58 protein-coding genes and 1 riboswitch (2 of these 59 cut by a window edge) are annotated in these 57,671 nt (G+C 27.7%); of the genes, 50 read left to right on the forward strand and 8 right to left on the reverse strand.

Annotated features, from left to right (window positions below):
• A protein-coding gene (locus KGF36_RS13150) for a peptide MFS transporter (RefSeq protein ID WP_227829633.1) crosses the window boundary here: on the forward strand, positions 1–288 show its end. It extends 1,068 nt beyond the left edge of the window; 288 of the gene's 1,356 nt are visible here — the last part of the coding sequence; the start codon falls outside the window, past its left edge; the stop codon is at positions 286–288.
• A gap of 203 nt (positions 289–491) precedes the next feature.
• Here KGF36_RS13150 and KGF36_RS13155 read toward each other — a convergent pair whose 3' ends face one another.
• Together KGF36_RS13155 and KGF36_RS13160 are read right to left on the reverse strand one after the other, a co-directional pair.
• Entirely contained in the window at positions 492–1,373 is an 882-nt protein-coding gene (locus tag KGF36_RS13155) for a PhzF family phenazine biosynthesis protein (protein ID WP_227829632.1), read from the reverse strand.
• The gene (locus KGF36_RS13160; RefSeq protein ID WP_227829631.1) at positions 1,366–2,112 is read right to left on the reverse strand and encodes a helix-turn-helix domain-containing protein; all 747 of its coding nucleotides are present in this window, start codon (positions 2,110–2,112) and stop codon (positions 1,366–1,368) included. Before KGF36_RS13160 ends, KGF36_RS13155 begins: the two co-directional genes overlap by 8 nt.
• A gap of 442 nt (positions 2,113–2,554) precedes the next feature.
• Here KGF36_RS13160 and trxA point away from each other — a divergent pair, with 442 nt between their 5' ends.
• From trxA to KGF36_RS13220, 13 genes are all read left to right on the forward strand, one after another.
• Positions 2,555–2,872, forward strand: a complete 318-nt coding sequence (trxA, locus tag KGF36_RS13165) for a thioredoxin (RefSeq protein ID WP_227829630.1) — start codon at positions 2,555–2,557, stop codon at positions 2,870–2,872.
• Positions 2,873–3,043: 171 nt separating this feature from the next.
• Complete coding sequence (locus tag KGF36_RS20240) at positions 3,044–3,169, forward strand: hypothetical protein (protein WP_255287840.1); 126 nt, start codon at positions 3,044–3,046, stop codon at positions 3,167–3,169.
• Positions 3,170–3,943: 774 nt separating this feature from the next.
• Positions 3,944–4,615: a response regulator transcription factor gene (locus KGF36_RS13170; protein WP_227829629.1), complete on the forward strand. Its 672-nt coding sequence runs from the start codon at positions 3,944–3,946 to the stop codon at positions 4,613–4,615.
• Positions 4,603–5,664, forward strand: coding sequence for a sensor histidine kinase (locus KGF36_RS13175; RefSeq protein WP_227829628.1), 1,062 nt, complete (start codon positions 4,603–4,605; stop codon positions 5,662–5,664). The genes KGF36_RS13170 and KGF36_RS13175 overlap by 13 nt, the downstream gene beginning before the upstream one ends.
• 60 nt (positions 5,665–5,724) lie before the next feature.
• Positions 5,725–7,095, forward strand: coding sequence for an FtsX-like permease family protein (locus tag KGF36_RS13180; protein ID WP_227829627.1), 1,371 nt, complete (start codon positions 5,725–5,727; stop codon positions 7,093–7,095).
• Positions 7,096–7,111: 16 nt separating this feature from the next.
• Positions 7,112–7,792: an ABC transporter ATP-binding protein gene (locus KGF36_RS13185; protein WP_227829626.1), complete on the forward strand. Its 681-nt coding sequence runs from the start codon at positions 7,112–7,114 to the stop codon at positions 7,790–7,792.
• A 1,037-nt stretch (positions 7,793–8,829) separates the two neighbouring features.
• On the forward strand, positions 8,830–9,666 hold the full coding sequence (locus KGF36_RS13190) for a PRD domain-containing protein (RefSeq protein WP_227829625.1): 837 nt from the start codon (positions 8,830–8,832) through the stop codon (positions 9,664–9,666).
• Positions 9,667–10,100: 434 nt separating this feature from the next.
• Positions 10,101–11,678 carry a PTS transporter subunit EIIC gene (locus KGF36_RS13195; RefSeq protein WP_227829624.1) on the forward strand — a complete coding sequence of 526 codons (1,578 nt, stop codon included), beginning with the start codon at positions 10,101–10,103 and terminating at the stop codon, positions 11,676–11,678.
• The gene (locus KGF36_RS13200) at positions 11,671–12,852 is read left to right on the forward strand and encodes a MalY/PatB family protein (protein WP_227829623.1); all 1,182 of its coding nucleotides are present in this window, start codon (positions 11,671–11,673) and stop codon (positions 12,850–12,852) included. Before KGF36_RS13195 ends, KGF36_RS13200 begins: the two co-directional genes overlap by 8 nt.
• Before the next feature lie 19 nt (positions 12,853–12,871).
• Positions 12,872–13,471 carry a KpsF/GutQ family sugar-phosphate isomerase gene (locus tag KGF36_RS13205; RefSeq protein WP_227829622.1) on the forward strand — a complete coding sequence of 200 codons (600 nt, stop codon included), beginning with the start codon at positions 12,872–12,874 and terminating at the stop codon, positions 13,469–13,471.
• Between the two features lie 23 nt (positions 13,472–13,494).
• Complete coding sequence (locus KGF36_RS13210) at positions 13,495–13,965, forward strand: PTS glucose transporter subunit IIA (protein WP_227829621.1); 471 nt, start codon at positions 13,495–13,497, stop codon at positions 13,963–13,965.
• A gap of 369 nt (positions 13,966–14,334) precedes the next feature.
• The gene (locus KGF36_RS13215) at positions 14,335–15,081 is read left to right on the forward strand and encodes a DUF2087 domain-containing protein (RefSeq protein ID WP_227829620.1); all 747 of its coding nucleotides are present in this window, start codon (positions 14,335–14,337) and stop codon (positions 15,079–15,081) included.
• 67 nt (positions 15,082–15,148) lie between these two features.
• Positions 15,149–15,826, forward strand: coding sequence for an epoxyqueuosine reductase (locus KGF36_RS13220; protein WP_227829619.1), 678 nt, complete (start codon positions 15,149–15,151; stop codon positions 15,824–15,826).
• A 222-nt stretch (positions 15,827–16,048) separates the two neighbouring features.
• Here the strand turns inward: KGF36_RS13220 and KGF36_RS13225 are convergent, their stop codons facing one another.
• On the reverse strand, positions 16,049–17,344 hold the full coding sequence (locus KGF36_RS13225; protein WP_227829618.1) for an MATE family efflux transporter: 1,296 nt from the start codon (positions 17,342–17,344) through the stop codon (positions 16,049–16,051).
• A gap of 2 nt (positions 17,345–17,346) precedes the next feature.
• Positions 17,347–17,793, reverse strand: coding sequence for a MarR family transcriptional regulator (locus KGF36_RS13230; RefSeq protein WP_227829617.1), 447 nt, complete (start codon positions 17,791–17,793; stop codon positions 17,347–17,349).
• A 159-nt stretch (positions 17,794–17,952) separates the two neighbouring features.
• Here KGF36_RS13230 and KGF36_RS20500 point away from each other — a divergent pair, with 159 nt between their 5' ends.
• The 5 genes from KGF36_RS20500 to KGF36_RS20510 all read left to right on the forward strand — a co-directional run bounded on the left by KGF36_RS20500 (position 17,953) and on the right by KGF36_RS20510 (position 21,922).
• A complete protein-coding gene (locus tag KGF36_RS20500; RefSeq protein ID WP_227829616.1) occupies positions 17,953–18,135 on the forward strand; it encodes a transposase in 183 nt (60 codons plus the stop codon).
• Positions 18,107–19,681: a ClC family H(+)/Cl(-) exchange transporter gene (locus KGF36_RS13240; protein WP_227829615.1), complete on the forward strand. Its 1,575-nt coding sequence runs from the start codon at positions 18,107–18,109 to the stop codon at positions 19,679–19,681. The genes KGF36_RS20500 and KGF36_RS13240 overlap by 29 nt, the downstream gene beginning before the upstream one ends.
• A gap of 118 nt (positions 19,682–19,799) precedes the next feature.
• Positions 19,800–20,750, forward strand: a complete 951-nt coding sequence (locus tag KGF36_RS13245; protein ID WP_227829614.1) for a DUF1848 domain-containing protein — start codon at positions 19,800–19,802, stop codon at positions 20,748–20,750.
• A 224-nt stretch (positions 20,751–20,974) separates the two neighbouring features.
• Positions 20,975–21,496: a hypothetical protein gene (locus KGF36_RS20505; protein ID WP_413841279.1), complete on the forward strand. Its 522-nt coding sequence runs from the start codon at positions 20,975–20,977 to the stop codon at positions 21,494–21,496.
• A 12-nt stretch (positions 21,497–21,508) separates the two neighbouring features.
• Complete coding sequence (locus tag KGF36_RS20510; RefSeq protein ID WP_413841277.1) at positions 21,509–21,922, forward strand: hypothetical protein; 414 nt, start codon at positions 21,509–21,511, stop codon at positions 21,920–21,922.
• Positions 21,923–21,981: 59 nt separating this feature from the next.
• On the opposite strand, the gene KGF36_RS13255 is transcribed toward KGF36_RS20510, so the two are convergent.
• Complete coding sequence (locus KGF36_RS13255) at positions 21,982–22,377, reverse strand: MerR family transcriptional regulator (protein ID WP_227829613.1); 396 nt, start codon at positions 22,375–22,377, stop codon at positions 21,982–21,984.
• A 118-nt stretch (positions 22,378–22,495) separates the two neighbouring features.
• On the opposite strand from KGF36_RS13255, the gene KGF36_RS13260 reads away from it, so the two are divergent.
• The 8 genes from KGF36_RS13260 to KGF36_RS13295 all read left to right on the forward strand — a co-directional run bounded on the left by KGF36_RS13260 (position 22,496) and on the right by KGF36_RS13295 (position 29,674).
• The gene (locus KGF36_RS13260; RefSeq protein WP_227829612.1) at positions 22,496–23,356 is read left to right on the forward strand and encodes an aldo/keto reductase; all 861 of its coding nucleotides are present in this window, start codon (positions 22,496–22,498) and stop codon (positions 23,354–23,356) included.
• Between the two features lie 22 nt (positions 23,357–23,378).
• On the forward strand, positions 23,379–24,005 hold the full coding sequence (locus KGF36_RS13265; RefSeq protein WP_227829611.1) for a flavodoxin: 627 nt from the start codon (positions 23,379–23,381) through the stop codon (positions 24,003–24,005).
• A gap of 18 nt (positions 24,006–24,023) precedes the next feature.
• Positions 24,024–24,170: a hypothetical protein gene (locus KGF36_RS13270; RefSeq protein ID WP_227829610.1), complete on the forward strand. Its 147-nt coding sequence runs from the start codon at positions 24,024–24,026 to the stop codon at positions 24,168–24,170.
• A 371-nt stretch (positions 24,171–24,541) separates the two neighbouring features.
• On the forward strand, positions 24,542–24,874 hold the full coding sequence (locus KGF36_RS13275; RefSeq protein ID WP_227829609.1) for a winged helix-turn-helix transcriptional regulator: 333 nt from the start codon (positions 24,542–24,544) through the stop codon (positions 24,872–24,874).
• 125 nt (positions 24,875–24,999) lie between these two features.
• On the forward strand, positions 25,000–26,298 hold the full coding sequence (locus tag KGF36_RS13280) for a cytochrome c biogenesis protein/redoxin (protein ID WP_227829608.1): 1,299 nt from the start codon (positions 25,000–25,002) through the stop codon (positions 26,296–26,298).
• Between the two features lie 92 nt (positions 26,299–26,390).
• Positions 26,391–27,773: a dihydrolipoyl dehydrogenase family protein gene (locus KGF36_RS13285; protein WP_227829607.1), complete on the forward strand. Its 1,383-nt coding sequence runs from the start codon at positions 26,391–26,393 to the stop codon at positions 27,771–27,773.
• A 236-nt stretch (positions 27,774–28,009) separates the two neighbouring features.
• Positions 28,010–28,723: a DUF434 domain-containing protein gene (locus KGF36_RS13290; RefSeq protein WP_227829606.1), complete on the forward strand. Its 714-nt coding sequence runs from the start codon at positions 28,010–28,012 to the stop codon at positions 28,721–28,723.
• An 81-nt stretch (positions 28,724–28,804) separates the two neighbouring features.
• Positions 28,805–29,674: a L,D-transpeptidase family protein gene (locus KGF36_RS13295; protein WP_227829605.1), complete on the forward strand. Its 870-nt coding sequence runs from the start codon at positions 28,805–28,807 to the stop codon at positions 29,672–29,674.
• 148 nt (positions 29,675–29,822) lie between these two features.
• Here KGF36_RS13295 and KGF36_RS13300 read toward each other — a convergent pair whose 3' ends face one another.
• Complete coding sequence (locus KGF36_RS13300; protein WP_227842843.1) at positions 29,823–30,968, reverse strand: iron-containing alcohol dehydrogenase; 1,146 nt, start codon at positions 30,966–30,968, stop codon at positions 29,823–29,825.
• A 262-nt stretch (positions 30,969–31,230) separates the two neighbouring features.
• Positions 31,231–32,007 (reverse strand): IclR family transcriptional regulator, encoded by a 777-nt coding sequence (locus KGF36_RS13305; protein WP_227829603.1) that lies wholly within the window; start codon positions 32,005–32,007, stop codon positions 31,231–31,233.
• Between the two features lie 569 nt (positions 32,008–32,576).
• Here KGF36_RS13305 and KGF36_RS13310 point away from each other — a divergent pair.
• The 8 genes from KGF36_RS13310 (at position 32,577) to KGF36_RS13345 (ending at position 41,134) form a co-directional block, all read left to right on the forward strand.
• The gene (locus KGF36_RS13310) at positions 32,577–33,551 is read left to right on the forward strand and encodes a 2-keto-3-deoxygluconate permease (RefSeq protein ID WP_227829602.1); all 975 of its coding nucleotides are present in this window, start codon (positions 32,577–32,579) and stop codon (positions 33,549–33,551) included.
• Between the two features lie 77 nt (positions 33,552–33,628).
• A complete protein-coding gene (locus KGF36_RS13315; RefSeq protein ID WP_227829601.1) occupies positions 33,629–33,934 on the forward strand; it encodes a UxaA family hydrolase in 306 nt (101 codons plus the stop codon).
• 175 nt (positions 33,935–34,109) lie between these two features.
• Positions 34,110–35,270 carry a UxaA family hydrolase gene (locus KGF36_RS13320; protein WP_227829600.1) on the forward strand — a complete coding sequence of 387 codons (1,161 nt, stop codon included), beginning with the start codon at positions 34,110–34,112 and terminating at the stop codon, positions 35,268–35,270.
• A 52-nt stretch (positions 35,271–35,322) separates the two neighbouring features.
• Positions 35,323–36,225, forward strand: coding sequence for a fumarylacetoacetate hydrolase family protein (locus KGF36_RS13325; protein ID WP_227829599.1), 903 nt, complete (start codon positions 35,323–35,325; stop codon positions 36,223–36,225).
• An 81-nt stretch (positions 36,226–36,306) separates the two neighbouring features.
• Entirely contained in the window at positions 36,307–37,200 is an 894-nt protein-coding gene (locus KGF36_RS13330; RefSeq protein ID WP_227829598.1) for a dihydrodipicolinate synthase family protein, read from the forward strand.
• A gap of 122 nt (positions 37,201–37,322) precedes the next feature.
• Positions 37,323–37,503, forward strand: a riboswitch (cobalamin riboswitch).
• 202 nt (positions 37,504–37,705) lie between these two features.
• Positions 37,706–38,836 carry an ABC transporter substrate-binding protein gene (locus KGF36_RS13335; RefSeq protein ID WP_227829597.1) on the forward strand — a complete coding sequence of 377 codons (1,131 nt, stop codon included), beginning with the start codon at positions 37,706–37,708 and terminating at the stop codon, positions 38,834–38,836.
• 73 nt (positions 38,837–38,909) lie between these two features.
• Positions 38,910–39,935, forward strand: coding sequence for a FecCD family ABC transporter permease (locus tag KGF36_RS13340; protein WP_227829596.1), 1,026 nt, complete (start codon positions 38,910–38,912; stop codon positions 39,933–39,935).
• Positions 39,936–39,937: 2 nt separating this feature from the next.
• Positions 39,938–41,134 carry an ABC transporter ATP-binding protein gene (locus KGF36_RS13345; RefSeq protein WP_227829595.1) on the forward strand — a complete coding sequence of 399 codons (1,197 nt, stop codon included), beginning with the start codon at positions 39,938–39,940 and terminating at the stop codon, positions 41,132–41,134.
• Positions 41,135–41,307: 173 nt separating this feature from the next.
• On the opposite strand, the gene KGF36_RS13350 is transcribed toward KGF36_RS13345, so the two are convergent.
• On the reverse strand, positions 41,308–42,033 hold the full coding sequence (locus KGF36_RS13350) for a pentapeptide repeat-containing protein (protein WP_227829594.1): 726 nt from the start codon (positions 42,031–42,033) through the stop codon (positions 41,308–41,310).
• 473 nt (positions 42,034–42,506) lie between these two features.
• On the opposite strand from KGF36_RS13350, the gene nrdE reads away from it, so the two are divergent.
• From nrdE to KGF36_RS13425, 15 genes are all read left to right on the forward strand, one after another.
• On the forward strand, positions 42,507–44,606 hold the full coding sequence (gene nrdE / locus KGF36_RS13355; RefSeq protein ID WP_227829593.1) for a class 1b ribonucleoside-diphosphate reductase subunit alpha: 2,100 nt from the start codon (positions 42,507–42,509) through the stop codon (positions 44,604–44,606).
• A 12-nt stretch (positions 44,607–44,618) separates the two neighbouring features.
• Positions 44,619–45,590: a class 1b ribonucleoside-diphosphate reductase subunit beta gene (gene nrdF, locus KGF36_RS13360; RefSeq protein WP_227829592.1), complete on the forward strand. Its 972-nt coding sequence runs from the start codon at positions 44,619–44,621 to the stop codon at positions 45,588–45,590.
• A gap of 84 nt (positions 45,591–45,674) precedes the next feature.
• Entirely contained in the window at positions 45,675–46,304 is a 630-nt protein-coding gene (locus KGF36_RS13365) for a GyrI-like domain-containing protein (protein WP_227829591.1), read from the forward strand.
• 51 nt (positions 46,305–46,355) lie between these two features.
• Positions 46,356–47,255 carry a helix-turn-helix transcriptional regulator gene (locus tag KGF36_RS13370; RefSeq protein WP_227829590.1) on the forward strand — a complete coding sequence of 300 codons (900 nt, stop codon included), beginning with the start codon at positions 46,356–46,358 and terminating at the stop codon, positions 47,253–47,255.
• A 340-nt stretch (positions 47,256–47,595) separates the two neighbouring features.
• Positions 47,596–48,225: a hypothetical protein gene (locus KGF36_RS13375; RefSeq protein WP_227829589.1), complete on the forward strand. Its 630-nt coding sequence runs from the start codon at positions 47,596–47,598 to the stop codon at positions 48,223–48,225.
• Entirely contained in the window at positions 48,226–49,008 is a 783-nt protein-coding gene (locus KGF36_RS13380) for an ABC transporter permease (RefSeq protein WP_227829588.1), read from the forward strand.
• Positions 49,001–49,870 (forward strand): ABC transporter ATP-binding protein, encoded by an 870-nt coding sequence (locus KGF36_RS13385; RefSeq protein ID WP_227829587.1) that lies wholly within the window; start codon positions 49,001–49,003, stop codon positions 49,868–49,870. Before KGF36_RS13380 ends, KGF36_RS13385 begins: the two co-directional genes overlap by 8 nt.
• 31 nt (positions 49,871–49,901) lie before the next feature.
• Positions 49,902–50,861, forward strand: a complete 960-nt coding sequence (locus tag KGF36_RS13390) for an ABC transporter substrate-binding protein (protein ID WP_227829586.1) — start codon at positions 49,902–49,904, stop codon at positions 50,859–50,861.
• A 160-nt stretch (positions 50,862–51,021) separates the two neighbouring features.
• Positions 51,022–51,714 carry a response regulator transcription factor gene (locus tag KGF36_RS13395; RefSeq protein WP_227829585.1) on the forward strand — a complete coding sequence of 231 codons (693 nt, stop codon included), beginning with the start codon at positions 51,022–51,024 and terminating at the stop codon, positions 51,712–51,714.
• A 9-nt stretch (positions 51,715–51,723) separates the two neighbouring features.
• Positions 51,724–52,716: a sensor histidine kinase gene (locus KGF36_RS13400; protein ID WP_227829584.1), complete on the forward strand. Its 993-nt coding sequence runs from the start codon at positions 51,724–51,726 to the stop codon at positions 52,714–52,716.
• Positions 52,717–52,982: 266 nt separating this feature from the next.
• Positions 52,983–53,834, forward strand: coding sequence for an undecaprenyl-diphosphate phosphatase (locus KGF36_RS13405; RefSeq protein ID WP_227829583.1), 852 nt, complete (start codon positions 52,983–52,985; stop codon positions 53,832–53,834).
• 103 nt (positions 53,835–53,937) lie between these two features.
• Complete coding sequence (locus KGF36_RS13410) at positions 53,938–54,684, forward strand: ABC transporter ATP-binding protein (protein ID WP_227829582.1); 747 nt, start codon at positions 53,938–53,940, stop codon at positions 54,682–54,684.
• Positions 54,684–56,600: an ABC transporter permease gene (locus KGF36_RS13415; RefSeq protein WP_227829581.1), complete on the forward strand. Its 1,917-nt coding sequence runs from the start codon at positions 54,684–54,686 to the stop codon at positions 56,598–56,600. The genes KGF36_RS13410 and KGF36_RS13415 overlap by 1 nt, the downstream gene beginning before the upstream one ends.
• A gap of 143 nt (positions 56,601–56,743) precedes the next feature.
• On the forward strand, positions 56,744–57,178 hold the full coding sequence (locus KGF36_RS13420; protein WP_227829580.1) for an N-acetyltransferase: 435 nt from the start codon (positions 56,744–56,746) through the stop codon (positions 57,176–57,178).
• 317 nt (positions 57,179–57,495) lie between these two features.
• Positions 57,496–57,671: the beginning of a putative RNA methyltransferase gene (locus KGF36_RS13425; RefSeq protein WP_227829579.1), read on the forward strand. The gene runs 742 nt beyond the window's last position; 176 of the gene's 918 nt are visible here — the first part of the coding sequence; it begins with the start codon at positions 57,496–57,498; its stop codon lies off the right edge, out of view.

Below are 57,671 nucleotides of genomic sequence, written 5' to 3' on the forward strand. Positions count from 1 at the left end.
ATAGTTATGTTTGGTATACTTCTAAGTTTTGGGGAAATGTTATTCTCACCACTTGGTAACTCTTTTGTAAGTAAGTATGCTCCTAAAAAACTTCTAGGTGTTCTTATGGGGGTTTGGACATTTGCTACTTTCATAGCTGGTCAAGGATATGGATATATATATGCATTTACTCTTAAGTTTGAGATGATTAAAGTATATACTATAATTCCAGTGATACTATTTGTTGCAGCTATATTATTATTCTTATTTGACAAGACATTAAATAAACTTGTTGAGGATGATAAATAATCAGTAAATAACTATACTATGTATATTAATCTATGATAGTTATATTGTATTAGATTGATATATAGCTAATTGATAATAATCATATAAAGTGTTACTTTTTAACATGATGTATAGTGAAATAAATTTGTTAAACAAAATATATAAATAAAAATACTAGTCAATTAAGACTAGTATTTTTATTTATTGTTAAATTAGATAAAGTATTAATACACAATTTCTCCACTTAAAATAGTATAGGCACTTCCTCCAATTTTTACAGAAGAGATATCATTGTTTTCTTTAGCTATATTTACATATACCTTTCCAGGTCTATTTATAAAGTTTCCTTCTTCACCAATAAAGTCAGTTTTATCTAAAATACTGTGTTGTACTATATAAGATGATACACAAGCATTTCCAGTTCCACATACAGGGTCTTCTGTTACTCCTACATATGGAGCTATAGATCTTAAATGATAGTCACATTTTTTATCTAGAGTTTCTACACAAAATGGAGTTATTCCAATTAAATTATTATCAGCACTAAATTCTTTTATTTTATTTAAGTCTGGAGAAATATTTTCTAAATCATCTAGAGACTTTAATCCAAAGACAAGCCACCAAATTCCTGTATTTACTTTCATAATTGGATATTCAAGAAGTCTATCTTCTTTTACACCTATCATTTGTGCCAGTTCTTTTCTACAGCTATTTAGATTTTCGAATTTAGGAGGATTTTGTTCCATCATAAATATGTTTTCATTATCTATTTTTTTAAGTTCTACAGATAGTACACCAGCTTTTGTCTCTTGATAAAAGATGTTCTTGTTAGCATCAAGTTTTTCCTCTTCTAAAAGAGCATGGAATGTTCCTATTGTAGCATGACCACATAAGTCAACTTCTAAGCCAGGTGTGAAAAATTGAACCTTGAAATCTGCCACATCTGATTCTGAGACAAATGCAGTCTCTGATAAATTCATTTCCTTTGCTATATTCTGTTTGATTTCGTCAGAAATATTGGATGCATCTGTGACTACACCAGCAGGATTTCCTCCAAAAGGTATAGTTGTAAATGCATCAACTTGTTTGATTTTAACTTTATTCATCTTTAAGACCCCCTTTTATTTTTTGTGAAATATAAATTTCATGTTGTATGTATTGATTTCCAATATATAAAATATTAGAATTTTTTGTCCAAATTGAAATAGCTTCATCACCTTCAGATAAATTTCCTGTTAATATTTCAGAATCATCTACAATTAAAAGAATACCTTTATAAAGTTTTTTATTTTTAAGTGTAGCTTCATTACCTCCATGGATATGAACGTTGCTTAGACCCTCTATATTTTTATCTTCCAAAAGTAGTATTTCAACATTAATATTTTTTTTAGAAGCAGTTAAAAGCTCATCTTTTAGGTTGAGAATTTCTTCATGTGAACAAGAAATTATAATTTCTTGTTTGGCATTATTTATCATTTCGATTGCTTTTTTTAATATATTTTTAGAGCCTTTTATGTTTAAAACATATTCTATACTTTTTCCTTTATTTAATATCTGTAAGTTGTTTTCTAGTTTGTCCATAGAATTATTGAATTCTTCTTTTTTACTTTTTAGTAATTCATTAGGGTTTATAGGTACATATTTTATAGGGTCAGTTTCAATATTGATAATTATATTATTGTTAAGTAATTTTGTTATATTTTCATAGACTTTTGATTGTGGTACACCTGATAATTTACTTATTTCATATCCAGTTAGAGGGTTTTCCTTTAGTAATGATATGTAGATTTGTGATTCATATTTGGTAAATCCTATGTTTTGTAGTTCGTTAACTATAGCATCCATATATAAACTCCTTTAATAAAAATATGATAACTACCTTAGTAGGTACTAATATTATTTTATAATGTATATATATAATTGTCAATCATATGAAGTAAAAAATTAAGTTACAAATTAGAAAAGTTTTATAGTGTATTTTTGAAATGAAGTTCAAATTTAGTTAACAGCTAAATAAAATTTACAGATTTTTATAATTACTACATAAGTGACTGCTGAACTTACAATCTAGTGCGGAAAACCCACTCCTTTAGGGTGTAGGATAGATAGCATAAATAGTGTATAAAAAGTATTGACATAAATAAATTTAATTAATGTTTGACTATAATGATAATCTTAAGAATGTTAAAAATGAATGATTACAAAAAAGTGACTAATTGAACTAGTACATAAGTCGTAGTATATTAATATCAAGAAAACAATAAAAATAATAAAGGAGATATATATTATGGCAAAAATAATAAATAACAATGAATTTATAAATGAAGTGGAAAACAAAGAAGGGTTAGTAGTCGTAGATTTCTTTGCTACATGGTGTGGACCTTGCAAAATGTTGTCACCAGTATACGAGGCTTTAGGAAATGATATGACTGAAAAAGCAAATTTCTTAAAAGTAGATATAGACCAAAGTATGGAATTAGCTCAAAAGTTTGAAGTGTCTACAGTACCAACTGTAATAATATTTAAAGATGGTAAACCTATAGATAGATTAATAGGGTTTATACCTAAAGATAATTTAAAAAATAAAATTGAATCATATATGTAATTAATTTAAATCATATATATAAATAAAAAAACTCATTATAAAATGAGTTTTTTTATTTATAAGATTTATTTATGTAGTTACAAATAAGTGCCTAATTGTCAGTGATGTTGGCTATTGATATATTATTTATATAAAAGAAAAAAGAAAGGTTATTAGAAAATAGGTGAGATTATGAGATATGACATTGTAATAATAGGAAGTGGACCAGCAGGGCAAGGTCAAACTGCTGTATCTAGTGCAATTTCACATTTAGATAAACAGAAAATAAAGAAATCTGTACTTGTTGATACTTATTAAATAAAAGTAAATAGTAGTGCTAGTAGTTATAACCATAAGTTTATAATTATAATATAGTTAATAAATTTTCACAGATATTTGAAATTATTATAAGTATTTATTGTTGTTTTATACAATATTGAAAGAGGCATTTAAAGTTAATAAAATAAAAATTACAGGTATTATTTATTTAATACACTCCCAACACTAAAAGAAGTTATTTCAAAATAAAGATTTGACTACAGAAAAAAGTGGATTCTATCAGATGAGTTCACTTTTTTTGCAAAGTATTAAATAATCTATATGTAAATAAAAAAGGGTATCTCATTTATAATTTAAGAATATTGTAAGACCTCCCTTTTTTAAGTGTGCAATAAAATTGTCTTTTTAGCTATTACTTATCTATTACTAAAAAGGAATAAAAAATTTTTATTTAAAAGCCAAATTTTTAATAGCATATAAATGATTCTCTTTCGTATTTTAAAATTTGACAAACTCAAGTTTTAGTTAAGAGCTTGTTTAATATAGGTTATGTTCTTATAAAGAATTTTGTTAATTAATTCTTATTAATCTATATTTTGGATTTATTAAATATGATGGACAAGTTAATAATTATATTGGTAGAGATATTAAATAGAATAGTAATTAAGCATAAATTTGACAAGTGTGAGTATTTGAATAATAATAGGGTTAGATTTTATATAAGAATTAAATAATTATAAAGTATAATTAACATTCAATAAACATTCATTATATATAATGAATAAGTTGATATTTTATTTAGGAGATGATTATATGAGAGTATTAATAATCGAAGATAATAAAGAGCTTTCTTATAATATGAAGATAGGGTTGGAAAATGAAGGATTAGTAGTAGATATAGCAAATTGTGGATTAGATGGAGAAGAAAAAGCATTTATAAATGACTATGATGCTATATTATTAGATTTAAACTTACCAGATAAAGATGGAATAGAGATATTAGAATTTTTTAGAAGTAATAATCTAAATACACCTATAATAATTGTAACAGCAAGAGATGAAGTAAATGAATTGGCAAAAGGGCTTGATTTAGGAGCTGATGATTATATAGTAAAACCCTTTCAAATTATAGAATTGAGAGCTAGGATACAAGCAGTTATAAGAAGATTTTATGGTAGGACAAATCCAAATATAGAGGCAGGTCCTGTCAAAATAAATCCATCATCTAGAAAAGTGTACGTGTATGATAAAGAAGTAAGTCTAGGAACTAAAGAGTTTGATATAGCAGAATATATTGCAAGTAGATATCCAGATATCGTATCAAGTATAGATATATCAGAACATGTTTATGATGAATACTTTGACCCATTATCATCTGTATTAAGGGTACATATAGCTAGATTAAAAAAGAAATTAAGAGAAGTTGCAGGAAAAGAGATAATAATAACTACTAGAGGGATAGGATATTCTATATGCAAGGATTAAAAGATAAAAAAACTATAGTTTTAATTTTATATTCTGTTATAGTCTTTATAATTTTTACAGTAGGTTTGAAATATATTATAAATATATCTAATACAAGTAAAGAATTAATGGCTAGTGATTCAAATGCATATTATGGAATAAATATAGATAATACTTATAACACTATGGAAGATAATACTTTAGATGAAAGATTAATTTCTGATTATAATCTTGCCCTTAATGGTAATTTTAATATAATTATAATGTTGTTTTTTGCTTTTATAGTAACCTCTAACTTTATCCTTTTAGCAATATTGAATAGATTAGAGTTTAAAGAAAGAATGGGGATATTAAATAATATAAATAATATAGAAGATGAAGACGAAGTATTGAGTATAGACCCCATTATGTCTAAAGTATATAAAGATTTAAAAGATAAGTTTGATTCTCATATTGAAGATTATAAAAGATTAAATTCATATTTATCTCATGAACAAAAAAATGCCATAGCAATACTTAGAACAAGTTTAGAGTTAAGTGGAAATGAAGAACTGTTAAATACTCTTAATAATGTTTCAAATACTGTAGAAGATGTACTTGCAATAAGTGATACAAAAAATAATGAAGATATGTATGAAGTTGATATAGCTTTAATATGTGCGCAAGTATGTGACCACTATTCTAAAATATATGATAATTTAAGTTTTGATTTTGATGAAGATGAAAATATGAGTATCTATGGGAAAGAAAAGTGGATTTATAGAGGTGTATCTAACCTTTTGGACAATGCAATAAAATATGGTGAAGGTAAAGATATCTGCGTAAATGTGAAAAATCAAAAAGGTAGCGTTATTGTATCAGTAAAAGATAATGGTATTGGAATGAATAAATATAGTATGAAAAAAATATTTTATGACAGATATAGAATAAATGAATTAAATAAAGATGGATATGGTATAGGTCTTAGTTTAGTAAAACATGTATGTAATTTATGTAACGGATTTGTATGGGTAGAAAGTGAAGAAGGTAAAGGTTCAACTTTTTATCTAGTATTTAAAGAATATAAGTAACAAATTAAGATAGATATAATAATTCTAAGACATTATTGAATTGGTAAGAGGAGATGTGAAGTGTATATTTTAAATAATGCAATCAAAAACTTACTTAGAAATAAATTGCGTAGTTCATTTAGTGTAGTTGTTATGTTATTGATGGTCTTAGCAATATTGATTTCCTCAATAATAAATTCGAACGTTAATGTGATAAAGGAAAATTATGAGAAAAAATTTGAATCAGAAGTTCAAATTAAGCTTGATAGTAAAAAACTTGTTCAGGATAATTCAGGAAAGTCTATGATAAAATATAGTAACTTGAGTGTAAATGATTATTTAAATTTTGCAAAGTCAAAATATGTAAAAAAAGTATCTTTTATTGGAAATATCACAGCACACTTTGATGATAACAAATATAATTCTAATGATGACAGGCAAATCGTAGATGATGATATGAGGGCTAAAAATTATGGGATTATAGGATATACAGAAAAGAATGAAAGTTTTAAACACTATAACCTGGAGAAGGTAAAAGGAAGAGTATTTCAAAAAGATAATGAATGTATGGTAAGTAAAGAATTTATTGATATTAATAAGTTAAAAATTGGAGATACGATATCTCTATTAAGTGATTATAGTATTAATACTAAACTAAATTTAAAAATAGTAGGAATATATAAGAAAAAAGACACTAAGAATGATAAAGAGATAGAAATGGTTCAAGATGAAAGTATCTATAATAGTATATTAACTACGTACAATACTCTAGTAGAATTTGAAAAGAAGATTGAATCGGAAAATCCAATAATTTATACAAATGCTAGGTTTTTATTGAGAGACTCTAATAGTAGAAAAGATTTTGAGAAAGAGATAAGAGATAAAGGTCTAAGTGACATTTATAAAGTTACTATAGATGAGTTTGCGTACAGTAAATTAATAGCACCAATGCAACGTTTGTCTAATATAGCTTTTACAGTTACGCTTGGAATATTAATATTAGGTTCGATATTATTGATGATAAATTCTATAATAGCAATAAAAAAAATAAAGTATTACATTGGTGTGTTAATATTAATTGGAATGCCTAAATTTAAGATAGTTCAGAGTTTCATATGTGAAAGTATTATTATAACTTTAGTGTGCCTTATACTTGGAGGAGGAATTGTAAGTATATCAGCTTCAAAAATATCAAATTATGTTTTTGAATATCAAAATCAATATAATGTAATACATAATGCTGATTTACTGAACAGTAGAGAATATAAAAATATAGATATAAATAGTGATGATATCAAACAAGAAATAAAAAGTTTAAGAGATAAATTAATTCCAAATTTGATATTTAAGATAATTATTGTAGCGATAATATTGATATTATTAACTGGCATAGTAGCCGTATATAGTACAATTATATATAAACCAATACAGATAATTTATGATAGAAATTAGGTGATGTAAATTGGTAATGCTAGAACTGATAGATGTTAATTATAAATATGAGGGAAGTAATAAATATGTATTAAAAGATGTAAGTGCCAAATTTGAAGCTGGAAAAATGTATGTTATTATAGGAAAGCCTCGGGCAGGAAAGAGTACTTTGTTATCTATAATATCAGGTCTTGATGATTATACTGATGGAAGTATTATTTACAAGGGCAAGGATTTAAGAGATATAAATAAGGATATGTATAGAAATAAGGATATAGGAGCTATATTTAAAGATTATAACTTATTAAATAATGAAACTATTTTGGATAATATGTTTTTACCAATGAGAATTAGTGAAAATAAGAAAAAGAATAAAAAGGAAATAGTATATAAAATTCTACAAAAGGTAGGAATTGATAAAGAAAAAGTAATGGATAGAGTAGAAAACTTATCTTATTATGATAAACAAAAAGTGTGTATTGCTAGGTCATTATCTAATAATTCTGACTTAATAGTATGTGATGATATTATAGAAAGCACAGATGATAAAAGTGAAGAAAGTCTAATAAATGTGTTTTACAATTTGGCACATAAAGATAATAAATGTGTGATAATAGCAACAAGTTCAGAGGAAGTTGCTTTATTTGCTGATGAGATATGGGGAATAAATAATGGAAACTTGATGTTTATAAAAAGTAAAGATAACAATATAGATTAACATAAATAAAGCATTATCATAATTTTGTGATAATGCTTTTTATCTTTAAAAGAACATATAAATATTCAAACAAATCTTGCCAATCGTCAGGTGAAAACTGACGAATGATTAATCGTTCTGTCTCCATTTAAATCCCCCTATTTTATAAGTAATAACCCATAGTAAATTTTTTAAAGACCTAATAAAAAAAGCTAACATGAGTTTCTTTAATTCTAGTATTTTAGTATGTATCTGTCAAATATAAAGATACTGTTATAGAAGTTGTTTTAGATTGAAATTATATGAAAAACACCTAAATAACACGAAAATGAGCTACAGTTGGGGGGAACTGTAGCTCATTCTATTTTGGGGGAGATAGGTTGAACTTATTGGTTATCCGTATCATATTTTTAGTATAGTCACTTATTTTAGATTATATACATTTTTTTATAAATTTTACATAAAATGTTAAATGTTATAATTGATTAGGTATTATTAGAGGTGATAAAGTTTTAATTATAGAAAATTAATGAAAAAATGTATTATAAATAATTGGAAAATATTATATAAGGTATTAAAATATTAATGTATTTACAGCAATTTAGGAAAAAATATGAAATCTATTCGTAAATATGAAATAAAAATATAATTTAAAAAATATTTGAGGAAAATTTCATATAAAGAATCTTTTATATTAATCTGATTTTTGGGTATACCTATTTTAAAAAAACTTATAATGCAATATAATCTGAATTTAAACAAATACTTAATGAATGCACATTAAGATACTTGAAAATACTGGAAGATATATATTGGAATAAAAAATATTGAATAACTTTAAAGAATTGAATATAGATATAAAACATTTAAATATATTTAAATGAAAAAAATACAAAAAACGACAATTTGGTTTCGGCTAGTTAAAATGTTTTGTAATTGTAGTATTATAGGGTAAAATGCAAAATATATGCGAAAGTAAAATTTTAAATATTGACATTAAATTAAATATAATATACTATGTAAGTGTGATGGAACATTTTTTTCAGAGGGGATTTATAGTGAATATAAAAAAAATATTTAATAACAATGTAGTAGTAAGCTCCCTAGAAGATGGCACAGAGATAATTGTAACTGGTGCTGGAGTTGGATTCAAGAAAAAAGTAGGAGATTTGATAGATGAAAGTTTGATTTCTAAGAAATATTTTGTTCAAGATAATCAAAAAGACAAATACAATCAAATACTTAATAAAACCTCAATTGAATATTTTAAAATTTCAGATGAAATTATAGGAAAAGCTAATGAAGTTTTAAATACTCAAGTAAATGATTCAATAATATTGGCTTTAACTAGTCATATAGAATTCGCTGTCCAAAGAGAAAAACAGGGTATAAAATTACCTAATTTGATACTGAATGAAACAAAACAACTTTATAGAGAAGAATTTGAATTTGGATTATGGGCAATTGATGAAATTGAAAAAAAGATAGGAATAAGGTTGCCTGAAGATGAAGCAGGATATATTGCTATTCATATAATCAATGGATTAGAAAATTCTCAAAAAGATGAAGGTATTAATATACTAGAGTTTTCAAAACAAGTTGTTCAGATAATAGAAGAAGTACATGGATTTAAATTAGATGTAAATTCACTGAACTACTCTAGGCTTATAACTCACTTAAAGTTTTTCGTTCAAAGAATTTTAAGAAAAGAAACTTACAAAGATAGTGATGTTGAAGATATGTATAAACTAGTAAATAAAAACTATAATAAACCTAAAGTATGTACTGAAGAAATTGCAGCATTGGTATTAGACAGATTTGAATATAAAATTAGTAAAGAAGAAGAATTATATCTAATGATTCATATAAATAAAATAACAAACAGTGGTTGTTAGGATTGTAACTGATAAAGCAGGCAAAACCTAAGTCATTGAACTTAATTTTAGTTAAGTTTTTTGATTTAGGCTTTTTTATTGAATACAGACAGTGACTTTTAGGATTGTAACTGGTTAAGCAGGCAAAACCTAAATCATTGAACTTAATTATTAGATTAAGTTTTTTGATTTAGGTTTTTTTATTAAATAAACACAATGGCTTTTAGGATTGTAACTGGTTAAGCAGGCAAAACCTAAATCATTGAACTTAGTTATTAGATTAAGTTTTTTGATTTAGGCTTTTTTATTAAATATAGACAATGGCTTTTAGGGTTGTAACTGGTTGAGCAGGCAAAACCTAAATCATTGAACTTAGTTATTAGATTAAGTTTTTTGATTTAGGTTTTTCTATAAATTAGATTATGTTTTTTATATAAAAATAGGAGGGTGAAAATATGAAAAAAAATAAGTTAGGTCTATGGAATTTCTTCCAAATGTTAGGAAAAACGTTTATGTTCCCAATAGCACTACTTAGTGTTTCTGGTATGATGCTAGGTCTTGGGGCTGGTTTTACAGACCCTAAGATGATTGCAATGGTTCCATTTCTAGGAAATGAATATGTTAATATGATTTTAAATTTTATGTTAACAATAGGATTATTTGCATTTAATAACTTGGGGGCATTATTTGCAATGGCAATTCCACTAGGATTATTAAAAAAAGAAAAAGAGTTTGGTGCATTTTCAGGTTTAGTAGGATTTATAGCAATGCATATAGGTACAAATTTTTATTTAACAAGAGCTGATTTATTAGTAGCAGCAGACCAAATGTCAACTAATGGTCAAGCTATGATTATGGGTATACAGACATATAACACAAGTGTTTTAGGTGGTATTATAGCAGGTTTAATTGTTTATGCAATGTATGATAAAGTTAGTAATTTGAAAATACCAGAATCATTAGGATTCTACAGTGGACCAAGATTAGTTCCAATTGTTAGTTTAATAGTTATGAGTATCGTTGGTTTATTAATACCTATTGTTTGGCCACCATTTTTCAATGCGTTCCAAAGTTTAGGAAGATGGATTTCTTCAGCAGGGCCATTAGGATATTTCTCATATGCAGTAGCTGAAAGGGTTACAATACCATTTGGATTAAACCACCTTGTAACATCTGTATTCCGTTTTACACCAATAGGTGGAACTGCTGTTATTGATGGAGAAACATACTTTGGAACATTGAACATGTTTATGGCATATGTGGAGAATAATCAGATTATACCTCTTGATTTAGCTGGTAAAATGGAGCAAGGGAAATTAATGATTCAATATGGTTTAGCTGGGGCAGCATTAGCTATCTATCGTACAGCAAAACCAGAAAATAGAAAAGCACTTAAAGGACTTCTAATATCAGGAGTGTTGACAGTTATTATAGGTGGTATAAGTGAACCAATAGAGTTTTTATTCTTATTTATCTCACCAGCATTATTTGCTTTCCATACATTTATGAATGGTTTAGCAAACATGGTACTTCCATACTTGGGTGTATTGATGGGATTCACAGGAGATTTAATAGCATTTATAAGTTTTGGAGTATTGAGAGGAACAGCTACAGGATGGCCAATAGCAGTATTAGTAGCAGCTTTATACTTTGCAATATATTACTTTGTATTTAAATGGGCAATTCTTAAATTTAATATAAAAACTCCAGGACGTGAAGATAAAGAAATAAAAGTTTCTGAAGGGAATGGTTCAGATTTTAAAAATCTATCTACATACAAAGGTCAGCAAATGATAGCAGCACTAGGAGGGCAATCTAACATATTATCATTAGACAATTGTGTAACTAGATTACGTTTAAAATTACAAGATGTATCACTAATAAATGAAGATGCAATTAAAGAAGCTGGTGGTATAGCTGTTGTTAAATTAGATGAACATACAATTCAAGTAATTATAGGTACTCAAGTGTACTCTTTAAGAAAGCAAATGGATAAGGCGATGGAAGGTCATTTGGAGGCATATAATGATTAACTTTGATAAAAAAGTAAACCGATTGGGTACATATTGTACCCAATGGGATTATGTAGAAGATAGATTTGGAAAAAAAGGATTACTTCCTTTTACAATATCAGATATGGATTTGGAATTTCCAAATGAGATAACAGAAGTATTGAAAGAAAGATTAAATCATAGAGTATTAGGATATAGCAGATGGAAGCACGATGATTTTAGAGATTCTATCAGAAATTGGTACTCTAAGAGATTTAATTGTAGTATTGATAGCAATTGGATATATTACAGTCCAAGTGTAATGTATTTAATTAGTAAACTCATTGAAATTTTTAGTGATGAAGGTGATGAAGTATTAATAAATACTCCTGCGTATAATGCTTTTTATGAAGTAATAGGAAATAACAATCGCAATATTATAAAATCTCCCCTTATAAATAAGGATGGATTTTACTCTATTGATTTTGAGGATTTTGAGAAAAAATGTAAAGATTCTAAGATATTTATTTTATGCAATCCTCATAATCCAACAGGTAGAGTGTGGAGTGAATTAGAGCTTATTAAGATGGTAAGGATTTGTAAGGAGAATAATGTAAAAATAATATCAGATGATATACATATGGATATTGTATATGATAATAAAATGACACCTGTTTTAAATGTGGCAGACAATTATTTAGAGTCTATATTTATTTGTACATCAGCATCTAAGTCTTTTAATATACCAGCATTGACTGGGTCATATGTCATTATACCAAATGAAGAGACAAGAACTAAGTTTGAAAATATAACTAGATATCGTGATTTTGTAAATTCACCAGCTATACTAGCTATTTTGGGGACAATGACTTGTTATAATGACTGTGAATATTGGCTAGATGAGTTATTGAAATACCTTAAAGAGAATCTTCAATATACAATTAACTATATAGAAAATAATTTAAATCCATTAAAATTGGTTATGCCAGAAGGCTGTTACTTTGCTTGGATTGATTTCTCTGAGCTTAAAATAAGCAGTGAAAAATTCCAAAATCTATTAATAGATATTGGTGAAGTTGCTATTATGGCAGGCAAGGTATATGGAGAAGAAAGTGAGTTTTATTTAAGGTTAAATGTTGCATGTTCAAGAGAAAAACTTGAAGATGGCTTAAATAGAATTAAAAAAACTATAGATTATATTACAGAAAATATTTAATATAGAAGGGGAGATGATTATGAACTATTTAAAAACAATGGTTGATGTTATGACTACTGAAATGAATGCTATAAAGTGTTTAATAGATGAAGCAGGTATTGAATATGAAAATATAGTTAATGAAATTGCAAACTGTAAAGGTAAAGTGATTTTTATGGGTGTAGGTAAATCTGCACATATAGGTAAAAAATTGGCAGCTACATTTGCAAGTACTGGTACACCAAGTTTTTTTGTACATGCAACAGAAGCAGTACATGGAGATTTAGGAATGATTGAAAGTCAAGATATTACAATTTTAATCTCAAATAGTGGAAATTCTATGGAAGTTGTAAATTGTATAAAATACGTTAAAGCAATAGGTTCTAAAACGATTGCTTTTACTTCAAATAGAAATTCAGTATTGGCAAAAGAATGCGATTATGCTTTAATATATCCTGCAAAGGATGAAGCTGACCACTTAAATTTAGCACCAACAACATCATCTACAATTACTTTGGTTTTAGGAGATTCTATTGCATGTGCATTATCTAAAAACAGTAATTTTGACTCAGCTGATTTTTATAAATATCATCCAGGAGGAAGTCTAGGTGAAAAACTAAAGGCAGCTAATAATGGTTAAAAGTAAAAAGGAGAGTATATTTTATGTTTAAAATGTTTAAGAAAAAATCAATAAAATCACCAATATCAGGAAAGGTAATAGAGTTATCTAAAATACCAGATGCTGTATTTTCTCAAAAACTTATGGGCGAAGGTGTAGCTATAGATTCTACAGGTGATATTGTTTATGCTCCAGCTAATGGTAAGGTGGCAGTTGTAGCAGAAACTAAACATGCATTTGTTATAGAACTAGAAAATGGAATGGAACTTCTTATTCATGTTGGTTTAGATACTGTAAACTTAAAAGGTGAAGGATTTGAAGCATTAGTAAGTGTAGGAGACCAAGTAAAAGAGGGGGCACCAATGTTAAAATTTGACCGTTCATTAATTGAATCAAATGGTATCTCACTTATTACTCCAGTTACAATAACTAATCATTCAGAGTACAATATGAATACATATAATGTAGGTAATAGTGTAGAGGGTGGAAAAGATACTGTAATTGAGTTTAAATAAAAAGTATAAAATAAAAGATTACTGTCTATAAACTTATGTTGTACAATGTAAATTTAATATAAAGTTGTACTATATAAATTTAATATAAATATGTTAGATAAAAAGGGATTTGCTTGATTCTAAATTGAGTAGTTCCTTTTATTTTTTTGTAATTAGTTTTGTACGTTTATATTTAGATAGAAAAATACCTAATTATAAATAGTAATTGTTCAAATAGAGATTTAAATATATTGTTTGGAGATACATTGTAATTTAAAAGTTAGACACACATGATTTATATAAACTTAAAATAGAAATGTTGACAATAATAATAAACTTTAGTATGATATGTTTATTAAAAAGATAAACTATATGATGGAGGTGAATAATATGAAGATTGAAAATCTTTCTATTAAAGATATCAAAAAAGGTTATGTATTCAATGCAGACTTAAATTGCTATAGTTGCATTATTTGTGGAAAAACATATGAAGTAGGAGAAATATACCGAGTTGGTGACAGATTTTTTGAAGCATCAAGAGCTATTGAATTGCATACAAAATTAAAACATGGTGACTATTTGGAACAATTAGTCAATAATGATTCAAAGTACAATACATTAACTGATAATCAAAAACAATTATTTAAATTATTTATTAGTGATTTATCAGATAAAGAAATTGCAAAAGAGCTTGGAGTATCTACCTCTACAATACGTCATCAAAAATTTATGTTTAGAGAAAAAGCAAAACAAGCTAAGCTATACTTGGCTTTATATGAATCTGTATTTGAAGATAAATCTAATAGAGATAGTACTATAATACCAATCCACGAACATGCCAAAATGGTAGATGAGAGATATGTAGTAACTGAAGAAGAAAGAAAACACATTTTAGAAACATCATTTGAAAGTATGAACCCTCTAAAATTAAAAGTTTTTTCATCAAAAGAAAAGAAAAAAGTTGTTATTTTGTCTAAAATTTTAGAACAATTTGAGCAAGGAAAGCAATATTCAGAAAAAGAAGTTAATCAAATTTTAGAGTCTATATATTATGATTTTGCAACGATTAGAAGATATTTAATTGAATATGGTTTTATGAGTAGAAATAAAGAGTGTACAAAGTATTGGTTAACATAATAAAACGCCAGAATCTATTAGTATATAAAGCTATTTCTTACTTGATTAACTGTGAAAGGAGTCAAAAATGAATGATGAGTTGAAATCTATTTTGTACAACGAATGTGTAGACATTATTCGTTTTGTTGATATATCTGAATTTCCAATAAATCAAACACGAGGTTTTTCTAAGGCAATTTTATTTTGTATAGGATTGTCAAAGAAGTTTATTAAAGATATATACAATAATTTACCTACAGACAGTGATGAGTTTTTGGAAAAAGAGGAAAAGATGGAAAAACTAGCTGATTGGATTTCTGAATATCTTCAAACAAAAGGTTATAGTGCTTATGCTCAATCAGAAAAAAATAATATAGAACATAGATACATTGAAAGAGGATATATTGACCCTAAGATGCAATCAGGTATTAGCCTTTTACCACACAAGACAATAGCTAATATTAGTGGTATTGGATTCATGGGAAAAAATAATTTATTTATCACTGAGGAATTTGGATGTGCTTTTAGTATGTGTACAGTACTTACAGATGCACCAATTTCTGTTGAAAAGCATCCTTTGATTGATTCAAAATGTGGTGATTGCAATGTTTGTGTAGAAAAATGCCCTGCAAAAGCTATACATGGAAATGCTTGGACTCATCAAGGGGGAAGAGAGTCTATAATTGATATTTCTAAATGTTTTTGTGTTTTAAAATGTATGGTGAATTGCCCATGGTCATTGAAATATGCAAATCAAAAATTATAATATAGATATGAGCTAGACATTTTTATTGTTTTTTAGCTTTCTTAAAAAAATAAATTTATAGGGTGCTTAATAATTGCACCCTTTGTAAAATTTAATATGAATAAACACAATAACTGAGGTAATTGTCAATAACAGCATAAGCTAGAAGAGCAAATAAAAGCTTAATAATAAAATCTAAAAACGATAAGGATATTTTTAAATAATTTTCAATAAAATATTTGCCTATAATGTGTCTAATCTAGCATATTTTTTTAATAGAATGAAACCAACTACTGCAAGACAAGCTTGTGTCAAAGGTACAGAAATCCATACACCATTTAATCCCAGTATGTTTGGTAAAATCAAAGCAACTAGAGCAGTAAGTAGTAAAGGCTCTCCATAAATTAAAATATATGCTAACAGATTCTTTCTGACTGCATAAAAGAATGATGTTGTAATACGTAAAAATGCTATAAATAAAAATCCTGAAATAAAAATTGGAAGTACACTAGAAATGCTTTGTGCTACTATGTCTGATACTCCAAAGAAGTTTGGTATTTTATCTTTAAGAAGATAAATTACAATCATACAAACAATTGAAGTTGTAAATGCTGTGATATAGGCCATTTTTCTAACTTCATTTACAGACTTTAAATTATTTGCACCATAATAATTTCCAATCAATGGTTGACATCCATCACCAATACCTTGTAAAAGTAATTGAATAATACAAATTATATAACTTACAACTGCGTAACAAGCAGCAGCTTGTGCACCACCATATGAAAGAGCACCTTTATTTAGAATTATAATGACTATATTTGGAGAAAGTGTTAATCCAAATGGAGAAACAGCAACTTCGATTATTTTTTTAAAGAAGTATGGCATAGGTTTAAATATAGCAAATCCAAATAACTTCTTTTTAATAGTCAAAAATAAAATACAAGGAAGTAGAGTAACCATTTGACCAATGACTGTGGCTATTGCAGCTCCTAATAATCCATATGAATATACTGAAACAAACAACCAATCCAAAACTACATTTGTTAAGAAGCCTGCAATCATAGAAGACATTGCCACTAATGAACCATTATAATTTCTAATAATTGGGATAAGACCTGTACCAATAATTTGGAATGTTGCTCCGTAAATAATAATTTTTATGTAAGATATTGCATGATTTAAGATTTCTCCCTCAGCTCCAAATATTCTTAAAATTGATTGAGAAGTCAAACCTAATATTATTGTGGAAATTATACAAGCCACAAGCAATATAAAAATAGTATTTCCAAGATATTTATTTTCATCTTCATCACCTCTACCAAGACATATAGCAATTTGAATTGCTCCACCCATACCAATTCCTGTCCCAATTGCCTGAATTAATGCAGTCAGTGGATAGGCAATATTGATTGCAGCAAGTCCTGCATCTCCGATATTTCTACCCACAAACCATCCATCTACAATGGCATAAACACCTGAAAAAGCAAAAGCTAACATAGAGGGTAGTACATTTTTTAAGAATTGTTTCTTTACCATAGTTATTTTTTAGTCTCCATTTCTTTTTTGAATAGTTCTAAAAATAGAGCATTGTTTTTTGTCATTGATTCTCTATTTGTTTGCCCCATTTTGTGCATGACAGATTCCTCAAGCTTAAGCAAATCTTGAAGAACATCTTGTGCATAAATTTTTCCTATTGGAGTTAGGTGAATGATTTTATTACGTCTATCATTCTCATTAACCAATAGTTCAATATAACCTTTATCTTTAAAATTTTTTAGTACAGAGTTTATAGTTTGCTTTGGCATAAGCCATTCGTCACATATAATTTTTTGGGTGCAATTTTCTTGATTTTCCCATATTGCATATAGTGCAAATAGTGAATGTACACTCATGTTATATGATTTGGCCCATTCGTCGTACAGATTGTTTAGACCAAGCCAATAGGCGTAATATTCTTTAATATGTTTTTTTATATTATCTTTCATGGTATTTTTCCTCCGTAATATTAGTCTGATTTAGGACTAATATTATCATGGTTTTTTATTAAAGTCAAGAGTAAAGTAAAAATAAAATAATATGTCCTTCTTTATTTTTCCAAAGATGTATTGTATTATTGATTCAGTGGTAAATACGATGAAATTAAGTTGGATAACAATAGTCATTCAGTATTTAAATTACATTATAAGTTGGTTATGTGTATCAAATATAGAAGAAAAGTAATAGATGATTTTGTTCGAAATGAACTAAAAAATATATTTATTCATATTGAACTAAATTATGGAGTGGAGGAGAAAGATTATGAAAAAAGATACATCTCATGTAATTAAGCGGGCCGAGCGATTTCAAGTTATTTTGATTGGCGAAGGGCTTCTTGTAGGTGCTATAGCTGGTTTGATTGTACTTTTATATAGGATACTTTTGGGGCAGGCTGGTACTTGGCTCAACCAAATATTAAATTTTGTAAAAGGTTCAACTGTGAAAATAGCAGTCTGGTTTGCAGTGCTTGCACTGCTTGCGTGGATTGTATCAAAGCTAGTAAATTGGGAGCCAATGATTTCAGGGAGTGGTATTCCTCAGCTAGAAGGAGAGATGACAGGTAAAATCAAGCAAGTATGGTGGCGTGTGTTGCCAGCCAAATTTGTTGGAGGATTCTTATCGCTTATGGGTGGTCTTGCCTTGGGAAGAGAAGGACCTTCTATCCAGCTTGGTGCTATGGTAGGAAAGGGTATTTCCAGAGCTCTTGATAGAGGAAAAACAGAGGAAAAGTTCTTGCTCACTTGTGGGGCAAGTGCAGGATTATCAGCAGCCTTCCATGCACCACTGGCAGGAGTCATGTTTTCACTGGAAGAAGTACATAAAAACTTTTCAGTGTCTGTTTTGATTTCTGTGATGACAGCATCTCTAACAGCTGATTATATATCAGCTAATTTTCTAGGCGTGGAATCAGTATTCCAGTTTGACATTGGAAATGTGTTACCACAGAGTTATTATTGGTTGATACTGATTCTAGGTGTTGTGCTTGGAGTTATGGGGGCATTTTATAATTGGTTTACCTTATTTATTCAGTCTCTATATAAAAAGATTCCCAAAATAGGTACATTTGGAAAAATATTGATTCCATTTTTGATGGCTGGTATTTTGGGGCTTTTGATGCCTGAAGTGCTGGGAAGTGGGCATAATCTGGTGGAAGCACTGACAAGCCATGAATATCTGCTGGGAATGGTAGCTTTGATTTTTGTCATCCGTTTTGTATTTTCGGCTGTCAGTTTTGGGTCTGGTGCGCCAGGAGGAATATTTTTTCCACTACTTGTTTTAGGAGCCTTTATTGGGGGAATGTTCGGAATGGTAGGTGTACAGTTTTTTGGAATGAACCTAGACTATGTCAATAATTTTGTACTTCTGGCTATGGCAGGGTATTTTACTGCCATTGTACGTGCGCCTTTGACTGGAATTATATTGATTTTTGAAATGACAGGTTCTGTTAGTCAGATGCTTTCCCTATCCGTTATTTCAATTGTAGCATATATTGTGGCTACACTTCTGAAATCTAAGCCGATTTATGAAAGTCTTCTGGAGAGATTACTTGAGAACAATGGAGAACCTGTTCATAGAGAGAGGGGAGAGAAAATACTAGATCAGTTTTCTGTTATGTTTGGTTCTCCTGTTGCCAACAAAGCAATTCAGGATATTCAATGGCCAGAAAATTGTCTTTTGGTAGCCATTCAAAGAGGAGGAGAAGAAATTATTCCAAAAGGAAAAACAATTCTCAAGGCAAGTGATATAATTGTGACCATGACAGATGAGAGAGACAGTGGCGTTGTGTATGATAAAATGGAAAAACTCTGTAAAGAAAATACATCATATATTGTCTAGCATAATAGGATGTAAAAAGCATGTTATTGTGTTAAGAAAAATTAGTAAATAATGTGTGTAGAATGTGTTCTGGACAATTCTAAGAGTGACAACAACTATACTTTTGGGAGGCTAAATTATGATAGTAAGTGTAAGTAGAAGAACTGATATACCTGCTTTTTATAGTAAGTGGTTTTTTAACAGACTTAAAGAGGGTTTTGTGTATGTTGTTAATCCGATGAATTCAAAACAAGTCAGTAAGATAGAGTTAAATCCGCATACTGTTGATTGCTTTGTATTTTGGACAAAAGATGCAACTCCAATGATATGTGATTTGAATAAATTAAAAGACTACAAATATTATTTTCACTATACTATAACTCCATATGGTAAAGATGTAGAAACACGAATTTTGGATAAAAAGAAGATAATAGAGTCATTTAAAGAATTGTCTAGAAGCATAGGAAAAGAAAGAGTAATTTTGAGATATGACCCAATTTTTCTAAGTGAAAAGTATAACTTAGATTATCATATAAAAGCATTTGATAGATTATGTAGTCAACTTAATGGATTTACAGAAAAATGTATAATAAGTTTTATAGATTTATACAAGAAAACAAAATTTAATACAAAATCATTACATATAAAACCTATACAAATTAAAGAAATAGAAATGTTGTCGAAGGAATTTTTTAGAATATCTCATAAGTATAATATAACACTTGAAATATGCTGTGATGAATATAATTTAAGTAAGTTTGGCATTGGAAACAGTAAGTGTATTGATGATAAGTTAATATCAAAGATTATAGGTAGTGAAGTGAAAGTCAAAAAGGATGATACACAAAGGGACATTTGTGGATGTATTAAGAGTGTTGACATAGGACAGTACAATACTTGTAGACATTATTGTTTATATTGTTATGCTAATTTTAATTATACACAAGTAGAAAAAAATTGTAGACTCTATAATGAAGAGAATAGAGTACTTGTGGGTGCTATAAGAGAAGATGCAAAAATAACTGTTAGAGATATGAAGACTATTAAAATAGATAAAGACAATAATAATCAGATTAGTATATTTGATTAAAAGTAAACATAAAATGGTGACTATTTTAATATGTAAAAAAATATAGAAAAAAGTAAATGTAAAATAAATACTATTTGAATGTGTTAAAAAATATAGAAAATTGTAATAGTAAAATAAGTATAAATAGATATTTTCTATAAGATAGGAATCACTACAATATGTCAATTTGACCAAAATTTTGATATATTGAAAATATAGATAGATTGGTGAAAAGGAGGTATATTTTGAATTTATTAAAGAAATATCCTATACCTATTGCAAGTTTGATTCTATCAATATTTGCTCTAGGCAACTTATTACAATCCTATAGTGAATCATTACATAATGTAATTGGATTTATAGGATTTACTTTATATGCAATTTATATAGTTAAAATAATATTGCTTAGAAAAAGTGTAAAAGAACAACTAGGAAATCCCTTAGTTTTAAGTACATTTCCAACTATAACAATGGCTACAATGATATTTGCTACATATGTAAAACCTTTATCTCCAGAATTAGGTATTGTAATTTGGGGTATAGGAATTGTGGGACATATGGTATTAGTAGTATTGTTTAGTAAGAAGTTTTTAGTTAATTTTTCAATAAAGACAGTATTTCCATCTTGGTATATAGTTTATGTTGGAGTAGTTACAGCTAGTGTTACAGCACCAGTATTTAATCAACTTTTAATTGGTAAAATTGCTTTTTGGATGGGGTTTATATATTATATAGTTCTTATACCAATAGTTTTAAAGAGAGTATGAATAATCAAGGAGATGCCTGAACCATCTTTACCGACTTTAGCCATATTAGTCGCACCAGCCTCATTATTATTGTCTGGTTACATCAATTCTTTTTTAAATAAAAATAGTGTTATATTATACTTATTATTTGTATTGTCAATTGTATTTTACATTGTAGTTTTGGGATACTTACCAAAATTATTAAGATTACCTTTTTATCCAAGCTTTGCTGCATTTACATTTCCTATGGCAATAAGCGCAACTAGTATAAAATTAATGAATGGTTATCTAGTCAAATCTGGAAGTTCTGTAAGTTGGATTGCATATGCGTCAAAATTAGAAGAAATAATAGCTACTATTATAGTTTTATATGTGTTGATTTTGTTTCTTGTACTCGATAATCAAGAGGATGAAGGATTGATATGTGAACCCTTTTTCTTATGGTAAAAAGCGTCACAGATTTCACAGTTTGAATTGACGCTCCATAAAGATAGTAATTGGTTAATTTATCTCACATTTATTAGGTTGCTTGTATATTTTATTTTATTATTTATAATATCATTATAAAATTGCTGTTTTTTATCAATATATTCTATACTATCATTTAATTTCTGCAACTGTCTAAATAACATATCTTTCTTAGCTTCTAATATTTTTTTCCTTTCTGGAATTGAGGACTGACCCATTAAGCATAATGATACATAATGTTTCATTTCTTTGATACTCATGCCACAGTTTTTTAAGCATGATAAACTTTTTATCCATTCTATATCTCTTTCATCAAAAGTCCTATAATTACGGCTATCTCTTTTGACATTGGGAATAAGTCCCTCATTACAATAAAATTTTAATGTTTCATAAGTTAGATTGGTTTGTTTACATACTTCTTTCATAGAATACATAAGAGTTCCTCCAAACATATTTGAATTTTTTTAAAATTAGGTATTGACCGGTAGTAACAACCGGCTTGTATAATTCTATTGTATCCCAAAAATGTACAATGTCAAGGAGGAATAAATAATGGAATATGTTGAATTAAGTAATGGCGTGAAAATACCAAAATTAGGTTTTGGAGTATTTCAGATAACAAAAGAGGAATGTGAAAAGTGCGTGTTAGAGGCAATCAGTGTTGGTTATAGACATATTGATACCGCTCAATCTTATTTTAATGAAGAAGAAGTAGGAAATGCAATCAGCAAATGTGGTCTGAAAAGAGAAGAATTATTCATTACTACAAAAGTATGGATTGATAATTATGGTTACGAGAAAACGAAGCAGTCCATTTTACAATCTATGAGAAAGATGAAAGTAGACTATATAGATTTAGTCTTATTGCACCAACCATTCAGTGATTATTATGGTGCTTATCATGCACTAGAAGATTTATACGAAGCTGGAAAAATCAGAGCAATAGGCGTTAGTAACTTCTCGCCAGATAGGTTAGCGGACATAGCGTCTTTTAACAAGATTGCACCACATGTAAATCAAGTTGAAACAAACCCATTTAACCAACAAGTAAAAGCACAAGAAAACATGATAAAAAGAAGTGTACAAATAGAAGCATGGGCACCATTTGGAGAAGGAAAAAGCAATATGTTTCAGAATCCTGTTTTAAAAGAAATTGCTGATAAACATGATAAATCCATTGCACAAGTTATTTTAAGGTGGCTTATGCAAAGAGATATTGTCGCATTAGCTAAATCCACTCATATCGAACGTATGAAAGAGAATTTTGAAATCTTTGATTTTCAGCTTTCAGATGAGGATATGTGTAAGGTCGCTATGTTAGATACAAACACAAGTTTATTTTTCAATCATCAGACACCAGAAACAGTTGATATGTTTGTAAATATGATTGAAGAACGAAAAGGAAAAATATAAAAATTACAAGGAAGAGAAGAGAATGAAAAAAATAGTTACGATTTTTCTAGGTTTAATGCTTATGTTTATTATGACAGCCTGTGGAACATCTGATTCAGGAAAAACATTAGTAGTTTATTTCTCCATGCCAGAAACTACTGAACCTAAAAATATGACAGAAGATGAAGCAAATAGTACAGTTGTCATTGATGGCGAAGTAATAGGAAATACTCAATATGTAGCAAATGTCATTCAAGAAAGTACAGAAGCAGATATATTTCGCATAGAACCTAAAACACAATATCCGACTGAACACGATGTTCTGGTGGAAGTGGCAAAAAAAGAGCAATCTAATAACGCAAGACCAGAACTAAAAAATCATATCGACGATATAAGCCAATATAACACAATCTTTATTGGTTATCCTACTTGGTGGAGCGATATACCAATGATTTTATACTCATTTTTAGACGAGTACGACTTTTCTGGAAAAACGATTATTCCTTTCAATACTCATGGTGGTAGTGGATTTGCAGATACTATAAATACAATTTCTGAGCTTGAACCTAAAGCAACAGTTTTAAAAGATGGATTTACCGTTTCTAGAAATGATGTTGAAGAAGCAAAGAACGATATTGTATCATGGTTGAATGGTTTAAAGTTAGAGTAGATAAAGGAGAAAATCTTTATGAAGGTGTTCATGGATAATAAGATTCAAAAATCAATTGTTGAAAAATCTGTGAACAGAGAGTTAGAGATAATATCTTTACTAGAAAATTATCTTGTATCAGCATGTTATCTTTCTTACTATTATAAAGATAAGTTTATCATTTAAAAATCTGGCAGATAAATATCTGTCAGATTTTTTAATTTGTATAAATTTGGGTAAATACGAAGATATGGGTTTGATATTATATATAAAAATTATTAAAACAGGATAAAGAACTTAGATAAAGAATTACTATATAAGAACTAAATTTATTTAATATAATTAACTTTAATTTTATATAGTTACAAATATGTAGTTACAAAAAAGTACCCAATTGTGATGTATTTATAAAACTGATATAGTAATTATATAAAAACTTAGAAATATTTTAAAACCAAAATATATATATTAAAAACCTTAAATTAGTAAATATCAACACATTTATAAATGAAATAAAAGCATGTCTTAATAATTAATAAAAAGAAAGAGGAGATAAAATGTACAATATAGATGATATGATATATGACTGTCCAGTAGAGGCATTATCAAGTATATTAGGTAAAAAATGGGTGGCTATAATAATATGGGAGTTACAAAAAGATAAAAAAAGATTTGGCGAATTACAAAGAATTATTCCAGAATGTAGTAAGAAAATGTTAACTCAACAATTAGATTTTTTAATTGAGCAAGGAATTATAATCAACAAAAAAAAGTCAGTTAATAATATTGTAGAATCAACATATTTTTTAAGTGAGTCAGGATTACTATTACTTCCTGTTATGGAAAAGATGATTATGTGGAGCAATAAGAATTTAAATTGTGATAAATAAGTTTTTAAATTTGCTTTTAAATTTACAGTGACTTAATTAAGCTATGAGTGAATATAAAAGTAAAAACAAAAAAGTACATAACTTTTTGTTTTAATAGTGGAAATAGGATAAGGAGGAATTTTAATTTGGAAAATGTAAATTTATTTGTAGTATTTATAGAAGGAATACTATCGTTTTTTTCACCATGTATATTACCAATACTACCTATTTATCTAAGTATACTGTCCAATAGTAGTGTGGAAAATTTAAAAGAGGGAAAAACGAATTTTATAAGAAGTTCTCTATTTAAAAATACTATCTTATTTACTCTAGGAATTTCGACAACCTTTTTTATACTAGGGTCATCAGTAAGAGTATTGAGTATGTTTTTTAATGAGAATAAAGATTTAATAATGTTTATAGGTGGGATTATAATTATTATCATGGGATTGTTTTACATGGGAATAATTAAATCTTCAATACTAAATAGAGAAAAAAGATTGAATGTAAAGTTTAAAGAAATGAAAGCAATAACAGCGTATTTACTTGGATTTACATTTAGTTTTGGGTGGACTCCTTGTATTGGACCAATATTAGCATCTGTATTAGTAATGGTTTCTAGTTCAACTAATCATTTGAATGCAAATCTTTTAATAGTAGTATATACTATTGGATTTATTTTGCCATTTATAATTACAGCTATGTTCTATAGTAAGCTATTTAAGACTATCGATAAAATAAAATCTAATATGGAAATTATTAAAAAGATAGGTGGGGCTATACTTATAATATCAGGAATATTAATGATGATAAATGGATTTGAAAGTGTGAGCAAGCACTTTAATATTCCACAAAAAAATAAAGTTGAAAATAATCAAAGTGTGAATCAAGGAGAGAATAAACAAGAAAATTCTAATGACAATACACAAGGGGAGTCTAGCAACAAAGACAATCAAAAAGAATCTAATGATGAAAATAGTGATAACGGCTCTAATGATGAAGAAAGAATAAAATCCATTGATTTTACTTTAACTGACCAATATGGTAAAACACACAAATTAAGTGATTATGAAGGTAAGGTTGTGTTCTTAAATTTTTGGGCTACATGGTGCCCTCCATGTAAAGAGGAAATGCCTCATATAGAGCAGTTGTATAAAGATTATAAGAAAAATAATGAAGAGGTAGTAATTTTAGGTGTAGCATCACCAAATTTAGGAAGAGAAGGTTCAAGAGAACATGTAATTAGCTTTTTAAAAGATGAAGGATATACTTTTCCTGTTGCACTTGATGAAGATGGAGAACTAGCATATCAATATGGAATTAATGCTTTTCCAACTACATTTATAATTGATAAAGAAGGATATGTAACTCAGTACATTCCAGGAGCAATGAATAAAGAGACCATGAAGTCTTTTATTGAAACTCAGAAAAATAAAAAGTATTAAATATAAGGTTACAAAAAAGTACCTAATTGTATCACCTAGAAAACCTTGTTATAGTAAGTGTATAAATAACGAAGGAAAGGGTTGAAAATTATATGAAAAAAACATTTGATGCAATAATAATAGGATTTGGAAAAGGCGGAAAAACATTAGCAGGAGATTTGGCTAATAGAGGATTAAAAGTAGCTTTAGTAGAAAAATCAAATAAAATGTATGGAGGAACATGTATAAATGTAGCATGTATCCCAACTAAAAGCTTAGAAAATTCAGCAAACAATATAAGAAATATAAACTCCTGGAGTGATGCACAAATCGAATATGAAAAAGCTATAGATAAAAAAGAAATTTTAATTACAAAGCTGAGAGAAGCTAACTATAATAAGTTAAATTCAAATGATAATGTAACTATATTTACAGGAATGGGTACTTTTATTGATGAAAATACAGTAGAAGTAAAAACTGAAAATGAAGTTTATGAATTAGTATCAGATAAGATATTTATCAATACTGGCTCAAAATCATTTATACCTAATATTAAAGGTATCGAAAATAATAAAATAGTATATAATAGTGAATCTCTTATGAATTTGAGAACTCTACCTAAAAAAATGACAATTATAGGTGCTGGGTTTATAGGTTTAGAATTTGCAGGTATCTATAGTTCATTTGGAACAGAAGTCACAATATTAAATTCAAATAATGGAATTTTACCAAATGAAGATATTGAGGATTCAGAAGAAATAATAAAATTACTTGAAAAGAGAAATGTAAAAATTATAAATAATACAAAGGTAAAAGAGATTAAGGAAGTTTCTAATTTAGCTACAGTAGAATATGAGATAAATAGTGAATTAAAGGAAATAACAAGTGATATAATACTTGTAGCTACAGGTAGAAAGGCAAATACTGAAGGTTTAGGACTTGAAAATGCAGGTATAGAATTAAATGAAAGAGGATTTATTAAAGTATCAGATACCCTTAAGACTAATAAAGAACACATATGGGCTATAGGAGATATAAATGGAGGACCTCAATTTACTTATATATCACTAGATGACTATCGTATAATAATCAATCAATTATTTGGAAATAAGACTAGAACAACTAGTAATAGAAAAAATATACCAAATGCTATATTTATAAGTCCAGCATTTTCAAGAGTTGGTCTTAATGTTAAACAAGCAAAGGAAAAAGGATATGATGTATTAGTAGCAAAGATACCAGTTGATGCAATTCCAAGAGCTAAACAAATTGGAAAGACAGATGGATTTATAAAAATCGTAATAGATAAAAATTCCAATAAGATACTTGGTGCTAGCATGATATGTGAAGATTCTAGTGAGATTATACATTTAATTCAGTTAGCAGTAGATTTAGAAGTAGAATACACATATTTAAGAGACCGTGTTTATGCACATCCAACTATGACAGAGGCTCTTAATGATGTTTTATCTCCTAATATGATAAAGGAAGTATAGAATAAGTCTAATATATAAATAAAGCCTAAAATTATCATTATAAATAAATTTTAAAGAAAGGATACTATGAGAATTTACTAATAGTATCCTTTTTTTACATTATAAAGTATAAATATAGTGTGAAAGTTATTATTTTGTATTATAAGAGAGCATTAAAAGGTATAATCTAAATATTGAGTAATATAAATGAATAAGATAATATTAGCAAACTTAATATCAAGGTGGTGAAATATTCTATGAATAAAATATCTAAAAGGGGATTTGATGAGAGTGACAAACATTGGTTTTCAAGGAAAGAACTTATAAGACTTGTAAAGGCCCAAGAAGAAATAGAATGGTTAATAAATAGAGATTATAAAATAGACCCTGTTGCAACTTTTGTGGGAGATAGATATCAGTTTTCAATAAGACAAAGAGATGCACTGAAGAGAGCAGTATGTACTGATGAAAAAAATAGAATAAGACAATCAAAGATACTTTCTTTAGATAAAATAAATGAAGGAATTATATACATAGATGGTTTTAATTTGATAATAGCTCTAGAAGTAGCATTATCTGGAGGAACTCTAGTCATAGGAAGAGATGGAAATATAAGAGATTTAGCAGGTCTTAGAGGAACATATAAAATTATAGATAAAACAGAAGAAGCTTTAAACTTAATAGGAAGGTTTTTTAACAAATATAAAGCTCCAAAAATTAAATTTTACTTAGATGCACCAGTTTCTAATTCTGGAAATCTAAGGTATAAGATATTAGAACATGCCAAGGAATGGAAAATTGAAACAGAAGTAGAATTAGTAAAAAATGCAGATGTTATATTAGAAAAACTTGATAGAGTAGTTAGTAGTGATGCTGTTATAGTTGATAAATGTATAAGTTATTTTAATGTAGCTAGAAGTATAATTGAAGAATACATTAAAGATTGTAATATTGTAAATTTAAATGGATAATAACCTTTAATTATACAGAGTAAGTTTAAAAATAGAAGAACGAATACATATCGAATTTCATAAAGTATTGTAAAAAGACATATGAGAGGATGGGTATGTGTGAAGCTATTTAAAATAAACATTAAAAAGTACAGAGCACCTATATATAAATATGCTTTAGTAAATGTAAACTTGAGGTCTGCGAAATCTACAAGTTCAAGTATTATAACTGTAATACCTCAAGGTTCTAAATTAGAGGTGTTAGATGAAGAAGACGATTGGATTAAAGTAATTTATAATTTTCAAGAAGGGTATGTATACAAGGATTTAATATCAGTAAGTGAATATGCTTGGAGTAATTTAAATTTAAGAGAAGATAAGTCTACAACTTCTAATATAATTACAGTAATTCCTGAAAAGTCTAGGGTCGAAGTTCTACAGGTAGATGGTGATTGGAGTAAAGTTGTATATGATGATAAAACAGGATATGTTTTTAATTATTTCTTGTCAAATGATGGAAATAAACCTAATGAATTAGACTATAAGTATTTTTATACTGATATGACTAAATTTGTTAATGAAAATAATATTAAAAGTACTAGTGACTATCTAATTACCACAGACCTTAAAAATAAATACACTTATATTTTTAAGAAAGATAATGGTGGCTGGGGGCAATTATATAAATGGGAATGTACTATAGGTAAACCTGAAACTCCAACGATAACAGGTATTTTTTATATAAGTGGTAGAAAACCTTCTTTTGGGACTGATGAGTATTCAGTTAAGTATGCCACTCGTATTAAAGGAGGGTATTATTATCATTCTGTGTTATATAATTCAACTGGAAGTTATATAATAGATGCTAGACTTGGTGAAGCTCTTAGTCATGGATGTATAAGACTAAGTACAGAAAATGCTAAGTGGATATATGATAATATACCTGACACGACAACAGTTATAATTCATTAAAAATATTATTTATTAGTTTCAAGGAGTTTAAAATAAAATAAAATTAAAGATAAGAATTTAAATAATAAGAGAGTGTCAATAATTAAATAAAAATATTTTGAGACACTCCCTTATAAATATACATAATTAATTTATAAGTATTATTATACTAAGAGATTTTCTTAAATAATTCTATAATTTTGTCTTTATCAAAGAAAACAGGATTGGCTCCAGCACAAGCATCTTTCATAGAATTTTCAGCAAGCAACTCAAAATTAGGATTATCAACACCAACATCTTTTAAAGATTTTGGTATTCCTACCTCTTCTGAAAGAGCCTTTATTTTATCTATTACAAAATCAACACATTCTTTATCTGATTTGTCATGTATATTCATTCCAATAATTTCAGCTATTGGACGGAATTTAGAAGGTGCAGATTTAGCATTTTCTTCTTCAACTATTGGTAGTAACATAGCATTACATACTCCATGAGGTAAATCATATAAACCTCCTAATTGATGAGCCATGGCATGGACATTTCCAAGACCTGCATTACTAAATGCAATTCCATTTAAAAAACAAGCATAACACATTTGTTCTCTAGCATCTATATCATTCCCATCTTTAACAGCTCTAGGAAGATATTCAAATATCTGTTTTATAGAATATAGTGCAGTTGAATCTGTAACATCATAAGCTCCATTAGCCACTACAGCTTCTATAGCATGAGTAAGTGCATCCATACCAGTGGCTGCTGTTAAGTTAGCTGGCTTACTAATCATTAATTCTGGGTCATTTACTGTCATTGTAGCTAGTGCATTTGTATCAACCATTATCATTTTTACATGTCTATCTTCATCTGTTATAACATAATTTATTGTAACTTCAGCTGATGTACCAGCAGTAGTAGTTATTGCAACTATAGGAAGACATTTTTTGGAAGTTTTATTTACACCTTCATAATCTCTAATGTCTCCTCCATTGGTAGCTAATATAGAAATAGCTTTGCCACAATCTTGTGGAGAACCACCTCCTATAGTTATAACAAAGTCGCAATTTTCTGATTTTAGTATTTTAAGACCATTGTTAACATTAGTTACAGTTGGATTTGGTTTAACTTCATCATAAACAGCAAAGGTTACACCTATTTGAGATAACATATCTGTTACTTTTTTTACAGTACCATTTGAAGTTAGAAATTTATCGCTAACGATAAATGCTTTTTTAGTGCCTAAAGATTTAATAGAATCTTTAGCTTCACTAAGACACCCTTTTCCAAGTAAGTTTATTGGTGGTACATAATAGATACTCATAGTTAAAATCTCCTTTTTTGAATTAATTTTTATGTAAAATATACATACCTATAATAGTCTTATACTAATTCACATATTATATATTGGTTTTGAGGTTAAAATACATATTGCGAGTTTTTATATAAGAACTAAGTTCGTAATTACGATTATGATTAGAATTTAACATAGTATTTTTATCATGTCAATAAAAATATTAAAAATAAAAAAGAGCATAAAAAAACAAAGTTACTGTAATTAAGTCAGCAACTTTGTTTTTATCAATCTAATTTATTATAATATCTTCATTACGTTCTTCCATCATAGATTGAATGTTTTTTTGTGCATTTAAAAGTAATTTTTTTATCAGTTCTATTTTTTCTTCACTAGACCTAAAAAGTGGAAGTGTTACACTAACAGCGGCTCTTATACATCCATTTTTTCTTATTGGTACAGCAAGGCATTTTAGATATTCCATTGATTCTTCACATTCTGAAGCTATTTGAGTTTCACGAACTTCAAGAAGCTGGTCATATAAAATATCAAAGTCAGTAATTGATTTTTTTGTAAATCCTTTTAACCCATCTGGATATAAACTTATTAGTTTTTCCTTATCAAAATCACATAAAAGTGCTTTTCCAAGACCTGTACAATTAGCAGGTATCTTTTTACCAACATAAGAAATAAGTCTAATTGGCTCTGGAGAGTCAACTTTTCCAATATAAAGAACTTCGTTATTGTCAAGTATACCAAGTTGACAAGTTTCAGAACAAGAATTAACTATATTAGTCATTTCGTCAATTATGTAGTTAAAAATAGTTCTTTTTTCAAAAAACGAAGACCCTAATGTGTAAGAACGTATACCTATGGAATATTTAGACGTATTTTTATCAATAGTAATGTATTTTCTAGCATTAAGTGTATGAACTATAGGAAAGATACTACTTTTTGGAGCATTGATAGCATCTGCTATTTCTGTAAGAGTATATCCATTCTCAGATTCAGCTAATGCTTCTAAAATATCTAATATCCTAGCTGTTGGGCGATGATTATCTGAAGTCATAAATTTCCCCCTATCTTTGTTAATTTAAAGTGTTAGAATATGTTGATTTTAGCATAATGTATGATAATTTACAATGTAGAAATAAAATATATGACTGTATATACAAATAAGCTTTAATTGTAAATATTTGTATATGATTTTTTTTATGAAAATTTATATTGAAAACTTGAAATAATTTCCAAAATATACCTGAAGAAAGTACACTGTGTTTAGCTATATAATTTAAGATAAGACAATAATAACCGTATTTTATATATAAATATCGAAATATTATGAATTTAAATTATATAAATTGTGATATATAGATGTGAATTGAGAAAAATTACTTTTTATATTTTGCATATAATGAAGATAATTGATAACTATTGATATATTATCAGATAATTTGAAAAAATTTTGACAAAAATTTATTTTTTTTATTGACTCATAATTAGGAAAATGCTATCATTAATTCAAAGATTCGTAAATAAAAACTTAGTTCTTAAATACGAACCGAAACGGCCGTTAAAATTAAAGCTAAAAAATTTAATAAGAGTAATTAAATATCATGTTTTAGGAGGAGTAACTTTATGATAATGGATTTTATTAAAAAAATTCCTGCAGGTATGATGATAGTTCCAATGTTTATAGCAGCTTTCATTAATACATTTTGCCCAGATATTGTACAAATAGGTTCATTTACAACAGCAGTATTCTCAAGTGTTGGCTCTGCAACTATAATAGGGGTTCAACTAGTATGTCTTGGAACTCAGCTTCAATTTAAAGAAATGCCAAAAGTATTAAAAAGAGGAGGCATACTTCTTGGCTCTAAATTTGCTATAGGTGCTTTAATAGGTATACTTATAGGAAAATTATTTGGAATGGATGGAGTATTAGGTCTTACAACTTTGGCAGTTATAAGTGCAGTTACAAATAGTAATGGTAGTATATATCTCTCATTAATGACTTCATATGGAGATGAAACAGATTGTGCAACTATGAGTTTACTTACTTTGAACGATGGGCCATTTTTTACATTGATAGCTCTTGGAACTTCAGGACTTGCAAATGTTCCATTAATGTCATTATTGGCTGCAATTGTGCCAATACTTGTTGGTATGATAATAGGTAATTTTGACAAAAAGATGAAAGAATTTTTAGAACCAGGATGTAATTTATTAGTACCTTTTGTAGGATTTGCACTTGGAAGTAGTATAAATCTTGCAAGTATATTAAAAGGAGGTCTATCTGGAGTATTGCTTGGATTAATATCTGTGTTTGTAGGAGGTATATTTATAGTATTCTGTGATAGATTTATAGGGAAACGTCCAGGGTATGCAGGATGGGCTGTAGCCACAACTGCAGGGAATGCAATTGCTGTTCCTGCTGCTGTTGCATTAGTTGACCCAACATGGCAGCCATATGTTGCAACAGCTACAACTCAAGTAGCAGCTGCAGTAGTTGTTACTGCGATATTAGTTCCTCTTATAACTAGCTGGTGGGCCAAGAAGCATGGATGTCCTAAATTCCCAAAACAAAAAGATGATGGGACAATAGTAGCCTGATGAATACAGATATATAATTACTAAGATGATTTTGTATATTAATAAAATTATATTATTTATAAAGGAGAACAAAGATAATGATAAATGCAGTGATAATTGATGAAAAAGATAATGTTGCAGTAGCTATTGAGGCAATATCTAAGAACAGTGAAATTAAATTTAAATTAAAAGATAAAACAATAAAGACAATAACAGCTTTAGATGATATAACTATTTATCATAAATTGGCTATAAAGGATATGGCTGAGGGAGATAAAGTTACTAAATATGGAGAACACATAGGAGAAGCTAATCAAGAAATAAAAATTGGTCAACATGTACATATTCACAATGTTAAAAGTGTTAGGGAAGATTTAGATAAACAAATTGTATCGAACATATAAAGTAACATTTATAATTCAAGCAAAGTAGTATTTAGTATTAAATGATTAAAGTATTTTGTGTTGAATGATTGAATAAGAATGATTTTAGTTAGCTAATTAGCAATAAGAATAAAATTTATAGTACAAGAAAATCACATAAAGTATGATAAAGAGACTATTTTAGGAGGAAATCAATATGAAATTTTATGGATATAAAAGACCAGATGGAAGAGTTGGTATAAGAAATCACATATTAATATTACCTACAAGTGTGTGTGCATCAGATACAACGAGAATTATAGCCTCACAAGTTCAAGGGGCTGTTACTTTTAATAATCAAAATGGATGTTCTCAAGTAAGTTCAGACCAACAATTAACTATGGATGTTATGGCTGGATACGCAGCAAATCCTAATGTATATGGTGTAATAGTTGTGTCTTTAGGTTGTGAAAATTGTCAAAATGACTTGGTAGTTGATGCAATAAAAGAGAGAACAAATAAACCAATAAAGACTCTTGTAATACAAGAAGAGCATGGAACTTTGAAAACTATAGAAAAAGCTGTTCGTTATGCTAGAGAAATGGCACAAGAAGCTTCTTTACTTAGAAAAGAAGAATTTCCAATATCTGAACTTATATTAGGGACTGAATGTGGAGGGTCTGACCCAACAAGTGGGCTAGCTGCTAATCCGCTAATAGGAGAATTAAGTGATAGACTTGTTGATTTAGGGTCTACTTCAATTTTAAGTGAAACTACTGAATTTATAGGAGCAGAACATATATTAGCTAGAAGAGCAGTAAATGAAGAGGTAAAAGAAAAAATACTACATATAGTACATAGATATGAAAATTCATTAAAATTAGTTGGAGAAGAAGTTAGAGAAGGAAATCCATCTCCTGGAAATATAGCTGGTGGACTTACAAGCTTGGAAGAAAAATCACTAGGCTGTATACACAAAGGTGGGCACAGAGTAATAAGTGAAGTATATGATTATGCAAAGCAAATTGATAAGAAGGGTCTTGTAATAATGGATACACCAGGAAATGATGCTTCATCTGTTGCGGGTATGGTTGCAGGAGGAGCTCAAGTCGTAGTATTTAGTACAGGGAGAGGGACTCCATCAGGAAATCCAATAGCTCCAGTAATAAAAATAACTGGAAATAAAATAACTTTTGCAAATATGGAAGATAATATGGATTTTGATGCTAGTCCAGTTATATATGGACCACAGACAATGGAAGAATTGACAGATGATTTATTAAATCTAGTTGTAGATGTAGCAAATGGTAAGCAATCAAAAGCAGAATCACTGGGATATACTGAAATGGCAATAGCTAGAGTGTGTAATTATGTATAAAATATAGGACTTAAAAAGGTATGCATTTAGAATTTTACTAAAGGGTGATAGTATGAAGTTTGTTAGTTTTAGTAGTATTGAAGATACATCTAAAAAGGTAGGAATTCTCTCAAAGGATGAATTGTTTATTATCGATGTCAATTCCATAAGTCTTAGTAAATTTTTTATAGATGTAATTGATTTAATTCAAAGCGTATCTCAGGATGATATTATTAAGTTAAAAAATATTATAAGTGAAGAATCATTTAATGCCTATAATGTTTTTAAAAGAGAAAAATGCACTATACATGTTCCTATAGAAAAGCCAATACATGACATTTTATGTGTAGGAGTAAACTATAAAAAACATCTTGAAGAAACTCAAACTCATTTTGATAGTAGCTTTGAAGAACCTGAGAAAACAGTCTATTTTACAAAACGTGTGACAAAGGCAATAGGTCCAGAAGACGAGATAGATGCTCATTTTGATATAAATAATCAGTTGGATTATGAGGTTGAACTTGGAGTAGTAATAGGTAAAACAGGTGTTAATATAGAAAAAGAAGATGTAGAAGATTATATCTTTGGTTACACTGTGATAAATGATATTTCTGCTAGAAAGTTGCAAAAAGAACATGTTCAATGGTTTAGGGGAAAGGGATTAGATACATTTACATCTTTAGGGCCATGTATCTTACATAAAAGTGCAATTTCTTTTCCAGTAAAACTTAATGTATATAGTAGAGTAAATAATGAAGAAAGACAAAATTCTAATACAGAGTTATTCATATCAGATATCTCAGATATAATTTCACAACTTTCAAAAGGGATGACTTTAGAGGCAGGAGATATTATAGCTACTGGAACACCTTCTGGAGTAGGGATGGGCTTTTCTCCTCCTCGATATATGAATAGTGGAGATGTAATTGAATGTGAGATTGAAAGTATTGGAATATTGAAAAATTATGTTAAGTAAATGTTTTATTATATAATTTTAAAACATGGGCTATAAACATATTAAATGAACATATCAAAATAAATTTTAGGAGTTTAAATTATGAAAGCAGAATTTTTGACACCAGTTGTTACAATATTTGATGAAGACGGAAATTTAGATAGAGAAGGAAACAAAAAAGTATATGATTACCTTATAGATGGGGGAGTAGATGGTCTAGTTATAATGGGAAGTACTGGAGAGTTCTTTAATATGTCTATGGATATGCAAAAAGAGCTTATAGATTTAGTAATTAATCATGTCGATAAGAGGGTTAAAGTGTTTATAGGTACAAGTCGTATGTGTGCAGATGAGTCTATAGAACTTTCAAATTATGCACATAATAGTGGAGCAGATGGAGTTATGATAATAAGTCCTTATTATTTCTCACTTGATGATGATAGTATTGAACTGTTTTACAGTAAGATAGCTGAAAACACAGATGCAGAAATATACCTATATAATTATCCAGATAGAACTGGTTATGATTTAAGTCCAGAACTTACATTAAAGCTTGCAAGAAAGCATAAAAACATAGTTGGATATAAAGATACAGTAACTTTAATGGGACATACTAGAGATTTAATAAATACTATGAAAACAGAGTTCCCAAATTTTAAGATATATAGTGGATATGATGAAAATTTTATACACAACTTAATGTCTGGAGGAGCAGGATGTATAGGCGGTTTATCAAATCTAATTCCAGAAGTATGTTTTAAATGGACTGAAGCTTATAATAATAAGGATATGGACAAAGTTATTGAAATTCAAAAATATATTAATAAAGCAATGGATTTTTATTCAATAACAAATCCATTTATACCAGCAATGAAGAAAGCTATGAATATTAGAGGATTAGAAATAAGTGATTATGTAACTGCTCCATTTATAAAGCCAAATGAAAATCAAGTATGTAAAATTAAAGATTTGATGGATGAATTAAATATAAACTAGGAAGATAAAGAGGGTTTTAAATTGATTTTTATAGTCATTTTAAGCCCTCTTTTTGAGTGGATATATTAAATCAACCTTGCAAAGTAATTAACAATAAACTACAATTATCTTAATGAAAAATTAAATATAAATAATACTAGGGTACTATTTTAGTTTAATAGGGAAAGTGATGTAAATTCACTACAGCCCCCGCTACTGTATACGGATACAAAATCAAATCCACTGAGATTCATAGTAATTTTGGGAAGGTTGATGGAGGAAAAGCCGTGAGTCAGGAGACCTGCCCAGTATTACATAAATACAATTTAGGGTGGAGATTGTAGTTTATAATAAAATGAGATATCAATTCATTTTTTATAAAATTGATATAGAAGCTTCTCCTTGCTAATTTAGGAGAAGTTTTTTATTTTACTAAAAAGTTATATTTATAAAATTAATTTTAGTAAAATGTCTTTTTAAAATATATGTAGCCACTCATAAAAAATAAAATAATGGAGTGAAAGTAATGAAATTTAAATCAAATGTTTTAAAGCAGTTTTTCTTAATTGTAATGGTAGTTTTTTTCGTAGGAGGTATTGTAGGTTGTAGCAAAAAAGATAACAACAATGAACAAGTTAATAGCGGTGAAAAACTAGAATTAAAATATGCAAGTGGGTTTAGTGTTGAGAATTTAGAAGATGGAATTAAAAAGGTTGTTGATGGAGATAATAGAGAACTAATTTTGATTCCTAAAAAGATAAAAATACCTGAAAAATACAAGAATGCAAATATAGTTAGGACACCTGTGGATAATGTATTGATAGCATCTACAACACAAGCTTGCTCTTTAAGGACGATAGGTGAGTTAGATAGTATAAAAGCAGTAACAACAGAAGAACAATATTGGACTATCAAAGAAATTAAAAATTTAATGAAAGATGGAAAGATACATTATGTCGGTTCAAATTTAGCACCAGACTATGAAAAAATAGTAGACTTAAATCCTGACTTGACTATAGTGAGTAGTGGTTTATCAGAAGCAGATACAAAGTTTATAGATAAGTTAGAAGAATTGGGACTTAACTATGTTGTAGATAATGAATATAAAGAACAAAATCCATTTGGAAGAATGGAGTGGACAAGCTTAATAGCTGCATTTTATGATAAAGAGGATATAGCTACTAGTGAATTAGATAAAACAGTACAAAAAATAGAAGAAGTTAGTAAAAAAATAAAAAATAAAAGTAAACCTAAAGTTGTATGGGCGTCTGTATATGAAGGTAATGCTTATATAGCACCTAAAAATTCATATGTAGATAATATGATAAACATGGCAGGTGGAATAAATGCTTGTGCCTCAATAGATTCAAATGAAGGGCGAGTAAGTATTGAGCAATTGCACGAAGTAGCAAAAGATGCAGATATATTTGTGTATTCATCAAGTTCAGATTATGCACCAAATTTAGAGTCTATAAAATCTAGTGCACCAGTGTTATCTGATTTAGATGTTGTCAAAAAAGGGAATTTATGGGTGTTTGCTCCAGATTATTATCAATCGGTGGATAGGACAGATGAATTAATAGTAGATTTGGTTGAAATGTTTCACCCAGGTACTACTGGTGAAAAAATTAAGCATTATGTAAATTATGATAAGTAATAGATAAGATTAAATTAACAAGTAAACTTTATAAATTTGAGTTAATGTAGTTTTTAATAAGAGGAGTATATAGATGGACTTTATCAATAAAAGCAGAATTAAAAATACTACTATATTTATAACCTTAATTGTAGGCATAATACTTACTTTTTTGATATGTGTAGCATTTGGTTCTGTAAAAATCGAATTTAAAGAAATAATAGATGTTGTATTAAGAGGAATAGATAGTACAGAACACTATAAAATAATCTATAATATAAGGATTCCTAGAGTTCTTGCAACTATGGTAGGAGGTGCTTGCTTAGCAGTATCTGGTATTTTACTACAGATATTTTTCAAAAACCCAATAGTTGAACCATATATCTTAGGTGTGTCTTCAGGTGCCACTTTATCAGTAGCACTGATGATTTTAGGCGGATATACATTAGGATTTGAAAGTATAAATTCAATGAGTATATTTATAGCCGCATTTGTAGGAGCTTTAATTGTAATGTCTATAGTTATTCTATTTGCCAGCAAAGTAAAAAATATAACAACGCTTTTAGTTATAGGAATTATGACTGGATATGTATGTAGTGGAATAACAAATATATTACAATCATTTGCAAATAATGAAAAATTAAAAGAATTTACTATGTGGTCTATGGGAAGTTTCTCAGGATTTACATGGGAAAAAGTAGAAATACTTATGTTAGTCGGCATATTAGGTCTTTTGATGACTATATTCATAATAAAACCTCTAAATGCTTTTTTACTAGGGGAAGAGTATGCAAAGAGTATTGGTGTAAATATAAAATTTTTTAGATTTTTGGTAGTATTTATATCTAGTATACTAGCAGCAATAGTATCAGCATTTGCAGGTCCTATAGGATTTATTGGTCTTGCAGTACCACAAATAGCAAAATTGATATTTAGAACATCGGACAATAGAGTATTGATACCAGTAGTAATTCTTTTAGGAAGTATAGTTACAGCTCTTTGTGATTTAGTATCCAGAGTAATTTTGTCGCCAATAGAATTACCAATAAGTGCAATAACTTCATTATTAGGTGCTCCAATTGTAATAATGTTATTGATGAAAAGGAAGGATAGGGCTTAGACATGTTGAGAACTAATAATTTAAGTGTTGGATATGATAAAAAAGTAGTTGTAAGTGACATAAACATAGAGGTAAAAAATGGAGAAATATTATGTCTTTTGGGAAGTAATGGTGCTGGTAAAACTACTATATTAAGGTCTTTATCTAAACTCATAACACCAATAAGAGGTGAAATATATTTAAATGATGCAGATATAAATCATATCTCCAGAAAGACATTATCTAAAAAGATGGCTTTAGTACTTACAAATAGATTATTAGGAGATTTAATGACTGTACAAGATGTAGTTAATATGGGAAGATACCCTTATACAGGATTTTTTGGAAATCTATCTAAAAAAGATTTAATAATGGTAGATGATTCATTAGAATCTGTAAATGCACTTCATTTAAAAAAAAGATATTTTGATGAACTTAGTGATGGTGAAAAACAAAAGGTATTAGTTGCAAGAGCATTAGTTCAAGAGCCAGAAATAATAATATTAGATGAACCTACAACTCATTTGGATATAAAGCATAGATTAGAACTTATGAATATACTAAAAAAACTAAGTAAGGAAAAATCAATATCAGTAATACTTTCATTACATGAAATAGATATAGCGCTAAAAAGTTGTGATAAGGTTGTTCTTGTGAAAAACAACAAAGTTATAGCGTATGGTCAGCCAGAAGATATGGTAGATGAAAATATGATAAATTCACTTTATGAATTAGAGGATAAAAATTTTAACAGTTTGTTAGGTGCAGTAGAAATTAGCAATAAATCAAAAAATGAAGTTTTTATAATTGGTGGAGGTGGTAAAGCAACACCAATCTACAGAGCTTTTACTAAAAGAGGTATAGGTATATATTCTGGCATAATACATGAAAATGATATTGATTATGAAATTGGTAGGACTATGGGCATAAAGTTGTTTACAGAAAAGCCATTTGAGTCAATAAGTGATGAAAGTTTCGATTTGGCTATTAGAAATTTAAATAATTCTAAGATTATAATAGACACAGGATTTAGCGTAGGAGAAACAAATAAAAGAAATATAGACATTATAAAAGAGGCTTTAAAATTGGATAAAAAAGTTTATTCATTTAGAACTAAAAATGAGAGTAATAAATATTATAAGCATTTGAGTGATAATATAGAATATGTAGATAAAGTTTCTAAAATAGTGGATAGTATTGATAAAAATAATTTACTGTAAATTGTAATTTATGGCATATTTAGGAATGATAAAATATATAAAAGAGTATCGTAAGTAGATTTTTAAAGTACATTTTTAAAATCTCTAGATACTCTTTTTTAGAAATTATTTATTTAGTGATACATTTTTTACTATGTATTTTAAACTGCACACTTAAATAAAAAAATAATACTTTATAGATAACCAATAGCTTCATCTCTAGTTAAAAAAAAGTGAATTCCTGTAGTTGATTCTTTCCATCTATTTTCATGAAAATCTTCAGCTACCACCATTTCTCCTACTCGATATATAAAATTTTCATCAGCATATGCACGAGCACTTTTAAAAGATTCTTTACCATCTATGCTTGTAATTGATAGTACTTTTGCTTTGTCACATCTACAAGCATTTGATGTAGCAGATACTCTTTTTGCATCACTTGGTATCAATAATTGCACCATTCTAAAATTAAAACATTTTTTATAAGCTACAAATGCACCTGTTTCAGGACAGTACAATTTAAAAAAACGAGTACTTTCATCTGATACTACTCCATCCAATGTAGCATATTCCAAATTAGAATTTTCTAAATTAGTTCCTCTAATATCTGAGTTAGATAAATCACAAAATCTAAAATTGGCACCACCTAGGTCTGCATTTTTTAATATAGAATTTTTTAATGAACAATCTGAAAAATAAGAATTCTTAAAGCTAGAGTTTTCTAAATCTGCCTTTTCTAAATTTAAATTGATTAGGTCAGACCACGAAAAGTCAATATTACTTAAACAATATCCTCTTAAATCCATATTTTCTAATCTTACTTCTTTTAAATCTGCCCTTTCTCCATCATTATTATTTTTAAGCCACAAATAATGTTTATCAAGTATTTTTTCTAATTCTTGTTTAGAAACAGTTTTCATTAAAATCACCTTCACTAATTTATTTTTATATATTTAGTAGAAAAATAGTCATATATTTAATTATATAACAATAAATAAAAAACTTCTAAATAATATATAAAATATTAAATATCTTATTGAAGATTTATTATTTCTAGTAACATATAAACATTGAGTAAATATTTTTATGGTTTTATTTAGAGAATAAAGTAAAGAAAGGAAGATAATAACTATGATTTTAACTTCTTTAAATAAAAATAATATCAATGATATAATAATAAAAGTTTAGATATAAAAAAATTTGTGTATATACTATATGTAGTATATAATAGATAAAGCACTAACTATATGTAGTGCTTTTGTTTTTGAAAAATACTTATTATGCCCTATAATTATAGGTTGTTTTTGGAATTTGAACTGATAAATATTAAAAGAAATAATAAGTAAATTAAATGAAATTATAGCACAAGATTATGTTAAAAGGACGGTAAATAATGAATTGGATAGAGCTTAACAATCAAGTGATAATTAAAAATGAACAAGGGAAATATCAATTGGAAAAGGATAAGGAAGCCCTAAGTAGTTACATAGAAGAATTTATAAATCCAAAGTTAAAGAAATTTAACAATCTAGAAGAAAGATTGAAGTATTTAATGGAGGAAGGTTATTATTTAGAAGAAGTAATACATAAATACAGCATGGATTTTATCAAAAAGATATACAAACTTATTGAGGAACATAAATTTAAGTTTCAGTCATATATGAGTGCAAATAAATTTTATCAAAATTATGCATTAAAAAGTAATGATGGAAAAGAAATATTAGAAACGTATAATGAAAAAGTATTAATTGTAGCTTTAACATTAGGAAATGGTGATGAGAGTCTAGCTTTAAACTTGGCAGACAAAATAGTAAAACAAGAATTTCAACCAGCTACACCTACATTTTTAAATGCTGGAAGAAAAAGAGCAGGAGAAATGGTATCATGTTTTTTACTATCTGTAGAAGATAGCACAGAAGGTATTTCATATGCTATATCTTCATCAAATCATTTATCAAAAATAGGTGGAGGAGTTGCACTAAACTTATCTAAGCTTAGAGCATCAGGTGAATCTATTAAAGATATAGAAGGTGCAGCTGGAGGTGTTGTTGGAGTAGCTAAAATGTTGGAACAATCATTCAGCTATTTTAATCAGATGGGAGCTAGGCAAGGTTCTGGTGCAGTTTATCTCACAGTATTTCATCCTGATTTTGAATTATTGATGGATACTAAAAAGATAAATGCTGATGAAAAAATAAGACTTGCTACATTATCGCTGGGAGCTATTATACCTGATAAATTTATGGAGTTAGCAGAAAAAAATGAAGTAGCCTATGCATTCTATCCTCATACTGTGTATAAAAAGTATGGAGTTTACCTTGATGAGATAGAAATAAGTGAGTGGTATGATAGGTTAGTTAATGATGAAGATATAAGAAAAAAAGAAATAAATCCTAGACAAATGTTGACTAAAATAGCACAAATGCAACAAGAAAGTGGATATCCATATGTAGTGTACATAGATACAGCCAATAGGGAACATACATTGAAAGAGGTTGGTATGGTAAAAATGTCTAATTTGTGTTGTGAAATATTCCAATACCAAACATCTTCAGAAATAGAAGGCTATGGTGGAGAAAATAAATGGGGTCAAGATATAAGTTGTAATCTTGGTTCTTTAAATATAGCAAATGTTATGGACAATAAAACTATAGAAAGCACAGTTGAGACATCGATAAGAGCATTGACATTTGTAGCAGATAAAACAGACATAAAGCCAGTACCGACTGTAAATAATAGCAATAGCAAATCTCATTCTATAGGATTGGGAGCTATGAATTTACATGGATACTTAATAAGAGAAAATATTTTATATACTTCAGAGGATGCTATAGAGTTTTCTAATGTATTTTTTGCAATGATTAGATATTATTCAATTAAAGCATCTATGAAAATAGCTATAGAAAAAAATCAAACTTTTGAAGGGTTTGAAAAATCAGAGTATGCTAAGGGAAGAAAAAGCAAGGTATTATCAAAATACTATGAACAATCTTATCTACCTAAGTTAGAAAAGGTAAAAGCATTATTTGAAGGTATTTATATACCAACAAAAGAAGACTGGACAAAATTATTGGATGAGGTCAAAGAAAAAGGTATATATAATGCATATTTAATGGCAGTAGCACCAACTCAAAGTATTAGTTATGTTCAAAATGCAACATCAAGTATAATGCCAATTACTGAGCCAGTAGAAGTAAGAACATATGGAGATTCAACTACGATATATCCAATGCCATTTTTAACTAATGAAAATATGTTGTATTATCAATCAGCATATAGAATGGATATGAGGAAAGTTATAGATTTAGTATCAACAGTTCAACAACATGTTGACCAGGGAATATCAACAACATTGTTTGTTACAGATGAAAAGACAACTAGAGATATAGCTAGACATTACATATATGCATATAAAAAAGGTCTGAAAAGTTTATATTACACAAGAACAAAGATGACAAGAGACACTCATGAGTGTCTAGTATGTTCAGTATAGGGAGAGAAATATATGACATTTAAATTACATAAAACACATGATGCAGTTAATTGGAATAAAGAAGAAGATGGATTCACACAGGCTTTTTGGGAACAAAATGTAAAACAATTTTGGCTTCCTGAAGAAATATCTGTTTCTAAAGATATTAAGGTATGGAATGAATTAGATGATAATGAAAAAGATTTATATAAAAAAGTATTAGGTGGACTGACATTACTGGATACAAAGCAAGGGAATAATGGGATTCCATCGATGATGAGTTTAACAGATAATCTTCAAAGAAAAGCAGTTTTATCTTTTATGGGTACTATGGAAGAAATACATGCAAAAAGTTATTCTTCTATATTTATGACTTTGCTTTCTAACTCCGAGATAGATGATTTATTTGAATGGATAGAAACAGAGCCAACATTACAACGAAAGGCTGATTTAGTTTTAGCTCAATATGAAAATACTACAAACCAAAAGAATTTATATTTATCAATGGTTACAAGTGTGTTTTTGGAGAGTTTCTTGTTTTATTCAGGATTCTTTTATCCATTGTATCTGTCTGGTCAAGGAAAAATGGTTGCTAGTGGAGAAATAATATCACTTATTCTTAGAGATGAGTCTTTACATGGTAAATATATAGGACTTCTTGCGCAAGAAATATACAATTCATTTGACAATGCTGATAAGAAAAAATTAGAAGATAAGATGTATTCTATACTTGATATTCTTATGGAAAATGAGATAGAGTATACAAATGTAATATATAAAGATAGTGGACTTGAAGAAGAGGTTGTAGATTTTTTGAAATACAATGCAAATAGAGCTTTAGAAAATTTAGGATTTGAAAGACTTTATACTGTAAATGCTATCAATCCAATTGTGTTAAATGGACTTAGTACTGAAACTAAAACACATGATTTCTTTTCAACTAAAGGTAATGGATATCAAAAAGGGGTCTATGAAGAGTTAGAAGATGAAGATTTTATAATATAATTTATTTTATAAATTGTGACACACTGTTGTCACTTTTATCATGATAATATCAATGTATAAAATAAATATACGGAGGTATTTTTTATGAAGTATGAATGGAGAAAGAAAGATAAAAAGTTATATTTACCTAATGAGAATCCTGTAATAGTTGATGTACCAGAACAGAAATTTATTATGATAAAAGGAAAAGGAAATCCAAATGATAAAGAGTTTAGTGAGGCAATTGGAGTTCTATATTCTTTAGCATATGCAATAAAAACTATGCCTAAAAAGGGTATTGTGCCAGAAGGTTACTTTGATTATACTGTTTTTCCATTAGAAGCTATATGGGATAAAACAGAAGATAGTAAATGTTCAAGTACACTTATTAAGGAAGAATTGATTTATACTATAATGATACGTCAACCAGACTTTGTTACACAAGATTTATTAAGCAAAGCAATTGAGATAGTAAAAAAGAAAAAGCCACATAATCTGATTGAAAATGTTGAATTTGGAATTATTAATGATGGACTATGTGTTCAAATGCTTCATAGAGGTTCATATGATAATGAACCAGAGAGTTTTATTATTATGAATGAATTTTGCAAGAAAAATAAACTTATAAGAAAATCTGATATACATCGTGAAATATATATAACTAATGAAAGTAAAGTATCAAATGCTGATTTGTTGAAGACTGTTTTGCGTTTTGAAGTAAAAAAAGAGATGTAAGTATATATATTGCTTTATTGTTATACTATAATAAAGTAATGAGGTGATTATATGCAAAGTAATAGATTATTTGAAATTATTTATATCCTGTTAGATAAGAAAAGAGTCACTGCAACGGAGTTAGCTGAACACTTTGAAGTATCTAGACGAACTATTTGTAGAGATATTGAAATATTGTCATCTTCTGGTATTCCAATTTATACTGACAAAGGTAGAAATGGTGGTATAGGTATTTTAGATAATTTCACTTTTGATAAATCTATTTTATCTGAGCAAGAGCAGAATGAAATTTTAGCTTCACTGGAGAGCTTAAATGCACTTAAGTATCCAAATATTGATTCTACATTGGCAAAACTTAAACCTTTATTCTGCAAATCAGATACAAGCTGGATAAGTGTTGATTTTTCTCATTGGGGTAGTGATGATAGAGAAAAAGATAAATTTGTAAAGATAAAATCTGCTATATTAGATTGTAATATTATAACTTTTGAATATATAGACACTTATGGAAAAATAAGTTTACGCTGTGTAGAGCCACTTATGATTTGGTTTAAAGAAAAATCATGGTATCTTAAAGCTTATTGTCGTAAAAAAAATGATTATAGAATTTTTAAAATTATAAGGATGAGAAATATCTGCGTCTGTGAGCAGACATTTGTGAGGAGTATACCAACAGAAGTAGGAGAAATAAAAGAAAATGAGTATAAAAATATCAATTTGGAATTGAAAATTTCTAAAGATATAGGATATAGAGTATATGATGAATTTGATATTGACAATATATCAGATGATAACAATGGAAATTTTATAGTGACTGTACAATATCCACAAAACGACTGGATTTATGGATATATACTTTCTTTTGGAAAAAATATTGAGGTACTAGAACCCATAGATGTTAGAGATAAGATTTTACAGATTATTGATGATATTAAAATAAAATATTTGTGATTACTAAAAAAAGTGAAGTATTAATTATACTTCACTTTTTTTAGTAAATTAGCAAAGTATAATTTAGTTTTTTATCACATTTTTATTTTACATATATAGAATCAATGTCAAATTATCTATACTAATTGTGTATATATCATTATAAGTAGATTAATAGTAATATACATATGTTATTGTTAAAACAAATTGAATATATTATTTTAATATTGTAAGTAAAATAGTAATAATTTGTAAATAAACATTACTTTTTTAAGAAAAAATTAATATATTGACAAAAACTAAGTGCTCATTTAAACTAATAGTTGAGAATAATATTCAATATTAAATAATAGGAGGAGCTATGAATAAATATCTTCTAATAAATCCAGTAGCAGAAAAAATGTATGGGGAAAAGTTTAATATTATCAAAGAAACTTTGATAAAAAAAGGGTACATAATGGTTGAATGTGAGGCGCAATTAGAATATGTAAAGAATCAGTACAAAGAATATGCAAAAAAAATTGAAAATACAATGTTAGATTGTAGATGTCCAGAAAGCATAAATCTTTTAAAAAGAAATAATTTGATAAGTGGCTTTGAAGTTCCTATGATAGAACCAATATTAGTAAGGACTTGTAGAGTCTTATATGAAAAATATATTAAAAGTGAAGAAGATATGTTAATAGTAACCTGTCCATGTACACAATTAAGAGATTTTGCAAGTGAAAAGTTTAAAGGCAAAGATAATGCTGTATTTTATACATGGAAGGAATTTGCTGAAAAAGAAGGTATAAAATCACTTGGAAAAATAGATGAATCTCCAATTCCATTAGGATATTTTAAGGATTCTTTTGAAAAAGTTCTTGAAGTATCAAGTGAAGATGAAATATTAAGTAAAATACAAGAAATTAAAAATGGCTCTGAGGATAAGTACGATATAGTAGAAATGTTTTATTGTAAAGATGGATGTAATAATGGAGATGGTTTGTAAATGGGCAATAAAATTAATGATAAACTTTTGAGGTTAATAAAAAGTGTTTTAATATTTTTTATAATTCTTGTATTGTGGAAAATTACAAATTATCTTAGTATTTGGAGTGAATATATACTACCACCACCTGAAAAAGTGTATAGTACATTTTTAAATATGATAAATGATGGTTCAATATTTATTAATGTATATGCAAGTATGAAAAGAGTTTTGATAGGGTTTGCAATAAGTACAATTATAGGTGTTCCTTTAGGTATATTCTTTGGAATTTATGGTAAAGTTTATGAGTACTTTAAATCATTGATAAATTTTTTGAGAAATACACCACCGCTTGCTCTAATACCAATGCTTATATTATGGTTTGGTATAGGTGAAGAATCAAAAATAATAATTATAATTTTGGCATCTTTTTTCCCAATCTTTACAAGTACATTAAAGGGGATTAAAAATTGTGATTCAAAGTTAATTGAAGTAGGCAGAGTATTTGAATTGTCAAAGCTTCAGATAATATTTAGAATAATTATTCCTAATGCAATTCTCGATATTGCAGTTGGTCTAAAGTTAGCACTTGGATATAGTTTTAGAGCAATTATAGGAGCTGAACTTGTAGCTGCTTCGTCAGGTCTTGGATATTTAATATCTGATGGAAAAGAAATGTCTAGAACAGATGTTGTTATTGTAGGAATAATTGTAATTGGACTTCTAGGAATAATTACAGACTATATATTTTCAATTATTGTAAAGAAGGTAAGCAAAGGAAAGATGGTGGAAGCATATGAGTAGTCTAGTATGTAATTCTGGGTATATAATCAGAAATCTATCTAAAAGTTATAAAGTTGATAATGAAGAACATGTAGTGCTTAGTGATATTTCTTTAAGTATAGATAAAAGTCATATAACTGTAATTTTAGGTGAAAGTGGATGTGGCAAAACTACTTTACTTAGGGCAATTGCATCACTTGAAGATGTAAATAGTGGTGAAATTAGGTTTGTAAAAGATAATAAAGAGTATAAACCTAATGTTGGCTTTGTATTTCAAGAAAGTAGGTTGATGCCATGGTTAAATGTAAGTGAAAATATAGCTTTTCACAATCAACGAAAAAACACTCTTTTAAATAAAATACTCAATAAGTTAAATCACTCAAAAAGTACCACTAATAAAGATAGAAATGATAATCTTATATATTTAAATGGCAAGGATGATTTAAGTAAATCAAACAAACAAGATAGTATTGATATAGAAAAATATCTTAAAATGATGAACTTACAGAAATTTAAAAATTCTTATCCAAATGAGCTTTCAGGAGGTATGGCACAGAGAGTAAGTATAGCTAGAGCACTTTCTTTTAATCCAGATATGTTGTTTATGGACGAGCCTTTTTCAGCACTAGATTATTTTACAAGGATTGATATGCAAAATGAAGTTATAAGAATACATAAATCAACCAATAAAGGTGTAATATTTGTAACTCATGATATTGATGAAGCATTAAAGATAGGCAAAAAAATAGTTGTTTTTACAAAGGAAAGAAAAATAGAAGAATTTAATATAGAGGATGATTATAATAGAGATTTAACTTCAAATTACTATATTAAATTAAAAAAAGATATTTTAATGACAATGAAATCAAATAAAAGCATTTAAAGAAATTAATAATATTTTAAGGAGTAAAAATATGAAATTAAAAAAACTATTGATAGGTATAACAATATTAACACTTACAACAGCGTCTTTAGCTGGATGTGCAAAAAAGAATGAGGGTGAAAATCTTTCAGAAATAAATTTAACTTATGTAAAATCACCACTAAATGTGCCTTCTATAATTCAAAAACAAGATGATTTATTTGGGAAAGAATTTAAAAAGGATAATATAGCAGTTAATTTTCATGAAATAACTACAGGACCGGAGCAAACACAGGCTTTAGCGGCTGGAGAGATAGATTTTTTACATGCATTAGGAGGGACATCAGCTTTAATAGCAGCATCTAATGGTGTAGATTTAAAAATATTAAACACTTATAGTAGATCACCAAAAGGATTTATGATTTTAACAAATAATGATTCAATAAAATCAGCAGCAGATTTAGTTGGCAAGAAGGTTGCTGGACCAAAAGGAACTATATTACATCAAGTATTAATTGCAGCACTTGATAAAGAAGGACTAAGTATGGATGATGTTGAGTTTGTTAATATGGGTATTCCAGAAGCATCAGCAGCTCTTTCTGATGGTAGTGTTGATGCTGCATTGATTGCTGGACCAGCAGCTCTTAAAGCCATGAAGTCTGGAAGTAAACTTGTAGCAAATGGTGAAGGTTTAGTAGATGGTATAATAGTAACTGCTGTTAGTACAGATTTTGCTGAAAAACATCCAGAGGTAGTTGAAAGATTTATGAAAGTTGAAAAAGAAACTTTAGAATATGTAGACAATAACTTTGATGAAGCTATGGAAAAGGTAGCAAAAGAAGTTGATTTAAGCGTTGAAGAAACTAAAGAGTTATATGCTTGGTATGATTTTAGTTTAGATATAACAGACAAAGATATATCTTCTCTTGAAGAGACACAAGACTTCTTAATAAAAAATGGATTACAAGAGAAAAAAGTAGACATAAAAGAATTAATATATAATGCTAAATAGTAGAGTTAATAGTGCTAAAAGTTTAAGTTACCTTATTTAAGGTAACTTTTTCTATTCTATTGATAAAAATATATGCTAATGGTATGTTTATATATGGAGCAATATGAGAATGTAATATTAACATAGGGTAAATAAGAAAATTAAAATATGGAGGAATTATATGAGTCATAAAATATATATTGTAGAAGATGATATATCAATAAGTACATTACTTAAAGATTATATAGAGAAATATGGATTTGAAGTAATGGTTGAAGAAAACTTTGATAATATAATTACTACATTTGCAAATTTCAAGCCAGACTTAGTGCTTTTAGATGTAAATTTACCAAAGTTTGATGGATTCTATTGGTGTAGATGTATTAGACAACAATCAAATATTCCTATAATTTTTGTATCAGCTAGAGATAGTAATTTAGACCAGATTAGAGCTTTAGAAAGTGGAGCTGATGACTATATAACAAAGCCTTTTTATTATGATGTAGTAATGGCAAAGATAAAAAGTCATATAAGAAGGGTATATGGTGAATATTCGCCTAAAATAGATGAGAGAATATTAGAACTAGATGGACTAAAGTTTTATCCAGAAAGATTAGAGCTAGAGTTAGAGGATAAGACCTTGATTATCACTAAAAAAGAAGGAATATTACTTGAGTGTCTTATAAAAAAATACCCTAAAGTAGTAAGTAGAGATTATCTATTAGAAAAGATATGGGATGATATTGAGTTTGTAGAAGAAAATACTCTAAATGTAAATGTTAGTAGAATAAGAAAAAGATTTGAGGAGTTAGGTATAAATGATGCTGTTCAAACTGTACGAGGAGTAGGATATAAGTTAAATAAAAATTGGTAAGGAGAGAATATGAAATTATTATTTAAAGATTGTAAAGGCTATATTTTTATATATTATTTAGGAATATCTATGACAATTATTTATTGTAGTCTTATGAAATTTATCAGTGTAGAAGAAGCTTTATATATCTTATTGTTTAGTACTTTTATCTTATTGTTTTTTTTGATATATAAATATTATAAAAATAGAGAAGTATATAATCTCTTTAAAAAAGGTATAAACTCTTTAGATGAATCCTTTTTATATTTAGGGAGCTCTTTTTTTGGAGAAAACATATCAGTTATTTTAAAACAACAACATAGATTATATCAATCAATGATTCAGGAACATAAAAAAATACATAGTGAACATTTAACTTTTATCAACCAATGGATTCATCAAATGAAGACTCCAATATCAGTTATAAGTCTTCAACTTCAGGAATATGAAGGTGAAGAAGTTACTGAAAATATAAAAAAGGAGATAGATAGAGTTAATAAAGGTTTAAACATGGCTATGTATTTCGCAAGAGTGGATGAATTTCAGAAAGATTTTGTGGTTGAAAAAGCTAATTTGAATGATATTATAGTAGATACTATAAATGATGAAAAGAGATTATTTATAAAGAATGGGATAATTCCTAAAATAGATATAGATAAATCTATTTATATTTATACAGATATAAAATGGATGAAATTTATAATAAATCAGTTAATTACAAATGGAGTTAAATATTCTAAAGATTATAGTAAAGATTTGATTATAAAATCTGAAGAAAATAATAAGTCTATAATTTTAAGTATAATAGACAAAGGTGTTGGAATTGTATCTAAAGATATAAAAAGAGTATTTGACCCATTTTTTACAGGAGAAAATGGACGTAAATTTGGAGAATCTACAGGTATGGGACTCTATCTAGTAAAAAAAGTATGTGACAACTTAGGTCATAAGGTCAATATAAAATCAGAAGTAGGAAAAGGAACCGAAGTTTCAATAATATTTAGTAAAGATAATATAAACTAATAAGAGACTATTTTAAGATGGATTAACATTGTATTTATAATTTAAATGTCTTGTTAAAATTAATGTGTATATATTTTTTAATAAGATTTATAATTATACAATCTAATTTTAAGATAGTTTATTTTTTGCAAATATTACATAGATGTAATGTTTGTGTAATGTTTGTAGATAGTGAAATTTTCTAATGTCAATTAAAATTAATATAAGAAATGACATAAGAAAAGAAATTTTAAGAAGATTATATAGTAAAGAAAGGGTGTTTATCAATGAGTTTGGATATTATTTTTATATTAAAATCAATCATAATAGCTATAGTAGAGGGACTTACAGAATTTATTCCAGTGTCATCTACAGGTCATATGATTTTGGTGGGAAGCTTAATAGATTTTAAAGGTCAATTTGCTGAGATGTTTGAAGTTGTAATACAACTTGGAGCTATACTAGCAGTAGTAGTACTTTACTGGAAAAAAATAAAGGATAGTGTTATAGAGTTTTTTAAATTCATATTTACTGGAGGTAAGGAAGGAAAAACTGGATTTAAATTTGGAATAAATGTTATTGTAGGTTGTATACCATTTGGGATTGTGGGAGTTATATTTTATGATAACATAAAAGCATTGTTTAACTTACAATCTGTAATTATAGGGTTCATAGTTGGGGGTATTTTATTATTAGTAATAGAAACTCTATTTAGAAAAAAGAAGCACTCAACAGATAATATAGATAAAATCACTCCAGTGCAAGCTTTAAAAATCGGTGTATTACAAGTTTTATCTGCGTGGCCAGGAATGTCAAGAAGTGCATCTACTATTATGGGTGGATGGATAGCAGGGCTTAATTCTCCTACAGCAGCAGAATTTTCATTTTTCTTAGCTATACCAGCAATGGTAGCTTCTTCAGGACTAGATTTATTTGAATTTGATTATTCAATAATGACACCAACTTTGTGGATTGCTTTAATTGTTGGATTTATAGTAGCATTTCTTGTGTCTATAGTAGTGATGGAAAAGTTCGTAAATTTTCTAAAGAAAAAACCAATGAGAGTATTTGCTATATATAGAATAGTGGCAGGTATAGTACTTGCTATATTAGCTTTTACCAATATAATTAGTATATAAACTAAAATAAATTCAGTATTTATATAAAATTTCTTTAATTAATATGAGTAGTATTTAATATATACTTCATGTCATTTTATAAATTAGAAAGGAGTTATAAATAATGAAAACCTTAATTGTGAGTAATTTGAGCAAAGTATATGGTAAAAAAATGATTTTTAATGCATTAAACAATATAAGTTTTAGTATAGAGGACGGAGAATTTGTAGGAATTATGGGACCATCTGGAAGTGGCAAGACTACTCTTTTAAATATGATTTCTACTATTGATAAAGCAACTACAGGAAAAATAGAATTAAAAGGTAAAAATCCATTATCATTAAAAGGTGAAGAACTTGCCTTATTTAGAAGAAGAGAGTTGGGGTTTGTATTTCAAGATTTTAATTTATTAGATACTTTAACTATTGGTGAAAATATAGTATTGCCATTGACATTAGATAAGGTAAGTGTAAAAGAACAAGATGAAAAGCTAAATGAAGTATCTAAAATTTTAGGTATAGAAGATTTATTAAATAAAAGGACTTTTGAAGTGTCTGGTGGCCAAGCTCAGAGGACTGCTATTGCTAGGGCATTAATCAATAAACCATCAATACTTTTAGCAGATGAGCCAACAGGTAATTTAGATTCAAAATCATCAAAGACTGTAATGGAGCTATTTCAAAAGATAAATAAAGAGAATAAAGTTACTACTATGATGGTAACTCATGACCCATTAGCAGCAAGCTATTGTAATCGTATTTTATTTATAAAGGATGGAGCTATATACAATGAAATATATAAGGAAAATAGTAGAGAGCAATTTTATCAAGAAATAATGGATGTGCTTACATTATTGGGAGGAGATAATTAATGAACATAAAACAATTTGCCATTAATAATATTTCAAGAAATATTAAAGCATATCTAGGATATTTAGCAAGTATTGTTATATCCTCTTCACTACTTTTTTCTTTTATTATGTTTACAAGTCATCCAGGCTTAGATATAGCTCAATTTCCTGACTATTTAAAAGAAGGTCTTAAGATGAGTAAAATAATTGCATATTTATTTTTATTCTTCTTTGTGTTTTATTCAGTGAGTGTTTTTCTTAAGAGTAGATATAAAGAGTTTGGAATACTCTATATTACAGGGATATCAAAACGACAAGTAATGAAATTGGTTCTTATAGAAAATATAGTAATAAATATAGTATCTTCTGTAATTGGGATAATAGTAGGTTTAATTTTTTCAAAGATATTTTTAGTAACTATGTCTACTTTTTTAGAATTATCACCACTAGAATTTTATATACCATTAAATGCAATATTTTCCACTTTAATTTATTTTATGGTTTTAGCTATATTAACATCTATATTTACTTCTTTTATAATTAAGGAAAATCAAGTATTGAAGTTACTTAAAGGTACAAAAACTCCAAAACCAGAGCCTAAAACATCACTAATACTTGCTATATTAAGTATTTGCCTGTTTATAATAGCGTATTATAGTGCTGTTACATCAACTGACCAATATACAACATATTTACGCTTAGTTCCAGTTACATCTCTGACGATAGTAGCAACTTATTTATTCTTTTCTCAATTTAGTGTGTACTTTATAAAAAAATTGAAGATGAAGAAAAGTTTTTATAGAAGTAATACAAATATGCTTTGGATTTCAAATTTAATTTATAAGGTAAAAGATAATGCTAGGATATTCTTTTTGATAACTATAACTTCTGCAGTGGCATTCACTGCTATAGGTACTGTTTACTCATTTTGGAAAGATGTAAAACGTCAAATTAATTTAATATATCCTAGCACAATATATTATTCAACAATGACTTTGCATAATGACACTAATAAACCTGACAGTAAAGAGAAAGATAAGGAAAGAATGAGTTTTATAGAAAATAAGTTGAAAAAAGAAGGTATAGATTATGCAAGAGTTAATGGTGAGTTTAAAACTGTATTTCCTAAGAAAAGTGATTTTAATGTGAGAATAATGAAAGAATCAAAGTACCTAGAAATTACAAAGACTATAGGAGTTAAGCCTATAAGTTTTGAAGATAATGAATCTATATCATTGTTTTCATCAAGTTTACCTGGAGATAAGAAAGTCAAAGAAAATGTCATTATAGGGAATAGAAGTTTAAAGGTGGCAAAACAAGTTGAAGAATGTGTTATGCCAGCGTATTATAAAAATATGTATGTGGTAAAAGATAATTTTTATGATAGTATAAAATCAAAGTTTATAATAGATAGATTTTCAACATTTGAGGTAGAAGATTCAAGTAAAACTATAGATATATGTAGACAATTTGAAGATAAATTTGATAATGAGTCTAGAATGCAACCATATTTGTTCTTCTCTAAAGAATTAATGATAGAAACTGGTAAACTAACATATTCTACATTTATGTTTTTAGCAGTATTTATAGGTTTAATTTTCTTTGTTACTACAAGTAGTTTCTTATATAATAAGTTTTATATGGATTGTCAAATTGACAAGAAAAAGTATGAACAGTTAAATAAATTGGGGATGACATATAAGGAGATTAAAAGAGCTTCAAGCATTGAGATTGGAATTGTGTTTTTGTTACCTTATGTAGTAGCTGTTGTACATTCGGTATTTGCACTTACTGCACTCAAGAACTCTTTTGATATAGAGGTTGCATCATCTGCAGTTTTGGTAATGGGAAGCTTGTTTATAGTTCAAATAGTGTACTTCTTACTTATAAGAAATAATTATTTAAAAGAGATAAGATTAAATTTAGTCAATTTTTAATTAGATATATTAGTAAACTGTATTTATATAAAATAGATATTACTGGAGTTATATTAACTTATAATCCAGTAATATTTATGAGTAAAATAGACAGTATAGGATTTAAGAATAACTCAATATAATAATGAGATGAGGTAAAATTTATGATAAGAAAATCAAATAACAAAGATATAGAAAAAATAATGGAAATCTGGGAAGAAAGTACAATCAAAGCACATGATTTTATAAATAAAGATTATTGGAAAAATAGCTACAATATTGTTAAAAACGAATATATGCCTATATCTGAAACTTTTGTATATGATGATGGAGAAGAAATAAAAGGATTTATAAGTATTATAGATAATGAATTTATAGGAGCTTTGTTTATAAGTACAAATTATCAAAGTCTAGGAATAGGAAGCAAACTTTTAGATTATGTAATTAAAGAGTATAAAAATCTAAGCTTAGCAGTATATAAAGATAATAAAAAAGCAGTTGTATTTTACAATAAAAAAGGTTTTAATATAGTAAAAGAACAAGTAAATGAAGATTCAGGGTTTAAAGAATATCTAATGGAATATAGTAAACAGCTTTAGTATATTCATATTAGAATAGCGATTAAAATGTTTACTATCTAGATAGATATATTTTTATAATGGTGAGACTTAAAATCCTGAATCATATATGCTTGTAACCTAGTATATATTACAAAATATATAATTATGGGAGGATAAAATAATGAATAAAAGAGCATTTATGCATTATATTAGAATAAGAGGATAGCGCACAAATTGTGGCTATTTTACAAAAACTTATAACATGATTTTATATAAGATATAGAAACATACCTTATATAAGTAGCCATAATTTCGTGCTATTTAAATTAAATAGTAAATTTGAGGAGATTATGGAGATGAAACAAAATATAAGTAATGAAGGTAAAAAGATTGTTGGAAAATTAAAAAGGATAGAAATTGCTAAATTACTACTTAATGAAAATATAGATGTATTCAAATGTCCACTTTGTAAAGAAGATATGATTACAATTGATAAAAATAGCATGGGATGTATAAATAATCATTGCTTTGA

The sequence above is a fragment of the Clostridioides sp. ZZV14-6009 genome (genome assembly GCF_020658095.1).
GTDB lineage: Bacteria > Bacillota > Clostridia > Peptostreptococcales > Peptostreptococcaceae > Clostridioides.

What these genes read in the sequence shown, in the direction of transcription:
- KGF36_RS13155 (WP_227829632.1), bottom strand. Translation starts at nt 1,373, where the DNA reads ATGAATAAAGTTAAAATCAAACAAGTTGATGCATTTACAACTATACCT.
- KGF36_RS13160 (WP_227829631.1), bottom strand. Translation starts at nt 2,112, where the DNA reads ATGGATGCTATAGTTAACGAACTACAAAACATAGGATTTACCAAATAT.
- trxA (WP_227829630.1), top strand. Translation starts at nt 2,555, where the DNA reads ATGGCAAAAATAATAAATAACAATGAATTTATAAATGAAGTGGAAAAC.
- KGF36_RS20240 (WP_255287840.1), top strand. Translation starts at nt 3,044, where the DNA reads ATGAGATATGACATTGTAATAATAGGAAGTGGACCAGCAGGGCAAGGT.
- KGF36_RS13170 (WP_227829629.1), top strand. Translation starts at nt 3,944, where the DNA reads ATGAGAGTATTAATAATCGAAGATAATAAAGAGCTTTCTTATAATATG.
- KGF36_RS13175 (WP_227829628.1), top strand. Translation starts at nt 4,603, where the DNA reads ATGCAAGGATTAAAAGATAAAAAAACTATAGTTTTAATTTTATATTCT.
- KGF36_RS13185 (WP_227829626.1), top strand. Translation starts at nt 7,112, where the DNA reads ATGCTAGAACTGATAGATGTTAATTATAAATATGAGGGAAGTAATAAA.
- KGF36_RS13195 (WP_227829624.1), top strand. Translation starts at nt 10,101, where the DNA reads ATGAAAAAAAATAAGTTAGGTCTATGGAATTTCTTCCAAATGTTAGGA.
- KGF36_RS13200 (WP_227829623.1), top strand. Translation starts at nt 11,671, where the DNA reads ATGATTAACTTTGATAAAAAAGTAAACCGATTGGGTACATATTGTACC.
- KGF36_RS13205 (WP_227829622.1), top strand. Translation starts at nt 12,872, where the DNA reads ATGAACTATTTAAAAACAATGGTTGATGTTATGACTACTGAAATGAAT.
- KGF36_RS13210 (WP_227829621.1), top strand. Translation starts at nt 13,495, where the DNA reads ATGTTTAAAATGTTTAAGAAAAAATCAATAAAATCACCAATATCAGGA.
- KGF36_RS13215 (WP_227829620.1), top strand. Translation starts at nt 14,335, where the DNA reads ATGAAGATTGAAAATCTTTCTATTAAAGATATCAAAAAAGGTTATGTA.
- KGF36_RS13220 (WP_227829619.1), top strand. Translation starts at nt 15,149, where the DNA reads ATGAATGATGAGTTGAAATCTATTTTGTACAACGAATGTGTAGACATT.
- KGF36_RS13225 (WP_227829618.1), bottom strand. Translation starts at nt 17,344, where the DNA reads ATGGTAAAGAAACAATTCTTAAAAAATGTACTACCCTCTATGTTAGCT.
- KGF36_RS13230 (WP_227829617.1), bottom strand. Translation starts at nt 17,793, where the DNA reads ATGAAAGATAATATAAAAAAACATATTAAAGAATATTACGCCTATTGG.
- KGF36_RS13240 (WP_227829615.1), top strand. Translation starts at nt 18,107, where the DNA reads ATGAAAAAAGATACATCTCATGTAATTAAGCGGGCCGAGCGATTTCAA.
- KGF36_RS13245 (WP_227829614.1), top strand. Translation starts at nt 19,800, where the DNA reads ATGATAGTAAGTGTAAGTAGAAGAACTGATATACCTGCTTTTTATAGT.
- KGF36_RS20510 (WP_413841277.1), top strand. Translation starts at nt 21,509, where the DNA reads ATGCCTGAACCATCTTTACCGACTTTAGCCATATTAGTCGCACCAGCC.
- KGF36_RS13255 (WP_227829613.1), bottom strand. Translation starts at nt 22,377, where the DNA reads ATGTATTCTATGAAAGAAGTATGTAAACAAACCAATCTAACTTATGAA.
- KGF36_RS13260 (WP_227829612.1), top strand. Translation starts at nt 22,496, where the DNA reads ATGGAATATGTTGAATTAAGTAATGGCGTGAAAATACCAAAATTAGGT.
- KGF36_RS13265 (WP_227829611.1), top strand. Translation starts at nt 23,379, where the DNA reads ATGAAAAAAATAGTTACGATTTTTCTAGGTTTAATGCTTATGTTTATT.
- KGF36_RS13270 (WP_227829610.1), top strand. Translation starts at nt 24,024, where the DNA reads ATGAAGGTGTTCATGGATAATAAGATTCAAAAATCAATTGTTGAAAAA.
- KGF36_RS13275 (WP_227829609.1), top strand. Translation starts at nt 24,542, where the DNA reads ATGTACAATATAGATGATATGATATATGACTGTCCAGTAGAGGCATTA.
- KGF36_RS13285 (WP_227829607.1), top strand. Translation starts at nt 26,391, where the DNA reads ATGAAAAAAACATTTGATGCAATAATAATAGGATTTGGAAAAGGCGGA.
- KGF36_RS13290 (WP_227829606.1), top strand. Translation starts at nt 28,010, where the DNA reads ATGAATAAAATATCTAAAAGGGGATTTGATGAGAGTGACAAACATTGG.
- KGF36_RS13295 (WP_227829605.1), top strand. Translation starts at nt 28,805, where the DNA reads ATGAGAGGATGGGTATGTGTGAAGCTATTTAAAATAAACATTAAAAAG.
- KGF36_RS13300 (WP_227842843.1), bottom strand. Translation starts at nt 30,968, where the DNA reads ATGAGTATCTATTATGTACCACCAATAAACTTACTTGGAAAAGGGTGT.
- KGF36_RS13305 (WP_227829603.1), bottom strand. Translation starts at nt 32,007, where the DNA reads ATGACTTCAGATAATCATCGCCCAACAGCTAGGATATTAGATATTTTA.
- KGF36_RS13310 (WP_227829602.1), top strand. Translation starts at nt 32,577, where the DNA reads ATGATAATGGATTTTATTAAAAAAATTCCTGCAGGTATGATGATAGTT.
- KGF36_RS13315 (WP_227829601.1), top strand. Translation starts at nt 33,629, where the DNA reads ATGATAAATGCAGTGATAATTGATGAAAAAGATAATGTTGCAGTAGCT.
- KGF36_RS13320 (WP_227829600.1), top strand. Translation starts at nt 34,110, where the DNA reads ATGAAATTTTATGGATATAAAAGACCAGATGGAAGAGTTGGTATAAGA.
- KGF36_RS13325 (WP_227829599.1), top strand. Translation starts at nt 35,323, where the DNA reads ATGAAGTTTGTTAGTTTTAGTAGTATTGAAGATACATCTAAAAAGGTA.
- KGF36_RS13330 (WP_227829598.1), top strand. Translation starts at nt 36,307, where the DNA reads ATGAAAGCAGAATTTTTGACACCAGTTGTTACAATATTTGATGAAGAC.
- KGF36_RS13335 (WP_227829597.1), top strand. Translation starts at nt 37,706, where the DNA reads ATGAAATTTAAATCAAATGTTTTAAAGCAGTTTTTCTTAATTGTAATG.
- KGF36_RS13340 (WP_227829596.1), top strand. Translation starts at nt 38,910, where the DNA reads ATGGACTTTATCAATAAAAGCAGAATTAAAAATACTACTATATTTATA.
- KGF36_RS13345 (WP_227829595.1), top strand. Translation starts at nt 39,938, where the DNA reads ATGTTGAGAACTAATAATTTAAGTGTTGGATATGATAAAAAAGTAGTT.
- KGF36_RS13350 (WP_227829594.1), bottom strand. Translation starts at nt 42,033, where the DNA reads ATGAAAACTGTTTCTAAACAAGAATTAGAAAAAATACTTGATAAACAT.
- nrdE (WP_227829593.1), top strand. Translation starts at nt 42,507, where the DNA reads ATGAATTGGATAGAGCTTAACAATCAAGTGATAATTAAAAATGAACAA.
- nrdF (WP_227829592.1), top strand. Translation starts at nt 44,619, where the DNA reads ATGACATTTAAATTACATAAAACACATGATGCAGTTAATTGGAATAAA.
- KGF36_RS13365 (WP_227829591.1), top strand. Translation starts at nt 45,675, where the DNA reads ATGAAGTATGAATGGAGAAAGAAAGATAAAAAGTTATATTTACCTAAT.
- KGF36_RS13370 (WP_227829590.1), top strand. Translation starts at nt 46,356, where the DNA reads ATGCAAAGTAATAGATTATTTGAAATTATTTATATCCTGTTAGATAAG.
- KGF36_RS13375 (WP_227829589.1), top strand. Translation starts at nt 47,596, where the DNA reads ATGAATAAATATCTTCTAATAAATCCAGTAGCAGAAAAAATGTATGGG.
- KGF36_RS13380 (WP_227829588.1), top strand. Translation starts at nt 48,226, where the DNA reads ATGGGCAATAAAATTAATGATAAACTTTTGAGGTTAATAAAAAGTGTT.
- KGF36_RS13385 (WP_227829587.1), top strand. Translation starts at nt 49,001, where the DNA reads ATGAGTAGTCTAGTATGTAATTCTGGGTATATAATCAGAAATCTATCT.
- KGF36_RS13390 (WP_227829586.1), top strand. Translation starts at nt 49,902, where the DNA reads ATGAAATTAAAAAAACTATTGATAGGTATAACAATATTAACACTTACA.
- KGF36_RS13395 (WP_227829585.1), top strand. Translation starts at nt 51,022, where the DNA reads ATGAGTCATAAAATATATATTGTAGAAGATGATATATCAATAAGTACA.
- KGF36_RS13400 (WP_227829584.1), top strand. Translation starts at nt 51,724, where the DNA reads ATGAAATTATTATTTAAAGATTGTAAAGGCTATATTTTTATATATTAT.
- KGF36_RS13405 (WP_227829583.1), top strand. Translation starts at nt 52,983, where the DNA reads ATGAGTTTGGATATTATTTTTATATTAAAATCAATCATAATAGCTATA.
- KGF36_RS13410 (WP_227829582.1), top strand. Translation starts at nt 53,938, where the DNA reads ATGAAAACCTTAATTGTGAGTAATTTGAGCAAAGTATATGGTAAAAAA.
- KGF36_RS13415 (WP_227829581.1), top strand. Translation starts at nt 54,684, where the DNA reads ATGAACATAAAACAATTTGCCATTAATAATATTTCAAGAAATATTAAA.
- KGF36_RS13420 (WP_227829580.1), top strand. Translation starts at nt 56,744, where the DNA reads ATGATAAGAAAATCAAATAACAAAGATATAGAAAAAATAATGGAAATC.